At 55.0% G+C, this 57671-nt stretch carries 46 protein-coding genes and 1 pseudogene (2 of these 47 cut by a window edge); 11 read left to right on the top strand and 36 right to left on the bottom strand.

Annotated elements, in window-relative coordinates:
- Positions 1 to 214: the 3' portion of an acyltransferase family protein gene (locus GKKCFE_RS06750; protein ID WP_445577645.1), read on the top strand. 1721 nt of this gene lie to the left of the window's left edge; 214 of the gene's 1935 nt are visible here — the last part of the coding sequence; its start codon lies beyond the left edge, outside the window; it ends in the stop codon at positions 212 to 214.
- 357 nt (positions 215 to 571) lie between these two features.
- On the opposite strand, the gene GKKCFE_RS06745 is transcribed toward GKKCFE_RS06750, so the two are convergent.
- The 26 genes from GKKCFE_RS06745 to mtnA all read right to left on the bottom strand — a co-directional run bounded on the left by GKKCFE_RS06745 (position 572) and on the right by mtnA (position 32158).
- A complete protein-coding gene (locus tag GKKCFE_RS06745) occupies positions 572 to 1873 on the bottom strand; it encodes an acyltransferase family protein (protein WP_445577644.1) in 1302 nt (433 codons plus the stop codon).
- Complete coding sequence (locus tag GKKCFE_RS06740) at positions 1855 to 2496, bottom strand: acyltransferase family protein (protein ID WP_445577643.1); 642 nt, start codon at positions 2494 to 2496, stop codon at positions 1855 to 1857. Before GKKCFE_RS06740 ends, GKKCFE_RS06745 begins: the two co-directional genes overlap by 19 nt.
- Positions 2497 to 3060: 564 nt before the next feature.
- On the bottom strand, positions 3061 to 3396 hold the full coding sequence (locus GKKCFE_RS06735; RefSeq protein ID WP_139050778.1) for a ComEA family DNA-binding protein: 336 nt from the start codon (positions 3394 to 3396) through the stop codon (positions 3061 to 3063).
- Between the two features lie 114 nt (positions 3397 to 3510).
- Positions 3511 to 5505, bottom strand: coding sequence for a polysaccharide biosynthesis protein (locus tag GKKCFE_RS06730; RefSeq protein WP_445577642.1), 1995 nt, complete (start codon positions 5503 to 5505; stop codon positions 3511 to 3513).
- A 110-nt stretch (positions 5506 to 5615) separates the two neighbouring features.
- Positions 5616 to 6635, bottom strand: coding sequence for an MraY family glycosyltransferase (locus tag GKKCFE_RS06725; protein ID WP_445578030.1), 1020 nt, complete (start codon positions 6633 to 6635; stop codon positions 5616 to 5618).
- A 437-nt stretch (positions 6636 to 7072) separates the two neighbouring features.
- Positions 7073 to 8248, bottom strand: coding sequence for a DegT/DnrJ/EryC1/StrS family aminotransferase (locus GKKCFE_RS06720; protein WP_445578029.1), 1176 nt, complete (start codon positions 8246 to 8248; stop codon positions 7073 to 7075).
- A 63-nt stretch (positions 8249 to 8311) separates the two neighbouring features.
- Positions 8312 to 8935 (bottom strand): acetyltransferase, encoded by a 624-nt coding sequence (locus tag GKKCFE_RS06715; RefSeq protein WP_445577641.1) that lies wholly within the window; start codon positions 8933 to 8935, stop codon positions 8312 to 8314.
- On the bottom strand, positions 8935 to 9525 hold the full coding sequence (locus GKKCFE_RS06710) for a sugar transferase (RefSeq protein ID WP_445577640.1): 591 nt from the start codon (positions 9523 to 9525) through the stop codon (positions 8935 to 8937). Before GKKCFE_RS06710 ends, GKKCFE_RS06715 begins: the two co-directional genes overlap by 1 nt.
- An 11-nt stretch (positions 9526 to 9536) precedes the next feature.
- Complete coding sequence (locus tag GKKCFE_RS06705) at positions 9537 to 10739, bottom strand: glycosyltransferase family 4 protein (protein WP_445577639.1); 1203 nt, start codon at positions 10737 to 10739, stop codon at positions 9537 to 9539.
- Positions 10740 to 10745: 6 nt separating this feature from the next.
- Complete coding sequence (locus GKKCFE_RS06700; protein WP_445577638.1) at positions 10746 to 11705, bottom strand: glycosyltransferase family 4 protein; 960 nt, start codon at positions 11703 to 11705, stop codon at positions 10746 to 10748.
- Complete coding sequence (locus GKKCFE_RS06695; protein ID WP_445577637.1) at positions 11702 to 12964, bottom strand: hypothetical protein; 1263 nt, start codon at positions 12962 to 12964, stop codon at positions 11702 to 11704. Before GKKCFE_RS06695 ends, GKKCFE_RS06700 begins: the two co-directional genes overlap by 4 nt.
- Entirely contained in the window at positions 12952 to 14100 is a 1149-nt protein-coding gene (locus GKKCFE_RS06690) for a hypothetical protein (protein ID WP_445577636.1), read from the bottom strand. Before GKKCFE_RS06690 ends, GKKCFE_RS06695 begins: the two co-directional genes overlap by 13 nt.
- 10 nt (positions 14101 to 14110) lie before the next feature.
- A complete protein-coding gene (locus GKKCFE_RS06685) occupies positions 14111 to 15142 on the bottom strand; it encodes an NAD-dependent epimerase/dehydratase family protein (RefSeq protein ID WP_445577635.1) in 1032 nt (343 codons plus the stop codon).
- Positions 15143 to 15242: 100 nt separating this feature from the next.
- The gene (gene tviB / locus GKKCFE_RS06680) at positions 15243 to 16520 is read right to left on the bottom strand and encodes a Vi polysaccharide biosynthesis UDP-N-acetylglucosamine C-6 dehydrogenase TviB (protein ID WP_445577634.1); all 1278 of its coding nucleotides are present in this window, start codon (positions 16518 to 16520) and stop codon (positions 15243 to 15245) included.
- Between the two features lie 672 nt (positions 16521 to 17192).
- On the bottom strand, positions 17193 to 18263 hold the full coding sequence (locus tag GKKCFE_RS06675) for an LPS O-antigen chain length determinant protein WzzB (protein WP_445577633.1): 1071 nt from the start codon (positions 18261 to 18263) through the stop codon (positions 17193 to 17195).
- Positions 18264 to 18443: 180 nt separating this feature from the next.
- A complete protein-coding gene (locus GKKCFE_RS06670; RefSeq protein WP_316912793.1) occupies positions 18444 to 18668 on the bottom strand; it encodes a LapA family protein in 225 nt (74 codons plus the stop codon).
- A gap of 26 nt (positions 18669 to 18694) precedes the next feature.
- The gene (gene ihfB, locus GKKCFE_RS06665) at positions 18695 to 18991 is read right to left on the bottom strand and encodes an integration host factor subunit beta (RefSeq protein WP_047226313.1); all 297 of its coding nucleotides are present in this window, start codon (positions 18989 to 18991) and stop codon (positions 18695 to 18697) included.
- A 146-nt stretch (positions 18992 to 19137) separates the two neighbouring features.
- The gene (locus tag GKKCFE_RS06660) at positions 19138 to 19416 is read right to left on the bottom strand and encodes a hypothetical protein (RefSeq protein ID WP_445577632.1); all 279 of its coding nucleotides are present in this window, start codon (positions 19414 to 19416) and stop codon (positions 19138 to 19140) included.
- A 278-nt stretch (positions 19417 to 19694) separates the two neighbouring features.
- Entirely contained in the window at positions 19695 to 21389 is a 1695-nt protein-coding gene (gene rpsA / locus GKKCFE_RS06655) for a 30S ribosomal protein S1 (protein ID WP_014337228.1), read from the bottom strand.
- Positions 21390 to 21509: 120 nt separating this feature from the next.
- Positions 21510 to 22199 carry a (d)CMP kinase gene (gene cmk, locus GKKCFE_RS06650; protein WP_047226311.1) on the bottom strand — a complete coding sequence of 230 codons (690 nt, stop codon included), beginning with the start codon at positions 22197 to 22199 and terminating at the stop codon, positions 21510 to 21512.
- A complete protein-coding gene (locus GKKCFE_RS06645) occupies positions 22196 to 24403 on the bottom strand; it encodes a bifunctional prephenate dehydrogenase/3-phosphoshikimate 1-carboxyvinyltransferase (RefSeq protein WP_047226310.1) in 2208 nt (735 codons plus the stop codon). Before GKKCFE_RS06645 ends, cmk begins: the two co-directional genes overlap by 4 nt.
- A 28-nt stretch (positions 24404 to 24431) precedes the next feature.
- Positions 24432 to 25544 carry a histidinol-phosphate transaminase gene (gene hisC / locus GKKCFE_RS06640; protein WP_047226309.1) on the bottom strand — a complete coding sequence of 371 codons (1113 nt, stop codon included), beginning with the start codon at positions 25542 to 25544 and terminating at the stop codon, positions 24432 to 24434.
- Between the two features lie 13 nt (positions 25545 to 25557).
- A complete protein-coding gene (pheA, locus tag GKKCFE_RS06635; RefSeq protein ID WP_003199233.1) occupies positions 25558 to 26652 on the bottom strand; it encodes a prephenate dehydratase in 1095 nt (364 codons plus the stop codon).
- Positions 26652 to 27737, bottom strand: a complete 1086-nt coding sequence (gene serC, locus GKKCFE_RS06630) for a 3-phosphoserine/phosphohydroxythreonine transaminase (protein ID WP_047226308.1) — start codon at positions 27735 to 27737, stop codon at positions 26652 to 26654. Before serC ends, pheA begins: the two co-directional genes overlap by 1 nt.
- A 233-nt stretch (positions 27738 to 27970) precedes the next feature.
- Complete coding sequence (gene gyrA, locus GKKCFE_RS06625) at positions 27971 to 30634, bottom strand: DNA gyrase subunit A (protein ID WP_047226307.1); 2664 nt, start codon at positions 30632 to 30634, stop codon at positions 27971 to 27973.
- A gap of 447 nt (positions 30635 to 31081) precedes the next feature.
- The gene (mtnA, locus tag GKKCFE_RS06620; protein WP_445577631.1) at positions 31082 to 32158 is read right to left on the bottom strand and encodes an S-methyl-5-thioribose-1-phosphate isomerase; all 1077 of its coding nucleotides are present in this window, start codon (positions 32156 to 32158) and stop codon (positions 31082 to 31084) included.
- A 106-nt stretch (positions 32159 to 32264) separates the two neighbouring features.
- Between mtnA and GKKCFE_RS06615 the strand changes: the two genes are divergently transcribed.
- The 5 genes from GKKCFE_RS06615 to GKKCFE_RS06595 all read left to right on the top strand — a co-directional run bounded on the left by GKKCFE_RS06615 (position 32265) and on the right by GKKCFE_RS06595 (position 37238).
- The gene (locus GKKCFE_RS06615) at positions 32265 to 33596 is read left to right on the top strand and encodes a TRZ/ATZ family hydrolase (RefSeq protein ID WP_160891926.1); all 1332 of its coding nucleotides are present in this window, start codon (positions 32265 to 32267) and stop codon (positions 33594 to 33596) included.
- Positions 33597 to 33657: 61 nt separating this feature from the next.
- Complete coding sequence (gene ubiG / locus GKKCFE_RS06610; RefSeq protein ID WP_047226304.1) at positions 33658 to 34356, top strand: bifunctional 2-polyprenyl-6-hydroxyphenol methylase/3-demethylubiquinol 3-O-methyltransferase UbiG; 699 nt, start codon at positions 33658 to 33660, stop codon at positions 34354 to 34356.
- 4 nt (positions 34357 to 34360) lie between these two features.
- Positions 34361 to 35032 carry an N-acetylmuramic acid 6-phosphate phosphatase MupP gene (gene mupP / locus GKKCFE_RS06605; protein WP_047226303.1) on the top strand — a complete coding sequence of 224 codons (672 nt, stop codon included), beginning with the start codon at positions 34361 to 34363 and terminating at the stop codon, positions 35030 to 35032.
- A gap of 176 nt (positions 35033 to 35208) precedes the next feature.
- Positions 35209 to 35949: a YciK family oxidoreductase gene (locus tag GKKCFE_RS06600; RefSeq protein WP_047226302.1), complete on the top strand. Its 741-nt coding sequence runs from the start codon at positions 35209 to 35211 to the stop codon at positions 35947 to 35949.
- 362 nt (positions 35950 to 36311) lie between these two features.
- A complete protein-coding gene (locus GKKCFE_RS06595; RefSeq protein ID WP_047226301.1) occupies positions 36312 to 37238 on the top strand; it encodes a GGDEF domain-containing protein in 927 nt (308 codons plus the stop codon).
- 147 nt (positions 37239 to 37385) lie between these two features.
- On the opposite strand, the gene GKKCFE_RS06590 is transcribed toward GKKCFE_RS06595, so the two are convergent.
- Both GKKCFE_RS06590 and GKKCFE_RS06585 read right to left on the bottom strand, forming a co-directional pair.
- Positions 37386 to 38156, bottom strand: coding sequence for a TenA family transcriptional regulator (locus GKKCFE_RS06590; protein WP_445577630.1), 771 nt, complete (start codon positions 38154 to 38156; stop codon positions 37386 to 37388).
- Positions 38157 to 38235: 79 nt separating this feature from the next.
- Positions 38236 to 40694, bottom strand: a pseudogene (locus GKKCFE_RS06585) (EAL domain-containing protein).
- A gap of 301 nt (positions 40695 to 40995) precedes the next feature.
- On the opposite strand from GKKCFE_RS06585, the gene GKKCFE_RS06580 reads away from it, so the two are divergent.
- Together GKKCFE_RS06580 and GKKCFE_RS06575 are read left to right on the top strand one after the other, a co-directional pair.
- Positions 40996 to 42438, top strand: a complete 1443-nt coding sequence (locus GKKCFE_RS06580) for a hypothetical protein (protein WP_445577629.1) — start codon at positions 40996 to 40998, stop codon at positions 42436 to 42438.
- Between the two features lie 17 nt (positions 42439 to 42455).
- Positions 42456 to 45659 (top strand): deaminase domain-containing protein, encoded by a 3204-nt coding sequence (locus GKKCFE_RS06575; protein WP_445577628.1) that lies wholly within the window; start codon positions 42456 to 42458, stop codon positions 45657 to 45659.
- A gap of 10 nt (positions 45660 to 45669) precedes the next feature.
- Here GKKCFE_RS06575 and GKKCFE_RS06570 read toward each other — a convergent pair whose 3' ends face one another.
- From GKKCFE_RS06570 to GKKCFE_RS06550, 5 genes are all read right to left on the bottom strand, one after another.
- A complete protein-coding gene (locus tag GKKCFE_RS06570) occupies positions 45670 to 47487 on the bottom strand; it encodes an ABC transporter ATP-binding protein (RefSeq protein ID WP_445577627.1) in 1818 nt (605 codons plus the stop codon).
- Complete coding sequence (locus tag GKKCFE_RS06565; RefSeq protein WP_171061403.1) at positions 47480 to 48082, bottom strand: DsbA family protein; 603 nt, start codon at positions 48080 to 48082, stop codon at positions 47480 to 47482. The genes GKKCFE_RS06570 and GKKCFE_RS06565 overlap by 8 nt, the downstream gene beginning before the upstream one ends.
- A gap of 36 nt (positions 48083 to 48118) precedes the next feature.
- Positions 48119 to 49060: an oxygen-dependent tRNA uridine(34) hydroxylase TrhO gene (gene trhO / locus GKKCFE_RS06560; RefSeq protein ID WP_445577626.1), complete on the bottom strand. Its 942-nt coding sequence runs from the start codon at positions 49058 to 49060 to the stop codon at positions 48119 to 48121.
- Positions 49061 to 49201: 141 nt separating this feature from the next.
- A complete protein-coding gene (locus tag GKKCFE_RS06555) occupies positions 49202 to 49501 on the bottom strand; it encodes a BolA family protein (protein ID WP_047226295.1) in 300 nt (99 codons plus the stop codon).
- Between the two features lie 12 nt (positions 49502 to 49513).
- A complete protein-coding gene (locus tag GKKCFE_RS06550; RefSeq protein WP_047226294.1) occupies positions 49514 to 50032 on the bottom strand; it encodes a DUF2059 domain-containing protein in 519 nt (172 codons plus the stop codon).
- 190 nt (positions 50033 to 50222) lie between these two features.
- On the opposite strand from GKKCFE_RS06550, the gene GKKCFE_RS06545 reads away from it, so the two are divergent.
- Positions 50223 to 51617: a class II fumarate hydratase gene (locus GKKCFE_RS06545; protein WP_047226293.1), complete on the top strand. Its 1395-nt coding sequence runs from the start codon at positions 50223 to 50225 to the stop codon at positions 51615 to 51617.
- Between the two features lie 150 nt (positions 51618 to 51767).
- On the opposite strand, the gene GKKCFE_RS06540 is transcribed toward GKKCFE_RS06545, so the two are convergent.
- Complete coding sequence (locus GKKCFE_RS06540; protein WP_047226292.1) at positions 51768 to 52730, bottom strand: DMT family transporter; 963 nt, start codon at positions 52728 to 52730, stop codon at positions 51768 to 51770.
- A 188-nt stretch (positions 52731 to 52918) separates the two neighbouring features.
- On the opposite strand from GKKCFE_RS06540, the gene GKKCFE_RS06535 reads away from it, so the two are divergent.
- Complete coding sequence (locus GKKCFE_RS06535; protein WP_047226415.1) at positions 52919 to 53116, top strand: DUF6316 family protein; 198 nt, start codon at positions 52919 to 52921, stop codon at positions 53114 to 53116.
- A 184-nt stretch (positions 53117 to 53300) separates the two neighbouring features.
- On the opposite strand, the gene GKKCFE_RS06530 is transcribed toward GKKCFE_RS06535, so the two are convergent.
- On the bottom strand, positions 53301 to 54485 hold the full coding sequence (locus tag GKKCFE_RS06530) for a thiolase family protein (RefSeq protein ID WP_445577625.1): 1185 nt from the start codon (positions 54483 to 54485) through the stop codon (positions 53301 to 53303).
- 106 nt (positions 54486 to 54591) lie between these two features.
- Positions 54592 to 56112, bottom strand: a complete 1521-nt coding sequence (gene pap / locus GKKCFE_RS06525) for a polyphosphate:AMP phosphotransferase (protein ID WP_047226290.1) — start codon at positions 56110 to 56112, stop codon at positions 54592 to 54594.
- 151 nt (positions 56113 to 56263) lie between these two features.
- Here pap and mnmC point away from each other — a divergent pair, with 151 nt between their 5' ends.
- Positions 56264 to 57671, top strand: the 5' portion of a protein-coding gene (gene mnmC / locus GKKCFE_RS06520; protein WP_445577624.1) for a bifunctional tRNA (5-methylaminomethyl-2-thiouridine)(34)-methyltransferase MnmD/FAD-dependent 5-carboxymethylaminomethyl-2-thiouridine(34) oxidoreductase MnmC. 575 nt of this gene lie beyond the right edge of the window; 1408 of the gene's 1983 nt are visible here — the first part of the coding sequence; it begins with the start codon at positions 56264 to 56266; its stop codon lies off the right edge, out of view.

The following is a 57671-nucleotide window of genomic DNA, read 5'->3' as shown; positions in this document are numbered from 1 at the left end:
AGTGAAAATTAATTCGCTATTAAAGGAATTTGCTCAGTCGCATCCCAATACCTACTATGTAGATACAGAAAAATCTCTTTGCAATAAAGGCGTCTGCAGAACGAAAGAAAATGGGAAACTCCTACTGTCTGACTCAACGCACCTATCGTTAGATGGTTCTAGACAGGTAGCAAGCCGTTTACTACATGACATCCAGTCATTCTTGAATCCATAAATGGCGCAGCTTGTGATAGATAGCTATCCGGAACTATACATCCAACGATACGCGCTTAATAGCTCGCTCCCCTCTTCGCCGCGCACCATGGTGGTTCGACTTCAGACCGATGGCCGCGTAGCCCTCACCTCGCCAGTCTAGCTTGTAGTCGCCGTGCAGATCCATCTTAACAAGGTGCAGATTGCAAAAAAGATAATTTTGTCGGCTAAACCCCACCCAACTTCGTCGTATAACGCGCGCACGAGGATGAGGACTACTTCTCGGTTCCGGATATATTCTTTCACCGGACAAAAGAATCCCGGCTTGCGACCTTACAATGACAAGTACAAACTTAATTGTGCAGATGTTAAGTTCATCCTAGTTACTGTCGATTGAAGACCGGTCAAATCCTTTAAGCAGATCAGGATTATCTCTAACGATTGATGCGCCGATAAAATTCGATCCATTAACATTAAGATGGTTTCGATCGCGATAGAGTAGATGACCATTCCTAGCCATCCCGCACTTGTCATCCTTGCACACATATTGGCTAAGAGAAATGTATTTGACTCGCGGGTCGTGCCTCGAAACATTTAGAAGCTGCTCCCTGTAAACATTTAGCTCTCTATTTGCATCGCTTATGGAAATGGTGCAACCGTTTTTCAGATATTCGGCATCGGTTATACATTTTTTTGGATCAAATGGAAACCTTGGAATATCATCAACTATGTATACTTCTTTGCCACTTGCCAACAGCGATTCGGAGGAAGCAAAAACCTCGTGCTCCACGGTGGAATCGTGTGGAACCTGACTAAGGCGCTTGATCCAATGCATAGTAATTAGGACTTTTTTTGTTGAGTGGCTACCAACAATAAAATTATAGATTTCCGTAAACTCTGAATTACTAACAAAAGGAGGACTCCCCTTTATATAGTATGCAACATTTAAATTCGGCAGAGCTCTTGCCAACCCATTAAATAGGTGCTCAGCATGACTATCACCGATAATCGCTATATCAATATTAGAACTAGGTTTTGACTGCATACACCTTATATGCCCCTTATAAACAAGAGCATTATCCCTGACCGTCTTTTCTGTGCACGTATAGTAATTATTGCTCAGATAATCAAAATATTTTTCATGCCCTAAATCTCCAGCCACTTGCTTAAGCCCCCTGACATCCTTTGCTCCGCCTTTATATACATAAAAACCACCAATACCCACGAAAGACATTAGAAAGAGCAAAACCAGAACCGCGCCGGCGCGTGGAGATGTTCGTACGGGCGTTTCAACAAATTTATATGTAAGCCATGCCAGCACCAAGGAGGTGACAACGGCCAATGCTCGATATTTACTACCTGGGGTCTCACCCTGAGTCACGCTAGCTAGCGATAGCAGAGGCCAGTGCCAGAGGTAGAGCGGGAAGCTGATGAGACCAACCCAAACGGAAAACTTATTGGCCAGCACGATGCGACTTGCTTTCGAACCGCCACCCGGCCCGATCAGCAATAATGCTGCTAGCACAGGTATCAACGCCCAAGCTCCAGGAAAATTTTTACTTTTATCGATTAGTAAAAAACCCAATCCCAGCAGCACAAAAGCAACTAAAGCGCATATCTCTGGAATCCAGCCAGAGCGAATGTTTGAACCAATCCCTTTCTTTACACTAAAATAAGCCACCCCCCCCCAACGGCCAACTCCCAAAATCTCGTTAATGGCGAATAAAACGCTCCCACCGGATCAACATGAACCATCGTTACGCTAAAATAAAATGATATAATAAATAATAATACAGGAACGAGCGCTAAAGATGCTCTCCTGAACTGCCAAGCTAACCATAAAACAAAAGGCCACACCAAATAGAACTGTTCTTCAATCCCAAGACTCCAAAGGTGCAAAAGCGGCTTCATTTCGGCAGCGGAGTCAAAATAACCTGATTCACTCCACAGTACCAGATTTGCAACAAATCCAGCTCCAGACGCCGCATGCTTTCCTAACTGCTGAAACTCGGAGTCTATAAGAAAAAACCAGCCAAAAAGCAAACACGAAAAAAGGACAAGTAACAGGGCCGGAAATATCCTTCGGATACGTCTTGCATAGAAATCAAGAATGCTGAATGAATCTCTAGAGAGGCTTTTGATTAGAATACCGGTAATTAAATACCCTGATATGACAAAAAAAACATCTACACCAATAAACCCGCCCGGAAAATCTCTCGGAAATGCGTGATACAGCACAACTGCCAAAACAGCTACAGCACGTAGACCATCAATGTCTGGCCTATATTTTAGGTAAGTACTCATGTTTGCCTACGCCTGGCTATCAGAAAATCATTGCTGATCTCCGATGAGATTGCAAAGTCGTCAAGTTTAGCGTTATGTAAAGTAGTCAGCAATCGCTTACCGCGCTTTTGCACATCGCTACGCCATTGGAAATCGGCAGCGCCGCATCAAGCTATGGTCAGTATAGACTTACTTCGTCATGTCAAGAGGAAGTGGCAATACCCGAAAAGGCCAGATGACAATGAAATAGGTACGCTGACATATTATCTGAAGGAAACCATGCTGAGGGCATAGCGTACCATCTCGATCAACACTTTACGGAAGAGTTCACATCCCCGGTACCACCGAAGAGGCCCTACGAGCTGCCTTAGGAGCCTCAGACCTCAGCACTATTGATACTCGCTATGCAATAACCTGAATGCTGTGGTCAATCAATCTGGCACCACCCCCTGATCAGTGAGGTGCTAGAGTAGGAACCAAAGGACATCTCCCAATACGTTCTCTCGGCCTTTGACATCGCCTGGCTTTCCCCGCCCGACGCAAAAAGGCCAGTCATACCAGACCGGCCTCTTTCACTCTCACACCTTAGTTCACCTCCAGCTTGTCACGATTCCTATCGAGAATCGCCTTGCCAATCCCCTTGACCTCCAGCAACTCCTCTACCGAAGAGAAGACTCCATTACTCTCGCGATACGCAACAATCGACTCAGCCTTGGCCTTGCCTATCCCGGCCAGCTCGCGTTGTAGCGTAGCGGCGTCCGCCACGTTCAGATCCACCTTGGCGCCTTGCGGTTTAGCCGACAACTCCAGTGCCTGCGGCGCCGCCGTCATCTCTGGCTTGACCGCGGGCGCAGCGATAACAGCTATAGAGGCGCTGGTCAGAAGGGCAAAAACCAGAGAGTAGAAATAGCCTGTACGCATAAGTGACGCTCCATGACATCGTTAAGAGAGAAGCAGCTTTTCCGAAGCTGCTTCTCAAACTTAGGCGACGATAGGGGACTGTCAAAAGTGTGTACGTTACAGGGTGTGTAACAATCAGGGTTCGAGGCGGCGCTGCTGGTAGATCCAGTCGACGATCTCACCGTCCGGGGCGTAGCCACTGACGGTATCGCGCAGCAACTGACGGACTCTGGCGTAGTCATCGTGTTCGATGGCAGCCAGCAGCTCCGCCAGCCGGGCCTTGAGCACATCCCAGGGCAGGTGATCTTCGTTGGCACTCATGATCATCGGATGCCGGGTCGCGACAACGTTATCGCCAATCAACAACTCCTCGTAAAGCTTCTCGCCAGGACGCAGGCCTGTGAACTCGACTGAAATGTCGCCATGGGGGTTCTTTTCCGAACGAACACTCAAGCCAGACAGGTGAATCATCTTCTCCGCCAGCTCGACAATCTTCACCGGCTCCCCCATGTCCAGTACAAACACATCGCCCCCCAAGCCCATGGAGCCGGCCTGAATCACCAACTGAGCGGCCTCGGGAATGGTCATGAAATAACGCGTGATCTTGGGATGCGTAACGGTTAACGGGCCGCCGGATTTGATCTGTTTATGGAACAGCGGAATAACCGACCCTGACGAGCCCAGTACATTGCCAAACCGGACCATGGTGAAGCGGGTTTTATTAACGCGCGAGACATTGGACTTATCGCCAAACAGCACAGGCGCCAGTTCACGACTCAGAGCCTGCAAGGTCAGTTCTGCAAGGCGCTTGGTGCTGCCCATAACGTTGGTGGGGCGCACGGCTTTGTCGGTGGAAATCAATACAAAATTCGATACGCCCGCCTGCAGCGCGGCTTGTGCGGTATTCAACGTCCCGATCACGTTGTTCAAGACACCTTCAGCAATATTGTGCTCAACCATGGGTACATGCTTATAAGCGGCGGCGTGATAGACCGTGTCAACATTCCAGGTCTTCATCACGTCAAGCAACTTGTCCTGATCTCGTACCGACCCTAGGATGGGTAACATACGTACTGATAAGGATTCTCGGGCGATTCGCGGTTCGAGCTCTGACAGAATGCTGTAGAGATTGAACTCACTATGCTCAAGCAGTAGCAATATTTTTGGCTTGAGCGCCAGGATTTGCCGACAAAGCTCTGAGCCGATCGATCCCCCAGCCCCAGTCACTAGAACCGACTGTCCCAAAATGCAATGCTCAAGCAGCTCCGCCTGAGCAGGCACCGGGTCGCGCCCAAGGAGATCAGCGATATCCACTTCCTGGATATCATCAACTTTGACTCGGCCGCTAGCCAAATCCATAAAACCCGGAACACTACGTACATGCAGTGGAAAACCTTCAAGCAGCGTTAATATCTCCCGTCGACGGCCTCGAGACGAAGATGGAACAGCTAGCAGAATTTCCTGCGCCCCCGTGGTATCGATCATCTTTTGGATATGTTTGGGCTCATAGACCTGCAACCCGGCAATGACACGGTCTGCGATACTGCTATCATCGTCGATGAAAGCAACCGGGCGCATCACTCGCCCCATGCGCAACGCTGCCACAAGTTGATTACCAGCGGCTCCCGCCCCATAAATGGCAACTTTTGGCAGCCCGTCATCACGGCTGGTAAACGGCACATGCTGGGCAGCGGTGAACCAATCCCCCAGGAAATACTGACGCATCATCAACCGCAAGCCACCGATCATTATCAAACTCAACCACCAATAGTTAAAGATAATGGAGCGGGGGACCATCGTTTTATGGTTGCTGTACCAATAAACAAGCAAAGCGAGGAGCAAGGCAGAGAGGCTAACCGCCTTGCAAATAGTGATTAATGCGTCATTGCCAAAATAGCGCATAACGGCACGATACATGCCAAAGCGGATGAAAATCGGAATGGCGATGATAGGAGCGGATGCAAAAAGCCAAAGATGCGTTTTGATAGGGCTGACCAATTCCTCGATACCCAGCCGAACGATGAAAGCCAGCCATAAGGCTATCCAGACCAACACGATATCCGTAGCCGCCTGGATCGCGCGCTTATGGCGTCTCGGCAACCCAAGCATGGCGGCCCTTAATTTGTCCATAACCCTTTCTTGCACCTTGGCCAGCTCCTAAAAAGCATTTCTACGTAGGGCAGCCATGTGCCCACGCACTTGAAACCACTACATACAAAAAAATGAACATTACTCCAAAATCAGGTTTTTTCAAGGGCCCCTGCATGAAACTTGACTGCTAAAAGCAAAAGTGGCGTGTAGGCCAATAATAAAACCGAGGCCCCATCCCAATTCCACAGCGCAACAGATAGCGCCAAAGGTAATAACCAAAGTAAATTAATCGCAGCAACCGCAAAGGTCACAGGGGGATGTGTGCCATAATGGCGAGAAGCAAATTGATAAGCATGAGTGCGATGCCCTTCATATACCTTATCACCTCGTAATAGACGGCGTAAGAGAGTGAATGATGCGTCAACAATAAAGACACCAAGTAGAATCAGCCAGGCCCACAATAGCTGGGAGGAAGCCCACGCTGCCTGGACTGAAAACAGGCCCATCATAATGCCAAGGAATCCGCTACCTGCGTCCCCCATAAAAATTTTTGCGTAAGGGAAATTCCAGTAGATGAAGCCTGCCACTGCCATTGCGAGCAGCAACGGCGGCGCGATGAGCGTATCGAAGCCACACACCCAATACAAAAAACTGGCGCCAAGACAAGTACAGATGGCTTCAACACATGCAATACCATCTATACCGTCCATAAAATTATAAAGATTGAGCATCCAAACCAAGTAAAAAACCGCAAGAACGTTTCCTAGCCAGCTCAAATCGATCACAAGATAAAATATTGTAATTGCTGGTAACCCACCTAGCCAATAAAGCGCCCAAACTGATGCCCCAAAATGCCCAAACAGTCGCCAACGGATGGCGATGTCCCTGTGATCATCAAGAAAACCAAGTATGGCCACCGCCGCCCCCGCACCCAACATCGCCCACGCAGTTTTCCAAGGCAGTAAATCAGCGACTGCCAAGAGCGGTAATGCAAATATAAAGCTAAAGACGAATGCTATCCCGCCTCCACGAGGTGTTGGAGTCTCGTGCGAACTACGAGCATTTGGACTATCGATGAAGCTCCGCGTCAGTGCGTAACGCCCCCATAACCAAGTTAGCACCGCCGAAAAACCACAGACAATCAAGGGAAAAAAAATATACACGTCCAGTACCGAGCCTCGTCTAAAGCTGGATTCAAGCTATCAGGTCTCTTCCTTAAGCATTTACACACCCTGCACATACCTACCCAGGATCCAGTACGTTTCACTGATTTCCATCTAGCAAGCACAATCCTAATCGGACAACATTATCAATTGGAGCTTCAACGCGTCATACGGCCTATGTGAAGTAACCAGTTCGAAAAAATTCAAAGTACTACACTGGGCGGCATACGCTACTAACTTATGAAAAATACCGCGCGATCACTCATCACTTTAAAAATTATTCCTCCGCGATCGGTATATCCATTTAACGTTTCGTCTTTGATTACCCGAATCCGCTCCCCTATAGAAAAGAGCGGAAAGCAGAAGGCGACAACGAAATTTATAAAATATTAAGCATGTGTATTAAGCTGAAAAACACTTAATACAAGATAGCCGCCACCCAATTAATTCGTTGCTTCACTCATTACAGACTCTAAGACATCACAGGTTTTAGAGATTTCTGACTCAGTCAATGTAGGATGCACCATAAACATAAGACTAGTTTCACCTAACTCTTTAGCCACTTCCAATCGTTGGGCAGGACGCCAAACTGTGTTATCGAATGCTTTTTCTAGGTAAACCTCGGAGCATGATCCCGAAAAACAGGGCACTCCACGACTGGAAATTTCAGCCAGAATTCGATCACGATTCCAGTCAGCTTTAAGCTTCTCAGGTCGCACAAAAACATAACATTTGTATGCCGCATGGACAACATTGTTCGAAACGACTGGTACCCTTAAACCATCGCATCCCCGTGCACGTTCCCAGATTTTTTGAGCGTTATACAATCTCCTTGAATGCCAGTTCTCCATCCGACTTAGCTGAATTCGGCCAATCGCCGCTTGCACTTCAAGCATCCGCCAGTTGGTTCCAAAGCTGTCGTGGAGCCAACGAAAGCCGGGCTGATGTTCTCGCTCGTATACCGCCTCCCAGCTCTTCCCATGATCTTTAAACGACCACATCCGAGACCATAGCTCACGATCATTGGTGGTGACCATCCCTCCCTCACCACCAGTGGTCATGATTTTATCTTGGCAAAAAGACCAAGCGCCAATATCTCCAATAGAACCTACCGGCTTTCCTTTGTATGTAGCACCATGAGCCTGCGCGCAATCCTCGACTACCTTAATAGCAAACTCATTAGCCAGAGACATTATTGGATCCATATCGCAAGGCCAACCCGCTAGATGGACACAAATGATTGCTCGGGTCCGAGAGGTCACCACCGCTCGAATGGAGTCAGCTGTAAGATTCTGCGTATCTCGGTCAACATCAGCAAAAATAGGAGTTGCACCGCAGTTAACTATACTTGACACAGAAGCGAGAAAGGTACGAGATGTAACAATAACCTCGTCTCCATTGCCAATATCTAACGCTTTTAAGGCCAAATCCAAAGCCACAGTGCCGTTGGCAACAGCGACAGAATAATTGACACAAGCCCAAGCAGCAAATTCTCTTTCAAACTCACGACACTGCTGTCCGGTCCAATAATTTACTTTATTAGACAATATGACTGCTCGTACCGCATCTGCTTCTTCATCGGTGAAAGAAGGCCAAGGGGAAAATGGAGTATTAAGCACAACCTTACCTATATAGATAGTCAGCGACACAAAACAAGTGCCACCTAGCAAAAATTATATAACTCAACTAATCAAGCGTACAGCCGGAACACCTACTACAGTATGACCTGCCTCTATATGATGTACCACCGCTGCTCCAGCACCAACAATAGCTTTGCTGCCTATATTTATTTTCTGCTTCACATTAGCACCAATCCCTACCCAAGATAGATCCCCCACCGTCACGGATCCAGCAAGTCGCGCTCCAGGACTAACATGAACAAACTCACCTAAAATACAATCATGATCAACACTGCATGCGGTGTTTAGAATAGCACCAAGTCCAACGTGAGTCCCTGCATTGACTATCGCACCCGCAAAAACTACAGAGCCGGGGCCGATAGTTGCATATTGGCTCACAGTAGCAGAGGGATGCACAAGGGTAACGAGCTTGGCATTGAGCTCGATCAGTTCTTTCATTTTTTCCTGTCGAGTTTGATTATCTCCAATGGCGACGATGACGCCCGAAAACATATCAAGTGTTTCCATCAAGGTATTAGTATTTCCCTGAACAGGCCAAACACCATTATGCTGCAATATGGGCCAGGCATCATCAAAAAAAATCACCGCCCCCCAACCCAAAGACTCGGCTGTATCCGCTACCACTTTACCATGTCCGCTAGCACCCAATATTGCCAACTGGTTCACTATTGTTCTCCCTTGAATTTAGACATGGTTACTTCTCCCTCAGCCGCAATACCCTCTCTGAGCAACACCTTCCTTAGAGTAAGAACTATTATTTTTGCGTCCAGCCAAATGGTATGATTATCGACATACCAGATATCGAGAGCAAATTTATCTTCCCAGCTTAGTGAGTTACGACCATTGATCTGCGCCCATCCCGTGATACCAGGTCTAACTTCATGTCGACGCAATTGTTCAGGGCTATAAAGCGGTAAATATTCTAGAAGCAAAGGGCGGGGACCCACAAGACTCATGTCGCCCAACAGTACATTCCAGAGCTCCGGCAACTCATCTAAACTGGTAGAGCGCAGGAAGCTTCCAAAAGATGTAAGGCGCAATGCATCAGGAAGAGGTTGACCGGAAGCGTCGTTTAACTCTCGCATAGTCCGAAATTTAATCATTTTAAAGGGCTTTCCATTCAAACCTGGTCTAAGCTGATGAAAAAATACCGGACCGCCAAGTTTGAAGCGAATCAAAATAGCACAAACCAAAATTATCGGTAATAGACCCAAAAGCCCGAACATCGAAAAAAACACATCAAATATACGTTTCATTTTAAGCCCTGCTAGCCCACACTATTTAATAATAGATCATTCAGCTTTTTAGCTAATATATCCCTCGAGTATTTTTGTTCTGCTAAAACCCGTGCACGCTCACCTGTTATTTTTACCCGCTCTGGATCTGATAAAAATACAGACAACTGATTTACGGCAACCTGAATACTTCTAGATAAGCATAACCCTACAGCATGTTGCTGAATTTCACTGTATTGCCAACCTTTATAGTTAATAGCAATTGGTGTCCCTGAAGCTAGGGCGTCGAAAAACTTATTTGCTGAATTATTCTCCAGCTCCGGAACATCGGCCACCAATGATACGATCAACGCTGCATCCCTAAATGCATACACCAGATCATTTTTGGGCATTTCCGAAAATATAAAGAAATTTTGCCCAAGCACCCCAACACTCAACGCATAGTCAAGTAACTTATTTTTTTCGGCCCCCTCCCCTACAACAACAAATTTTACATCACTGTTGTTTTCTCTACTGCTTTTTGCGATATCTATAAGATACGAAACATCATTAACAACACCCAACGTTCCAGGATAAAGTACAATTGGCCCTGTACCAATTTCAGGAAACCGTCCACGGAATACCCCTAACTCCAAACGAGCCGGATCGAACAATGAAAGATCTGAACTATTCGGAATCGTGCAGATTTTTTCACTTTTTAGACCCCGACTTACAAGAACACGCGCCATTCCGCTTGAAAGCGCAACAATCTTTGTTGCTTTGCTATATGCGAATGATTCCAACCACTTGGCAGAAAACTTTAGCAACGGATTTTTTAAGTATCCTAAAGCGATGGGAATTTCGGGCCAAAGATCTCGCACTTCGAAAACCATTGGGCAACGTGAGAATTTTGAAGCGATATATCCAGGAATCACTATAGTCAGAGGGGTACTTGTAGCAAAAATAACATCTGCCTTAAACGCAATAGCTTTTTTAGAAGACTGAAGCGAGAAAGAAACAAAAGCTTTAATCCTCTGCCAGAACTTCATTTTATTATCGTAGGGCACGCATATTGAATGAACCTTGAACCCCTCTATCTCTCTCATCTGCCAACGAAATTTAGCCCCTTCATTTGACGAAGTTATTATATGAACTTCATGTCCGAACTGAGCTAAACGTTTGGCCATTTCATAGGAACGAGTTCCGCCAGCTTGATCAGGCGTCTTAAAGTATTGATGCAAATAGACAATAATCATCAGACATTATCCCGAATAGCACGCGGTTAACATTTTTTTATTAAGAAACTCCAGCGACATCCAAGACACCGCCAATCTTAAAGGTTCTTGATTGGACTCAAACGATATGATAGCCGCGTAAATACTCTGTGCATTCGGCTCGACAATTTTGCAACTCGGATAACGTTCACTGATACTTCTCAGATCGCTGACATCCGTAGCTATGAAAGGGACATTGCACAACAACGCCTCTTTGATGACGTTTGGCCACCCCTCATATTCGGAAGGAAGTAGTACCGCATCTACTGCATTATAAAGCTCACACATATGAGAATGATCTACACCTGTGGCAGTAATAATTTTAATGTGTGCAGGAAGATACTTTTTTACTTCTTCAACTAGCTGCGGCCTCTTCACTGAGTTAAGAGCATTCATTACGGGAAAGAGAAAAATTTTATCTTCTTGGCACATATTCAAACGAGTTCGACATGCAGCTTTATCAAGAGGCTTGAATTTTTCACAATCAATAGGGCTTGGAATTACTACAATTTCGGAATTAGGAAATCTAGATCTCACGGATTTCCCCATAGATTCAGAAACAACAATGATCTTATCATATCTTTTAAGACTATATAACGTAAGCGCATTCTGAAAAACATTATGCAGTATGACTTTAAGCGCTCCTCGCTTTTTTCTATACCAATCGGACCCCCTCAACGTGATAATTTTTTTCCCACGTGCAAAACTAGAGATAAAACCACACATAGATCCATACTGCGCATGTATCAAATCATAATCTTTACTTAAAAAATACACCTTAAATATCGCACGAATTATATTTATGGGATTCCTTAAGCTCCCCAAATACAACATCTCGATTCTAAAATCTTTATTATAGTTACTCTGAATATGATTGAAGGCCTGGTGCATAAATACACCGGAATTTTTTATTTTCGGATCAAAATTGTGCAACCATAGTACTTTCATTTTTTCACCCTAGTAAAAACCATCAAACATATAAATCCTAGAATAACATAAAGCGGCGCTACCTTCATAAAGTGAAGACTGTCAACTCTAAAACCAACCATCAACAAATAAAAACCATAAATCTTATAGAAGACCTGACACACGTCGAAAGACAACCATCGCTGTCCGAAAAATATAAACACCTTCCACATTATTCCCCAATACAAACCAAGAATAAAAAAGTGTATAAAGGCGAAATAACCAAAGTTATTTATTGCTTCGGCCAAAGGTGAGTAACCAAGCCCTTGTCCCTCCACCCACGCAGGAATCATTTCAATGGCAAATGCATCAGATATTCCGGGAGGCCTCTCTGAGGAAATAAACTTTGGTAAAAACTGCTGTAAATTGTCTAGATAAGTACCACCCAGTTTATACTCATCTGTATCAACGGAGATTGATATGGATACAAAAGGACCAGCTGGATCAATACGAGAAAACGAAAAGTTTTCATAACTCATATTTAAAGACTCGGCGATATCAAAGCCTGCACGCCAAAATGAAAAAGCGAAGATCAAGTTTAATATTAAATAAATTAGAGGAAGGCCTACAAGAGCATACAAACAAAAACTTCTAAGTTTAATCTTCCCATTCAGAAAAATTATCCCCATCGAAATTAAAAATATAAGTATTGGATTTTTGTCACTAGTAATAAGCCCAGCGAATATAGGAACCGCCAAACAAAACCAACCGGCCACCTGTTTGTTCGCGCTTACTAGCAACACCCCCATAACAGAAAAATTAAGAAGCAAAACATACTTTATTAATGAATAAAGCTGATTCGAGTAAGCAACTTGCGCAACCTGCTCGTATGCATTCAATGTCAATAATATTTGTGCGCGAAAAAAATATAAGAACAGTGCCGTTATAATTATCAACCTGAAGAAACTAAAACTCACACATTCCGGGCCAAGCCGACGCACACTGGAAACTGGCAACTTAGTCATAAAGATTGCAATCGCAAAAAAAACAATACTCAGTAAATATTCAAACACTACAAAATTCGCAATATTAGAAACCTCCACAAAAAAACCATGCTTCACGTACCCTTCTGCACCATTTATTGTAAACTCTAAGGGTATGAGATAGAAGTAGATCATTGCACCGGTTGAAAACACAAAAAAAGTAGAGAACAACCCTTCTTTTTTCGAAAAAAAACTGCTCCCCATCGCGAGAGTCAACAATATAAAACAGCTAACTACAAAGAAAATCAATCCGTCCATGACAAGTTCCTAGACAACAAAAGCCCACCTAATAAGAGCATATTAACGGAAAGGCTAAATATCAAGCTCATGACCACATCGACCCCCGAGACTAATAATAATGTCAAAATCATCAGGCCAACTGCATTTATATAAGACAATACAGGCTTATCAAATTTCGCATCAGCGTAACTTCTAAGCAAGACATACAATGAATTTAAGAGAACAGCAAAAGTTAGAGACTTCAGCACATCGCCAAATGAATCATTATTGTAATAAAAATAATTAAAGACATCACAACAAAAATAGAACCCTATTGAGACGACAACAGATAGTGCAATATAAATCATAAGCGAACTGACAAACTCTCGCTTACTTCCTCCCCCTGCACTTATTTTGACTAACAAGATGGTGCTGATTGGTCTTAATGGAATTGCAAACGCAATCATTACAGCAATAGCCAATGATAGCTCTCCCGACGAATACTTTGTTCCATCTACGAAAACCACAGGCAGCACAAATATAAACTGGTTAAAAAAATCTCCAGGAACGCGAGCCAAACTCATAATAAAAAATAATTTGTTTCCTATCGTCGCCTTGACACCTGAAAAAACAATTCGAGAAGGAGAAATTAAAAAATACCACCACGCAAAAGAAAAAGCTGAAAGCAAAAAATATATAACAATAAAAAACTTTAAACTTGAAGTGGCAAAAAAAGATATTAGCGGCAAAACAATTAGAAAATAAACATTCGAAACCGCCCCCAATTTAAAGTCTTGAAGCCCTCTATATATACAATATATAAAGCCCGTGATAACTATTGGCCCAGAAAATAACAAGGCATAAAAATACTTTTCATCAGTGAGATATGAAAAAACTGATAGTAGTGTAAAGCACGATACAGAGGTCAATAAGGCGAAATTAACAGTACCACTATCGATTTTCTTAGCGGCTATGGCCTTAGGTAACATAACCCCATAACCGAGCATAAGCAAAGGTACGAGTGCCGCTTGGTATCTTCGAATAACTGCAAAATAATCAAGCCCCACTTGGGAGTAGGCAATCAACATTAGTTTATACAGAACAAATGAAAATCCTGACACCGCAAGAGCAGTCCCTAATGTTAAGACGTATTCCTTTAAGAAAGATACTTTCATGATTTGCTCGTCAGTTTTTCGTTACTCTGGCAACATACCAATCCACTGTCCGCACCATCCCTTCTATAATATCAAAGGCAGGTTCATATTTTAGTTTATCTTTTATCTTACTGATATCAGCTTGCGAATGCTTAACATCGCCTACTCGAGTCTCTTGATAGCGCGGTTTTTTATCGTACACAATTCCCTTCGCACTTAATGCATTCGCAATCATTTCAACTAGTTGATTGAGAGATGTCCGTCCACCCACCGCGACGTTATAGACTTGATTCAGCGCACAATTTTCCGTAGCAGCTGCCGCTAATATATTGGCCCTAATCGTATTATCTATATAACAAAAATCGCGACTTGTTTCGCCATCGCCATTGATTACAACCTCCTGATTATTTATCATGGCTGCTACCCATTTTGGTATTACAGCTGCATAAGCGCCGTTGGGATCTTGTCTCGGTCCAAAAACGTTAAAGTAACGCAAGCCAATAGTGCGGAATCCAAAACTCCTAGCAAATGTTTCAGCATAAAGCTCATTCACATACTTTGTAACTGCATATGGGGAAAGCGGCTTTCCAATTTTATCCTCAACTTTTGGTAAACCTGGATGATCTCCATAGGTCGAACTGCTAGCCGCATAGGTAAAGCTCTTTACTTTAGCATCACGGGCAGCTACCAACATATTGAGAAAACCATCAATATTAGTAGCATTCGTAGCTATCGGGTCAACAAGGGAACGAGGGACAGAACCTAACGCAGCTTGGTGGAGTACATAATCGATTCCGTTACATGCTAACTGGCAGTCTCTAATATCGCGAATATCACCATGGACGAATGTAAATCGAGACCATTGCGCTCCAGTTACTACTCCTCGAACTTCATCAAGATTATGCTGGTGTCCAGTTGCAAAATTGTCCAAACCTACGACATTCTGGTTTGCCTTTAAAAGGACTTCCAACAAATTGGAGCCGATGAAGCCAGCAACACCAGTAATAAGCCATGTCTTGGGATTGGAAACTAAAGACTTTATCAAGAGCTCATACTGCCCCATATATCAACATCCTTTAAGTTTGCATATAACAAAGTTCGCCTTTTGACTTGTAACGCTATCTTTAAGTACAAAAACAACAAAAGGCGAATATTTTTAATTATTACAACCGTATATCCGACTCATTGGAATTAAGTATGTATTTAAGATCATATATGACATGGTTTTCATTACCTAATTCTCGAATTTTTCCGGCCCCCATGTTACGAAACTCCTCATGGGCTACGGCCAATATTATCCCATCATACGTATTAGGTAAAAGCTCTTGAACAGGGAAAATATTGTACTCCTCTTGGGCCTCCTCACTATTGACCCATGGATCATATACATCAACAGCGATATTATATTCCGCAAGCTCTCGAACGATATCTACAATACGCGTGTTACGTAGATCAGGGCAGTTTTCCTTAAATGCCAAGCCCATGATCAAAACTTTCGCACCATCCACGTGAATCCTTCGTTTAAGCATGCCCTTCACTAATTGCGATACAACATAAGCGCCCATTCCGTCGTTAAGACGACGCCCAGCAAGAATTATTTCTGGGTGGTATCCAATAGCTTGAGCTTTATGGGTAAGATAATAAGGATCGACGCCTATACAGTGACCACCCACTAATCCCGGCCGAAAAGGTAAAAAGTTCCACTTGGTCCCTGCTGCCTGGAGCACGGCCTCAGTATCAATTTCCATCTTATTGAAAATGATAGCCAATTCATTAATTAGAGCAATGTTTAGATCGCGCTGAGTATTTTCAATTACTTTCGCGGCTTCGGCGACTCGTATAGAGCTAGCTTTATGCGTTCCTGCAATAATGATTTCGTTGTAAAGCGCATCAACCAAATCGGCAACTTCAGGAGTAGAGCCGGATGTCACTTTTTTAATGTTAGTAACACGGTGCTCTTTGTCTCCTGGGTTGATTCTCTCTGGGCTATAGCCCGCATAGAAGTCGACGTTAAATTTTAGCCCCGAAGCCATTTCAAGAACTGGTACGCAGTCCTCTTCCGTCGCGCCTGGGTACACCGTTGACTCATAAATAACCAAATCGCCCTTCTTCAAAACTTTACCAATACACTCTGACGCTTTAATTAATGGGGTCAAATCCGGCTTATTATATTGGTCAATAGGTGTTGGCACAGTGACAATAAAAGCATTACATTCAGAGAGGTCGCAGGGATCGGTGGAGAAACTCAAATAGGTAGCAGATTCAAGTTCTTTATCATCTACCTCAAGGGTGGAGTCTCGACCAGCCTTCAATGCATCAATACGACTTTGGTTGATATCAAATCCAACCACAGAACGGCGCTTAGCAAACTCGACAGCGAGCGGTAAGCCAACATATCCGAGACCGATAATGGCAAGTTTTATATCTTTCAGCTGGCGCATAGTCAAACCCAATTAACGAATGAATTCAAAATTTATTGCTTCCATTAGGAGGCATTCCATCATGCAACCGTACAGAATATCTTGTTTCCGAAAACCTTGTTAAACTCCGAACAATCTAAATTTATGCTCTTCAATTTCAGCAGCCCCTTGCGACAGATTCCTCATCGCCGCTAGCCATCAGCTCACGTTCGATTTTGAGCATTTGTCATGCAAAACAACTATTCTGTCCCCGAGAGTGTAATTCCCACCCCGCCTCTAATTAAAGATTGGGCAACATCAATATTATTGTCGCCATCATCGCATTCAAATATTGGAGGATTCGGTTCCAAGGCTTACCGTTGCCTGGATAATCTTGGGGGCTAGCTTTCTTATCCCTAAATAATTGATTAGTTTTTAGTTCGGTTCGTATGCTAATGACAGCCCTACTCCTCTCGCCTCCAACAACCTCAGCACAACCTCAGCACAACCTAGAACTGATAAATCTGGTGGTAGCAGTGCCGTATGGTGATCACAGGGACCGAAACACTCGGCATTATCGAACAGCGATTATTTTTTGGTAAATTCACATCCGCTAGTGAATTTAACAAACACTAATAACAAAACAGCGGGGCATTAAGCCCCACCTAGTTACTTCAAAAATCAGCTATCAGTTCTTCACTTATGCCACATCATTTATTTAATTTTCACCCGATCACTTTTTGGATCGGGAAAAATATGATCGAAGCGCAATCGAATAAAAGCAATCAATCCACCAATAATTAACCCAAAAAACACCCCCACGACCACTATAAAAAATTTCTTAGGTTTAATGGGAGTTTCCGGGACCTCAAGGCTGCCATCCTGGCGATAAGTGGAAATTGTGTCAGGATCAATATTCAACTTACGATAAAAACCATAACGCATCTGTAACGACCGTAAATCTGATATAAAAGCGTCATCAGAGGATCTTGATTCCAACGCCGCGACCTCTGCCGCCAAAGCTTTACTTCCCCGTTGGTAGTCCAGTTTATTACCTGTATCTACAGTAATATCCACTGCTGCGCCGGAATTTATTGTCGACGAAGTCAAGCCTATTGTCTCAGCAATTTTCAACGCTTCACGGAGTTGTTGAATTCTGTCCTCGCGAATCCGCTGCGCGGTCTCACGTAAACTGACGATCCGTTGCTCCAAATTGCGAGATCTAACTGACGCTTCGGATGTAACGTTTTTTATCAGCTCAGTCTTAGCGGCTTTACTGGCGCGTTGGACATATGTTGTTGCCCAGTCTGTTGCTTGGACCGGATCGTTACCTTTAACAACAACAGAGAAGCGGTCCGGAGTATTCTTGCTAGGCCCTTTGACAACTAACTCGCGGGAGAAACGCTCGTACAAACGGTCAACCGAGCCTCTGCGTTGGGACTCATCAAGCGAGGGAAGATAGATTTCATTGAAAAAGACTTGTCGAAGTGATGCACTCTGCAAATTACGGGCAAACACCTCATAAACATATTCGATCGAGTAAGTGGACAGCTCTGTACTTTTCCCACGACCATAATTCAACTCAGCAATATCATTCTGAGTAGGTGGCATGATAAAAAGCTTGGCTTCATAGACAGGCTTGCTAAGGAACGCGTAAAGGCCGGCCCCAACAGTAACCAGAAGAGTGATACCCAGAATCAACCACTTCTGAGCCCAGAGCCCCCGAACAAGTTCGATCAGATCAATTTCATCATCACGACGCGCATCAATACGATCATTTTGCATGGAAAGCCTCGCTTGGCATCACGTTCGTGTACACACCAAACGCATCAAAAGGCAAGACGGGCAAGGCCGCGTCGGACTGAGCGGCAAACTGAGTTAGATTAAATACGAACAAAACGCACCCAAAGTCAGAAAAAATTGTAGACAGTGATCCTTACCAAGACTGCTGGGCCACACATCCATTTATTTCAATCGCCTACGCACCCCCATGAACCACGCGAGCAACGGGCCAACCATCATACCAGCGAGAAGTGACACTAGCACGCAAACTGAAACAGGAAGTTGCGGAGCCGACCAGCCCAGGAACAACAGCGCGACAGGTTGGGTATTTTCAAGCACGAACAGAACGATGGCTGCGGCCACTAGCAACGCGAGCACGACAAGAGAAAAACGTTTAAAGCTGCGCATGAATTCCCCCTTGCATAGACGCCTCCTTACAGGTCATCCCCCTCCTCCTCATTGACGCGATCCCTGAGTTCCTTGCCCGGCTTGAAATGCGGAACAAATTTACCGTCCAGGCTCACGGACTGACCGGTTTTAGGATTGCGGCCCACCCGCGGGGCGCGGTAATGGAGAGAGAAGCTGCCGAAGCCACGGATCTCGATTCGATCTCCGGTCGCCAGGCACTGGGACATTTGCTCAAGCATGGTCTTGATGGCCAGCTCCACATCTTTGGATGAGAGTAGCCCTTGATGGGTGACAATTCGTTCGATCAACTCCGACTTCGTCATATTTTTCCCTTCTTTTTCAAGCAGCTAGGAAAATCGCTTGAAAAGGTTTTAGCATGACCGGAAGATTTTGAACAGCCCAAGTCTTGACATATCTTCACCCTGTCGTATTTGCCCCATTTCTGCACAAGCCTTGCACTTGAGCGCATTCAGCGACAAATGACCAACATTGTGCGGGTCAGGTAGCCTGCTGGATTGAAGCCGAATGGGTATTGATCTTCATCCTTGGCATCATCGGAGCGAGTGATGACTTTGTACCCTGCGCCCTTGCACTCCTTCGCAGCGCGCTTGTGGCATTTTTCCCAGCCCGATCCCAGGCCGGAACAATCGACCTCAATGCCACTGACGCCACGCACTGCATGGGTCTTGGCACTTGTGGTGCAACCTGCCAAGACCAATACCGCGAATACCAGGATGAACCTGTTCATTCGTCTCCTTAAATAGCCAGCACCCGACTGGGTGGTGTCTGACCTGACGCTATCGCGAGCAGGCCCGCTCCCACATGAGCCCGGGGAGACTAGGGCATCCGCAGTCTAGCCCTGAGTAGGTGATTGATCTGCTTAAAGAAAGAGACAGTTTGATTGCAGGATTGGTTTCACTGCCGAGTCAGACAGAGGAGCCAACTTACAAACAGGCCAGTTTTTGCCGAATCGCGCCCACAAAAAAGGGCGACCGAAGTCGCCCTTTTTCTATGGTCTGACAGAACTCAGTTCTGCTTTTCCATTTGTGCACGCAGCAGGTCGCCCAGAGTGGTAGGACCAGCAGCAATGTCAGAGGTAGCTGGCTTGTCGCGCAGGCTCTGGATTGCTTCTTTCTCTTCAGCATCGTCTTTCGACTTGATGGAGAGCTGGATTACGCGGCTCTTGCGGTCAACGCTGATGATCTTGGCTTCTACTTCTTCGCCTTCTTTCAGAACGTTGCGCGCGTCTTCAACGCGGTCACGGCTGATTTCGGAGGCTTTCAGAGTCGCTTCGATATCGTCGGCCAGGGTGATGATGGCGCCTTTAGCGTCAACTTCTTTCACGATGCCCTTAACGATTGCGCCTTTATCGTTCTCTTGAACGTACTCGGAGAACGGATCGCTTTCCAGTTGCTTGATGCCCAGGGAGATGCGCTCGCGCTCTGGGTCAACCGACAGGATAACGGTGTCCAGCTCGTCGCCCTTCTTGAAGCGGCGTACGGCTTCTTCGCCCACTTCGTTCCAGGAGATGTCGGACAGGTGAACCAGACCGTCGATGCCGCCGTCCAGACCAATGAAGATACCGAAATCGGTGATCGACTTGATGGTGCCGGAGATTTTATCGCCCTTGTTGAACTGGCCAGAGAAATCTTCCCATGGGTTAGATTTGCACTGCTTGATGCCCAGGGAGATACGACGACGCTCTTCGTCGATGTCCAGAACCATGACTTCCACTTCGTCGCCGACTTGTACGACTTTCGAAGGGTGGATGTTCTTGTTGGTCCAGTCCATTTCGGAAACGTGTACCAGACCTTCAACGCCTTCTTCCAGCTCAGCGAAGCAGCCGTAGTCGGTGAGGTTGGTAACACGAGCGGTGACGCGGGTGCTTTCTGGGTAACGGGCTTTGATAGCAACCCATGGATCTTCACCCAGTTGCTTGAGGCCCAGGGAAACACGATTGCGCTCGCGATCGTACTTCAGAACCTTGACATCGATCTCGTCGCCAACGTTGACGATTTCCGAAGGATGCTTGATACGCTTCCAGGCCATGTCGGTGATGTGCAGCAGGCCATCGACGCCACCCAGATCGACGAATGCGCCGTAATCGGTGAGGTTCTTGACGATACCCTTGACCTGCTGGCCTTCCTGCAGCGATTCCAGCAGAGCTTCACGCTCGGCGGAGTTCTCGGCTTCCAGGACACTGCGACGGGAAACGACAACGTTGTTGCGCTTCTGGTCCAGCTTGATGACCTTGAATTCCAGCTCTTTGCCTTCCAGGTGCGTGGTGTCGCGCACTGGACGGACGTCAACCAGGGAACCTGGCAGGAACGCACGGATGCCGTTAACGTCGACAGTGAAGCCGCCTTTAACCTTACCGTTGATAACGCCCTTGACCACTTCCTCAGCTGCGAAAGCCGCTTCCAGAACGATCCAGCATTCAGCGCGCTTGGCTTTTTCACGGGACAGCTTGGTTTCACCGAAGCCATCTTCAACCGAGTCCAGCGCAACGTGAACTTCGTCACCGACGTTGATGTTCAGTTCGCCAGCGTCGTTGTAGAACTGCTCAAGCGGGATGAGTGCTTCAGACTTCAGACCAGCGTGAACGGTTACCCAGCGAGCTTGGTAATCGATATCAACGATAACACCGGTGATGATGGAGCCTGCCTGAAGGTTCAGGGTTTTCAGGCTTTCTTCAAAGAGTTCCGCAAAGCTTTCGCTCATTTTAATTCCTGTTGATTAGGGCGAAGAATACGCCCGCCTCCACACCCCAGACGGTGTGGGTTAGTTTCATATAAAAGAAGCACCGCAGGACTATGACTGGTCCCCTGCGGAGCTTCCTGGTCACCCGGCGATATCGCGGATGGCGATTTCGCTCATGATGCGTTGCAACACCTGATCGATGGACAACTCCGTGGAATCCAGCTGTATCGCGTCAGCCGCCGGCTTGAGCGGGGCTACTGCGCGCTGGGTGTCACGCTCGTCGCGTGCACGGATCTCATCTAGCAGACTCGACAGACTAACATCCTCGCCTTTGCCCTTCAACTGCAAATATCGGCGACGAGCCCTCTCCTCCGCACTGGCGGTGAGGAAAATCTTCAGCGGGGCATCGGGAAACACCACGGTCCCCATGTCGCGCCCATCGGCCACCAATCCTGGCGGCTCCTGGAAGGCGCGCTGGCGCTGCAGCAACGCCTCGCGCACCGCCGGCAGCGCGGCGACCTGGGAGGCCCCGGCCCCGACGCTTTCGGTACGAATGACATTGCTGACTTCGTCACCCTCCAGAATGATGCGCTGCAGCTGACCGTCGGTCGCCGCGATGAACTGCACGTCCAGATGCGCAGCCAGGGCCTTGAGCAGCTCTTCGTTGGTCAGATCGACGCCATGATTGGCGGCGGCGAACGCCAGCAGGCGATACAAGGCACCCGAATCGAGCAGGTTCCAGCCCAATTGTTTGGCCAGTATTCCAGCGATGGTGCCCTTGCCTGAGCCGCTTGGGCCATCGATGGTGATGACCGGTGCCTTGATGTTCACGACTGTGCCTCTTGTGCTACTCGAATACCGACCTGGGCACACAGTGCCAGGAAGTTCGGGAACGACGTCGCGACGTTGGCGCAATCATGGATGCGGATCGGCGCACTGGCGCGCAAAGACGCAACACTGAAGGCCATGGCGATACGGTGATCACCGTGACCATGGACTTCGCCGCCGCCGATCTGGCCGCCGTCGATGATGATGCCGTCCGGCGTCGGCTGGCATTTCACGCCCAACGCGATCAGGCCATCAGCCATCACCTGGATACGATCCGATTCCTTGACCCGAAGCTCTTCGGCGCCGGTCAGCACGGTGCGCCCTTCGGCACAGGCCGCCGCCACGAACAGTACCGGGAATTCGTCAATGGCCAGTGGCACCAGCGCTTCGGGAATCTCGATACCCTTGAGTTTAGCTGCTCGTACGCGCAGGTCTGCAACCGGCTCGCCGCCCACTTCACGCTGGTTTTCCAGGGTGATGTCAGCGCCCATCAGGCGCAGGATGTCGATCACACCGGTACGGGTCGGGTTGATGCCCACATGCTCGAGCACCAGCTCGGAGCCTTCGGCAATCGAGGCGGCCACCAGGAAGAACGCCGAGGACGAGATATCGCCCGGCACCTCAATGTGGGTCGCGGTCAGTTTGCTGCCGGACTCGACGGAGGCCGTGGCGCCGTTGACCGTGACCGGGTAGCCGAAGCCGCGCAGCATGCGCTCGGTGTGGTCGCGGGTCGGGGCCGGCTCGGTAACAGTGGTCTTGCCTTCGGCATAGAGACCGGCCAGCAGCAGGCAGGATTTCACCTGGGCGCTGGCCATCGGCATGGTGTAGGTCAGGCCCTTGAGCTTGTTGCCACCGCGAATGGTCATTGGCGGACGACCTTCGGCCGCCGTCTCGATCACCGCCCCCATTTCCCGCAGGGGGTTGGCCACGCGATTCATCGGCCGCTTGGACAGCGAAGCGTCACCGGTCAAGGTGCTGTCGAAGTCCTGGGCAGCCAGCAGGCCGGACAGCAGGCGCATCGACGTGCCGGAGTTGCCCAGGTAGATCGGGCCCGGGGCCGGCTTGAGGCCGTGCAGGCCGACACCATGGATGGTCACGCGACCGTGATGCGGGCCTTCGATGACCACGCCCATGTCGCGGAACGCTTGCAGCGTCGCCAGGGCGTCTTCACCTTCGAGAAAGCCTTCCACTTCGGTCACGCCTTCAGCCAGGGAGCCGAGCATGATCGAACGGTGGGAAATCGATTTATCGCCCGGTACACGAATACGCCCACTCAGGGAGCCACCAGGTTGTGCCAGGAAAATCAGATCGTTGGAGTTCATAGCGTCCACATAGGCCCGACGGGCCAGGATTTTACTGAAATGCTCGCGGGCCACCCTGGCGCGTGTGAAAACGCCCAGCAATTGGTGCCCGTCCCCTGCATCGACCGCGTCGCGCAAGGCGTCGAGATCGCTGCGAAATGTATCGAGTGTGCGCAGGACAGCTTCGCGGTTGGCGAGGAAGATGTCGTGCCACATGACCGGGTCGCTACCGGCGATTCTCGTGAAATCGCGGAAACCGCCGGCAGCGTAACGGAAGATCTCAAGATTTTCATTGCGTTTGGCCAATGAATCCACCAGACCGAACGCCAACAGGTGCGGCAAATGGCTAGTGGCGGCCAATACTTCATCGTGGCGCTCGACCTGCATGTGCTCGACGTCCGCACCCAGCTCGCGCCACAGGCGATCCACCACTGCCAGCGCAGCCGGATCGGTCTGGTCCAGTGGCGTCAATATCACTTTGTGACGACGAAACAGTTCGGCGTTGGAGGCTTCCACCCCGCTCTGCTCGGAACCGGCAATCGGATGACCGGGCACAAAGCGCGCCGGCATCCCGCCGAAGGCTTCGGTGGCCGCCCGCACGACATTGCCCTTGGCACTGCCGACGTCCGTGAGAATCGCCTGCCCCAGGTCCATGGTCGCCAGGCGTGCCAGCAGCTTCTCCATGGCCAGGATCGGCACGGCCAACTGGATCACGTCCGCACCCTGGCAAGCAATCGCCAGGTCGTCCTCGCAGCGATCCACCACTCCCAGTTCCACCGCCAGCCGACGCGACTGCGGGTCCAGATCGACACCCACCACTTCACGACACAGACCGCTTTCGCGCAGGCCTTTGGCGAAAGAGCCGCCGATCAACCCCAGACCGACCACCACTAGGCGACCGATCATAGGTGCAGCAGATTGCAGTGAAGTGACATCAACCACGAGCCAGAACCTTGCTCAACGCCTCGAGAAAGCGGCTGTTTTCCGCTGGCAGGCCAATGGTGACGCGCAGGTGGTTCGGCATGCCGTAGTTGGCCACCGGACGCACGATCACACCCTCGCGCAGCAAGCCCTGGAACACCGGGGCTGCGACACGGCCCAGGTCGACGCAGATGAAGTTGCCTTTGGATGGAATCCAGCTCAGGCCCAGCTCGCGGAACCCGGCTTCCAACTGCCGCATGCCAGCCTCGTTCAGACGGCGACTTTCGGCCAGGTAGGCGTCGTCCCCGAGCGCAGCGCAGGCAGCGGCCAAGGCAAAGCTGTTGACGTTGAATGGCTGCCGCACGCGGTTGAGCACATCGGCCACCACGGCGGTGGACAAGCCATAGCCAACCCGCAAAGACGCCAGGCCATAGGCCTTGGAGAACGTGCGCGAGACCAGCAGGTTCGGGTAGGCGGCGAGAAAATCCAGGCCATCGGGCAAATCGCTGCCTTCGGCGTATTCGATGTAGGCCTCATCCAGCACCACCAGCACGTGCTCGGGCACGTCCTGCAGGAAGTCGTCCAACGCCTGGGCATCGAACCAGGTGCCGGTCGGGTTGTTTGGGTTGGCGATGAAGACGACCCGCGTGTTGGCGTCGATGGCCGCCAGCATGGCGGGCAGGTCGTGCCCCCAATCCTTGGCCGGCACCACATGGGCGTCGGCGCCGACAGCCTGGGTGGCGATCGGGTAGACCGCAAACGCATGCTCGCTGAACACGGCGTTGAGGCCCGGCGCCAGATAGGCACGCGCCACCAGCTCGAGAATGTCATTGGAACCGTTGCCCAGGGTGACCTGGCTCAACTCCACGCCACAGCGCTCGGCCAGCAGGCTTTTGAGGGCGAAACCGTTGCCGTCGGGATAACGGGTCAGCTCGGCCAGCTCGTCACGGATCGCTTCCAGCGCCTTGGGGCTCGCCCCCAAAGGGTTTTCGTTGCTTGCCAGCTTGACGATGCTGGCCGGGTCCAGATCCAGCTCACGGGCCAATTCGTCCACCGGCTTGCCTGGAACGTAAGGCGAGAGTTGTTGCACGCCTGGCTGAGCCAGAGCGAGGAAGTTGCCACTCATTAGCTATCCGCCCTTAAAGAACTGCTTTGGGGTAGGAACCCAGCACCTTGAGTGCCACTGCTTCCTGACTGATTTTTTCCAGCACACCTTTTACCAGTGGATCGCGGTGGTGGCCGACAAAATCGATGAAAAACACGTAGGTCCATTTACCGCTGCGCGACGGACGGGTCTCGATCCGTGTCAGATCGATGCCATTGTCATGGAACGGCACCAGCAGCTCATGGAGCGCGCCGGGTTTGTTGCTCATGGAGACGATGATCGACGTCTTGTCGTCGCCGGTCGGCGGCACTTCCTGGCTGCCAATCATCAGGAATCGCGTGGAGTTGTCCGGGCGATCCTCGATTTTTTCCGCCAGGCGGGTCAGGCCGTAGAGGCCGGCTGCCATGTCGCCGGCAATCGCCGCCGAGTTCCATTCACCCTTGACCCGCTTGGCCGCCTCGGCGTTGCTGGAGACCGCCACGCGCTCGACATTCGGGTAATGGGCATCCAGCCACTTGCGGCACTGGGCCAGGGACTGGGCGTGGGAGTAGATTCGGCTGATGCTGTCGGTCTTGGTGTTCTCCCCCACCAGCAGGTGATGGTGGATGCGCAGCTCGACTTCGCCGCAGATCACCATGTCGTGCTCAAGGAAACTGTCCAGCGTGTGGTTGACCGCGCCTTCGGTGGAGTTTTCCACCGGCACCACGCCGAAGTTCACCGCGCCCGCCGCCACTTCACGGAAGACTTCGTCGATGGCCGCCATCGGTTTGCTGATCACGGCGTGGCCGAAATGCTTCATGGCGGCAGCCTGGGTGAAGGTGCCTTCAGGGCCCAGGTAAGCGACTTTCAAAGGCTGCTCGAGGGCCAGGCACGAAGACATGATCTCGCGGAACAACCGCGCCATTTCTTCGTTGCCCAGAGGCCCCTTGTTGCGCTCCATGACACGCTTGAGTACCTGCGCTTCACGCTCCGGGCGATAGAACACCGGCACTTCGCCTTCGGCCAGGGAGGCCATTTTCACCCGCGCCACTTCCTGGGCGCAGCGCGCTCGCTCGCTGATCAGCTCCAGGACCTTTTCGTCCAGGGCATCGATGCGCAGGCGCAGCGCCTTGAGTTCTTGCTCAGACATCAACCATGTTCCTTCTCGAACTCTGCCATGTAGGAAATCAACGCATTGACCGCGTTGATATCGACGGCGTTGTAGATGGAAGCGCGCATGCCGCCGACCGAACGGTGACCCTTCAGGTTCAGCAGCCCGCGCTCGTCGGCACCGGCCAGGAACGGCTTATCGAGACGATCGTCGGCCAGGCGGAACGGTACGTTCATCCACGAACGATCAGTCTTGTTGATCGGGTTGCTGTAGAGGCCGCTGGCGTCAATGAAGTCATAGAGCGTGCGCTGCTTCACTTCGTTGAGCTTGCCGATGGCCTCGACACCGCCCTGTTCTTTGAGCCACTCGAATACCAGGCCGGACAGGTACCAGGCCAGGGTCGGCGGGGTGTTGTACATCGAGCCGTTGTCGGCGGCGACCTTGTAGTTGAGCATGGTCGGGCACAAGGAACGGGCGCGTCCCAGCAGGTCTTCGCGAATGATGCTGACCAGGATGCCGCTGGGACCGATGTTCTTCTGGGCGCCGGCGTAGATCATGCCGAAACGGGAGATGTCCACAGGGCGCGACAGGATGTCCGAAGACATGTCAGCCACCAATGGCACGTCGCCGGTTTCCGGAATCCAGTTGAATTCCAGGCCGCCGATGGTTTCGTTCGGCGCGTAATGAACGTAGGCCGCGTCCTTGGACAGGTTCCACTCGTTCTGGCCGGGAATGGCGAAATAGTCGTAGGGCTTGGCCGTGGCCGCGACATTGACGTGGCCGTAGCGCGAGGCTTCTTCGATGGCTTTCTGCGACCAGATCCCGGTGTCGATGTAGTCGGCCTTGCCGCTTTCGGGCAGCAAGTTCAGCGGGATCTGCGCAAACTGCTGGCTGGCGCCGCCCTGCAGGAACAGCACCTTGTAGTTGGAGGGGATGCTCAGCAGATCACGCAAGTCCTGCTCGGCCTTGGTGGCAATGGACACGAACTCATCGCTGCGATGGCTCATTTCCATGACGGACAGGCCCTTGCCATGCCAGTCGAGAAGTTCACCTTGGGCACGCTTCAGGACCGCTTCAGGAAGCGCCGCCGGGCCGGCACAGAAGTTATAGGCTCTCTTGCTCACATCCAATCTCGCTCTGATCTGGTGGTCACATCAATCTTGTGTTCTGCACATAGGGCCCAATGTGGGAGCGAGCTTGCTCGCGATTGCAGTGTGTCAGTCAATATCAATGCTGCTGATCCACCGAAATCGCGAGCAAGCTCGCTCCTACAAAGAGCGGAATGCGCAGTGTCGCAAATTTTCAAACGGGACAAACAACAAGGGGGCGAATCTTCATCCGCCCCCTGCATGTCCGCTTAGTCCTGCGGTTCTTCTTCGTCTGCGGCAGCGTCGAGCGGTTGGTCGCCGGTCATGTCGTCAACGTCGGTAGCAAGAGTGCCGTCGAACGCCACGCCCTCCTCGCCTTCCAGCTCCTCGCCTTCGACTTCCGATGGCTCCTGCACCCGCTCAAGCCCGACCAGCGTTTCGTCGCTGGCCAGCTTGATCAGCGTCACACCCTGGGTGTTACGACCCAGGCTCGACACTTCGGCCACCCGCGTGCGCACCAAGGTGCCCTGGTCGGAGATCAACATGATCTCCTCGCCATCGAGCACCTGGACAGCGCCGACCAGACGACCGTTACGGTCGTTGCTGACCATGGCGATCACGCCCTGGCCGCCACGCTTGTACTCAGGGAATTCGCTGATGGCCGTGCGCTTGCCATAACCACGCGCCGAAGCGGTGAGGATCTGGCTGCCTTCTTCGGGGATCAGCATGGAAATTAGCTTCTGGCCTTCCGGCAGGCGCATGCCGCGCACACCGCGGGCGGTACGGCCCATGGCGCGAACGTCGGATTCCTTGAAACGAGTAACCTTGCCGCCGTCGGAGAACAGCATGACCTCACGCTCACCGTCGGTGATGGCAGCGGAAATCAGCACGTCACCTTCGTCCAGCTCCAGGGCGATCAGGCCGACACTGCGCTGACGACTGAAGGATTCCAGCGGAGTCTTCTTCACGGTGCCCTTGGCGGTGGCCATGAAGATGTAGTGACCTTCGGTGTATTCCTCCACTGGCAGCATGGTAGTGATGTACTCATCACTATCGAGCGGCAGCAGGTTGACCAGCGGACGACCACGGGCGGCACGAGACGCTTCGGGGATTTCGTAGGTCTTGAGCCAGTACACCTTGCCCTTGCTGGAGAACAGCAACAGCGTGGTGTGGCTGTTGGCAACCAGCAGGTGAGCGATGTAATCCTCGTCCTTGACGCCTGTGGCCGACTTGCCTTTGCCGCCGCGACGCTGGGCCTGGTAGGCGGCCAACGGCTGGGTCTTGGCGTAGCCGCCGTGGGAAATGGTCACCACGCGCTCTTCTTCCGGGATCATGTCACCCAGGGTCAGGTCCAGGCGCGCATCGAGAATCTCGGTGCGGCGCACGTCGCCGTATTCGGCGCGGATCACTTCCAGTTCTTCGCGGATCACTTCCATCAGGCGCGTGGCGCTGTTGAGGATGCGGATCAGCTCGCCGATCTGGTTGAGGATTTCCTGGTATTCAGCCAGCAGCTTCTCGTGTTCCAGGCCAGTCAGGCGGTGCAGACGCAGTTCCAGGATGGCTTGCGCCTGTTCCGGGGACAGGAAGTACTTGCCGTCGCGCAGGCCGTATTGCGGGTCGAGGTTTTCCGGACGGCACGAGTCGGCGCCGGCACGCTCGACCATCGCAACTACCGCGGTGGATTCCCAAGGCGTGCTGATCAGCGCTTCCTTGGCTTCCGACGGCGTTGGCGAGGCCTTGATCAGGGCGATGACCGGGTCGATGTTCGACAGGGCAACGGCCTGGCCTTCGAGGATATGACCGCGCTCGCGGGCCTTGCGCAGTTCGAACACGGTGCGGCGGGTGACCACTTCGCGACGGTGACGCACGAAGGCTTCCAGCAGGTCCTTGAGATTCAGGATCCGCGGACGGCCGTCGATCAGCGCCACGATGTTGATGCCGAACACCGCTTGCAGCTGGGTCTGGGCGTAGAGGTTGTTGAGGATCACCTCGGGCACTTCGCCGCGACGCAGTTCGATCACGACGCGCATGCCGTCCTTGTCGGACTCGTCCCGCAGCTCGGTGATGCCTTCAAGCTTCTTCTCTTTCACCAACTCGGCGATCTTCTCGATCAGACGGGCCTTGTTCAGCTGGTACGGGAGTTCGGTGATGACGATCTGCTGGCGACCACCGACCTTGTCGATGTCTTCGATGGTCGAGCGGGCGCGCATGTAAATGCGGCCGCGACCGGTGCGGTAGGCTTCGATGATGCCGGCGCGACCGTTGATGATCGCAGCGGTCGGGAAGTCAGGACCAGGGATGTACTGCATCAGCTCATCGACCGTCAACTCGGGATTGTCGATGAGGGCCAGGCAACCGTCGATGACTTCACCGAGGTTGTGCGGCGGGATGTTGGTCGCCATGCCCACGGCGATACCGCTGGAGCCGTTGACCAGCAGGTTCGGGATACGGGTCGGCATGACCGCCGGGATCATTTCGGTGCCGTCGTAGTTCGGCACCCAGTCCACGGTTTCCTTATGCAGGTCGGCCAGCAGTTCGTGGGCCAGCTTGGTCATGCGCACTTCGGTGTATCGCATGGCCGCGGCGTTGTCGCCGTCCACGGAACCGAAGTTGCCCTGGCCGTCTACCAGCAAGTAGCGCAGGGAGAATGGCTGGGCCATCCGGACGATGGTGTCGTACACAGCGGTGTCACCGTGGGGGTGATACTTACCGATCACGTCACCGACGACACGGGCTGATTTCTTGTACGGCTTGTTGAAGTCGTTGCCCAGCTCGCTCATCGCGAACAGCACGCGCCGGTGCACGGGCTTCAAGCCATCGCGCGCATCCGGCAGCGCCCGCCCGACAATTACGCTCATTGCGTAGTCGAGGTAGGACTGTTTCAGCTCGTCTTCGATATTGACCGGGAGGATTTCTTTGGCCAGTTCGCCCATGAGAAGCCTGATTCCTTTTTCTGGTGAAACCTCGTCACATCCAGATGGGACGAACGAAGCTCGCCGCTGCAGAACAAGTGCCATGCAGCGACTTACGACAAATCAACGAGTTATGCCATGGATCTGCGCAGTAAAGGCCACCTCGTGAGGCAGCCCTGGAAACCGCCGGATGTTATCACAAGAGCCGCCACGCACCTATCCCCCTGATGCGCATGGAGCATAGTTAGTTGACCGGTGACAGGCTGATATGGGACGAGAGGGGCTTAGAGGCTTGCCGAAAGCAGATTTGAGGTTCAATTCAGGCTCATTTGCTGACTTTCAGGGCCTCATCGCGAGCGGGCTCGCTCCCACAGGGGATCTGTGTATGCCGAAGATTCCGGCCACAACACCGATCCAATGTGGGAGCGAGCCCGCTCGCGATAGCGGCAGACCCGCCACTCAAAGCCTTCAGTGCAACCGCTTGCGACACATCAACTGCGCCATCTTCGCCGTATCCGGGCGCTCGACGATGCCTTTCTCGGTGACAATGGCGTCGATCAGGTCCGCCGGGGTAACGTCGAACACCGGGTTGAAGGCATCCACCTCCGCCCCGACCCGCTTGCCGCCAACCTCCAGCAGTTCGCGCCCGTCGCGCTCTTCAATTGGAATGTCTTCGCCGCTGGCCAGGTTCATGTCGATGGTCGAACTCGGCGCCACCACCATGAAGCGCACGCCATGGTGCATGGCGCAGACCGCCAGTTGATAGGTGCCGATCTTGTTCGCGACGTCGCCATTGGCCGTGATGCGGTCGGCGCCGACGATGACCCAGGTCACGCCCTTGGTCTTCATGATGTGGGCGGCGGCGGAATCGGCATTGAGGGTCACCGGGATGCCTTCATTGGCCAACTCCCACGCGGTGAGACGCGAGCCTTGCAGCCACGGACGGGTTTCGTCGGCGTAGACGCGCTCGACCATGCCCTCGATAAACGCCCCCCGGATCACGCCAAGGGCCGTGCCAAAGCCGCCGGTGGCCAGGGCGCCGGTATTGCAATGGGTCAGGATGGCCTGGGCGTTGCCCTGATGCTTGCGGATCAGGTCGACACCCAACTGAGCCATGGTCAGGTTGGCTTCGCGGTCGCTTTCATGGATTGCGATGGCTTCGGCCTCAAGGGCCGCCAGCGGTTCGGCGTGCTCTTTCAAGCGCCCCAGCCGGTCGCGCATCCGGTCAAGCGCCCAAAACAGGTTCACCGCCGTCGGCCGCGAGTCGGCCAGCAGGGCAAAATCAGCTTCCAGCGCCGCCTGCCAGTCCCCGCCCTCGGCCACCCGCGCCCGCGCTGCCAACACCACGCCATAGGCCGCACTGATGCCGATGGCTGGCGCGCCCCGCACCACCATCGAGCGAATGGCCTCGGCCACGCCGGCCGCCGAGGTATAGGCGATCCAGGTTTCCTCGAACGGCAAAATACGCTGATCCAACAGATAGAGGGCGCCATCACGCCAATCGATGGCCTTCACCTTCTCCGCAGCCAACAGTCGATCGCGCATCCCACACCCCGCACTCATGAACAAAAGCCGCCGATTATAGCGATCCCTCCGCGAAGACGCTCGGGTATACTTCGCCATCCTTTATACGCCATGGAACCGTTCCACGATGCCCAAGCCTGCCGTTGCGCTCGACTTATTACTGCTGCCGACCTGGTTGGTGCCTGTCGAACCCGCCGGTGTCGTGCTCAAGGATCATGGCCTGGGCATCCGCGACGGCTGCATCGTGTTCATCGGTCCACGGGCAGAAGCCCTCAAGTGTGACGCAGCCCAGGTCCGCGAACTGCCGGGCATGCTCCTGAGCCCCGGATTGATCAACGCCCACGGCCATGCGGCGATGACCCTGTTCCGCGGCCTGGCCGACGACCTGCCCTTGATGACCTGGCTTGAACAACACATCTGGCCGGCCGAGGGCAAATGGGTCGACGAAGATTTTGTTCGCGACGGCACTGACCTGGCGATCGCCGAGCAGCTCAAGGGCGGCATCACGTGTTTCTCGGACATGTATTTCTACCCCAAGGTTGCCAGCGAGCGTGTGCATAACAGCGGTATCCGCGCACAAATCGCCATTCCGATCCTCGATTTTCCGATCCCCGGTGCCGCCAGCGCCGACGATGCCATTCGTCAGGGCATCGAATTGTTTGGCGACCTCAAGCATCATCCACGAATCAAAGTGGCATTCGGCCCCCATGCGCCCTACACCGTCGGCGACGAGAACCTGGAAAAAATCCGGGTGATCGCCGAAGAACTGGACGCGGCCATTCATATGCATGTTCACGAAACCGCCTTCGAAGTACAGCAGGCTGTGGATAACACCGGTGAGCGACCCATGGCCCGGCTGGGGCGCCTGGGCCTGCTGGGGCCACGCTTTCAGGCGGTGCACATGACTCAGGTCAGCGATGAAGACCAGGCGTTGCTGGTAGAAAGCAACTGTAGCGTGATCCACTGCCCGGAATCGAACATGAAGCTGGCCAGCGGGTTCTGCCCGGTGGAGCGCTTGTGGCAGGCCGGGGTCAATGTCGCGGTCGGCACTGACGGGGCGGCGAGCAACAACGATCTGGACCTGTTGGGCGAGACGCGTACCGCCGCATTGCTGGCCAAGGCCGTCGCCGGTTCGGCCACGGCCCTGGACGCCCACCGGGCGTTGCGCATGGCCACGCTCAATGGCGCCCGGGCACTGGGCATCGAAGCGACGGTCGGCTCGCTGGAAGTCGGCAAGGCCGCCGACCTGGTGGCCTTTGACTTGTCGGGACTGGCCCAGCAGCCGGTCTATGACCCGGTGTCGCAACTGATCTACGCCACCGGTCGCGACTGCGTGAAACATCTGTGGGTGGCCGGCAAGCCCTTGCTTGAGGACGGCCGCCTGACCCGCCTGGACGAATCGCAGCTCAGTGCCACGGCACAGGCATGGGGTCGTCGCATCAGCGGCCACAACGAATAACCAGGTCCCTTGAGCCACGGCTCGGGCCCTACGATTTTTCAAGTTTTTCGAGGATCTGCACATGAGCAACGTCGACCACGCTGAAATCGCCAAATTCGAAGCCCTGGCCCATCGCTGGTGGGACCGTGAAAGCGAATTCAAACCGCTGCACGATATCAACCCGCTGCGGGTCAACTGGATTGACGAGCGAGTCAGCCTGGCTGGCAAGAAGGTGCTCGATGTCGGCTGCGGCGGCGGCATCCTCAGCGAAGCCATGGCCCAGCGCGGAGCGACGGTGATGGGCATCGACATGGGCGAAGCACCGCTGGCGGTTGCGCAACTGCATCAACTGGAATCCGGCGTCAGCGTGGAATACCGGCAGACCACCGCCGAAGCCCTGGCCGAGGAAATGCCCGAGCAGTTCGATGTGGTCACTTGCCTGGAAATGCTTGAACACGTACCGGATCCATCATCGGTCATCCGCGCGTGCTTTCGCATGGTCAAGCCCGGTGGACAGGTGTTCTTCTCCACCATCAACCGCAATCCGAAGGCCTACCTGTTCGCCATCATCGGCGCCGAATACATTATGAAGCTGTTGCCACGTGGCACTCACGACTTCAAGAAATTCATCCGGCCTTCGGAGCTGGGGGCCTGGAGCCGCATGGCCGGGCTGACCGTCAAGGACATCATCGGCCTGACGTACAACCCGCTGACCAAGCACTACAAGCTGGCCGCCGACGTTGATGTCAACTACATGATCCAGACCTTGCGCGAGGAGTAAGTCGATGCGTCTCAAAGCGGTTCTCTTCGACATGGACGGCACGCTGCTCGACACCGCGCCGGACTTCATCGCCATCTGCCAGGCCATGCGTGCCGACCGTGGCCTGCCACCGATGAACACGCAGCATATTCGCGACGAGATTTCCGGGGGCGCCCGGGCGATGGTCGCGGTGACCTTCTCCATGGACCCGGAGTCGCCGGGTTTCGAGGAACTGCGCCAGGAATTCCTCGACCGCTACCTCAAGGGCTGCGCGGTGCACAGCCACCTGTTTGACGGCATGGCCCAGGTGCTGGCCGACATTGAGGCCGCCAACCTGATCTGGGGGGTGGTCACCAACAAACCGGTGCGCTTTGCCGAGCCGATCATGCAGCAGCTAGGCCTGGCCGAACGCTCGAAAGTGCTGATCTGCCCCGACCATGTAAAGAACAGCAAGCCGGACCCCGAACCGCTGACCCTGGCGTGCAAGATGCTCGACCTGGATCCGGCCAGCGTATTGTTCGTAGGCGACGACCTGCGGGACATCGAGTCTGGCCGCAGCGCCGGCACCAGGACCTGCGCGGTGACCTACGGCTACATTCACCCGGACGACAACCCGAACCATTGGGGCGCAGATGTGGTGATCGATCACCCCTCGGCGCTGCGTGAAGTGCTGGATAACGCGCTGTGCAGTTGCTGAGCTGACCGCTCTTGTGGCGAGGGAGCTTGCTCCCGCTGGACCGCGAAGCGGTCCCTGAGTCAGCTGGCGACGGCTTCGCCGCCGAGCGGGAGCAAGCTCCCTCGCCACAAAAGCTCACTCGCCATGACAGTTCTGTGCCACAGGAACCGTGCTGCTTTAATTGTTGAGGTTTTTTTATGTTTGAGTATTCCGCCCGCCCCGACCTGCTCAATGGCCGGGTCATCCTGGTCACCGGCGCTGGTCGCGGCATCGGCGCCGCAGCCGCCAAGGCCTATGCCGCCCACGGCGCTACTGTATTGCTGCTGGGCAAGACCGAAGCCAACCTGACCCAGGTCTACGATGAAATCGAAGCGGCCGGGCATCCACAGCCGGTGGTAATCCCGTTCAACCTCGAAACCGCCCTGCCCCATCAGTACGATGAACTGGCGGCGATGATTGAAACCGAATTCGGCCATCTGGACGGCCTGCTGCACAACGCCTCGATCATCGGCCCGCGTACGCCGCTGGAGCAGTTGTCCGGCGAGAACTTCATGCGGGTGATGCAGGTGAACGTCAACGCCATGTTCATGCTCACCAGCACCTTGCTGCCGCTGCTCAAGCTGTCCAAGGACGCGTCCGTGGTGTTCACCTCCAGCAGCGTCGGGCGTAAGGGACGGGCTTACTGGGGGGCTTATGGCGTCTCCAAGTTTGCCACCGAGGGGCTGATGCAAACCCTGGCCGACGAAGTCGAGACCGTCGCACCCATGCGCGCCAACAGCATCAACCCCGGCGCCACCCGCACCAGCATGCGCGCCCAGGCCTACCCAGGGGAAAACCCGCTCAACAATCCTACGCCTGAAGAAATCATGCCGGTCTACCTGTACCTCATGGGGCCGGATAGCACAGGCGTCAACGGTCAGGCGTTCAACGCCCAATAATTGTTCACCTTCGCGTCGCGTCGGTTTACCGTCGCGACCTCCCTGCGCCCGATACGTAGCCAGGCGAACCGCCAAGTCCATGTCACCCCATGCCGACGAGGCGCTCGCCGCTTGAAGTCAATTTATTGATTTAAAAGCGGTTTTTATTCTACTGAACCGAATGGCACGACTTTCGCTCTAAAGATCCTCAAACACGCCATGTTCGGCGGGTAATGGATGTTGAGATGAGACTTATGCCTGCCAGGTAAAGCGGACTAAACTCAAATCAGATGTCCTACGGGACTGAAGGACCAGTACGACGCGCCGCCCAAAGCCGCCTCACCCAACCTGTCAGGACAGATTTGCTTAGGGGCTCACGCCATATGAAAACGCCAACCCAGATCAACGCGATTGATTTCGACAGCGCCAAACTGCAGCGCCTGGGCTTTGGCCAGCCGTCACCGCTGGTGGCACGCTCTGTCAATCTTTCGCAGTTGCGTCAGCAGCTGAGCCAGCAATTGCAGACCAGCCTGGAGCCGCAACGGATCCTGGGGCTGTTTTTTCGTGAGGTTCAGCGGCTGGTGCCGCTGGACGCGCTGATCTACCGCCACAGCCCCAGCGATCTGCGCCTGGAGCTGGGGCAACGCGGGCATCACACCCTCACCTACAACCTCAGCCATGAAAGCGAGTACTTGGGCGAGCTGGTGTTTCGCCGCAACCAACGCTTCACCGAGACCGAACAAGCCGATCTTGAGTCTGTGTTGTCGACGCTGCTGTTTCCGTTGCGCAATGCTCTGCTCTACCGCGCCGCGACCCAAAGTGCCCTGCGTGACCCACTGACCGGCACCGGCAACCGCATCGCCATGGACCAGACGCTGATCCGTGAAATTGATATGGCCAAGCGTCATTTGCAACCGCTGTCACTGTTGATGCTGGACATCGATCATTTCAAGCGCGTCAACGACAGTCATGGGCACGGTATCGGCGATGAGGTGTTGAAGGGCGTAGCCGAGGCCATCAAGAATCAGCTGCGCAATGTGGACATGGTGTTCAGGTTCGGCGGCGAAGAATTCCTGATTCTGCTCTCGAACACCAGCCGGGACGCCGCGGCCTTGGTCGGAGAACGACTGCGTCATGCCGCCCAGGCGCAGGATTATTTTGCCGCCGGTACGCGGATCGAACTGACGGTGAGCCTGGGTTGCGCGACGCTGCTGCCGGGTGAGTCAGTCGAAAGCCTGCTGCGCAGGGCCGACAACGCGTTGTACGTGGCCAAGCGCGAGGGCCGCAACCGGCTGGCGATGGCGGGTTGAAAACCAGCAATGACAGATTCTGTGAACACCGTCGAAAAATGTGGGAGCGAGCCTGCTCGCGATGGCGATCAGGCAATCAACCTCCCCGTTGACTGTCCTGACCCCTTCGCGAGCACGCTCGCTCCCACCTGGGTTGGCTATCGGGTATCAGCTCCCGGCCAACGCCAGGCGCTCACGGGGCGATGAGGTTTTCCCCACCGATTCCGCTTGCTCCAGTTGCATGCAGCGCTCCAGGAAGAGGTACATGTAGTCGTAGCTCTTGCAGACAGCCTGGCGCAGTTCGATCTGCAAGGCCTTGCTCGGGTTCATGCCCGCCAGGGTGCAGATGATTTCCAGGGCTTCCCAGGGATGAGCATCATCGTACTGGGCGTGCATCTTCAGCCACTTCATGGCTCGTTTGCGGTCTTCCTCGGCGAAAGCCGCCGCGTAGATACCACTGGAACACACCAGTGCCGACCACTCCCCGGTTGCCCCCTCGATGGCATAGTTGGTCGCGGCGATGGCCACGATCAGCGAGTCCGAAGAACTCGTATGCCAGCACCAGTGGCTCAGCGCATGGAGTTCGGGTGGCACTTGCTGCGCCTGCAGATCTTCCAGGGTCACGCCATGGGCGGCGCTCCAGTTGACCCAGTAATCGGCATGGTTGAGTTCGACACGAATGTTGCGCATCAGCCAGCGACGCGCCATGTCCTCGCCGGGATGGCGGGCAAAGCGCGTCTTGGTGAGGTTCTGTGCCATGTATAAGGCGAACTGTTCAACGACCGGCCAACCACCAATAAGGTAGTGGCGCATGGTCTTGGCACTGAGCTTGTTATCGCGCATGCGTTGATACAGCTCGTGTTCGACAACCCGGCGCTTGCTCTCGCTGCAATCGGTAATGAGCTGTTGTGCCCATTTCGGATAGCTTGTGGCGTCCATGAGCGGGCCTGTTCGGTTGAATGTGTCGATCACTGTCGGGCTCCTTTTGATTGTGATTTTTTCCGGATCAACAAGAGGTTCAGCGGAACGTGCCGGGGGCCTTGAATAACAGCGGCTGCGGCCGGGCCGGCCTGCATTGCAACGTATCACAGGTAAACAACTGCGGGCGTTCAATCACATACCCTTGAGCGTAGTCCACCCCAATCTCCAGCAACGCCTGCTCGATCTGGGTAGTTTCAACAAACTCGGCAATCGTGCGCTTACCCATGACGTGGCCGATGTGATTGATCACCTCGACCATTGCACGGTTAATCGGGTCGTCCAGCATATCCTTTACGAAACTCCCGTCGATCTTCAGGAAGTCTACAGGTAAATGTTTCAGGTAAGCGAATGAAGACATTCCGGCACAAAAGTCATCGAGCGAAAAGTAACAACCCAAGCTCTTGAGTTCATTGATAAAGCGGATGGCGCTGCCCAAATTCGAAATAGCACTGGTCTCGGTTATTTCAAAACAAATCATTTCTGGTGGAATCGAGTAGGCCGCGAACTGTTTACGCAGGAAATCAAGGAATGCCTGATCTCCGATAGTTGTGCCTGACAGATTAATCGCACACATGGCCATCGGTCCCTGTCGCGAATCGTTCAGGCACTGGCGGATGATCTTGAAGACGTTTTCCACCACCCAGCGATCCAGGGAAGTCATCAAGCCATAGCGTTCTGCCGCGGGAATGAAACTGTCCGGCAGAATCATCCTTCCGGCCTCATCATGCAGGCGCAACAGGATCTCGATATGCCCACCGCCATGGTCGCCCGGACCCAGCGCGGCGATTTCCTGGGCATAAAGACAGAAGCGATTCTCCTCCAGGGCCATGTGCAAGCGCTGGACCCAAGCCATCTCGCCAAAGCGCAGGGACAGCTCCGAGTCGTCGGCGTGATAGACCTGGACGCGGTTGCGGCCCTTTTCCTTGGCCATGTAACAGGCCATATCGGCGGCACGCAGGGACGCCTCCAGCGTCGTCGGGCTTTGAGCGATATGCACCAGACCGATGCTCACGGTGGTCACGAATGGCCGGCCCTTCCAGACAAAATGCAGGTTCTGTACGGTCTGGCGCAGCCCTTCGGCGATCTTTTCCGCGGCCTCCGGCGAGCAGTTCTCCAGCAAGATACCGAACTCATCGCCCCCCAGTCGGGCCAGGGTGTCGTTTTCCCGCAGCCCCGATTGCAGCAGTGCGCATATATGCCGCAACAGTTCGTCACCCGCCGCATGGCCACAGGTGTCATTGACCAGCTTGAATTGGTCCAGGTCGAGGAACATCAATGCATGGCGCCCCACCTGGCGCGTCAGATTGTGCAGGGCTTGCTCAAGGCGATATTCAAATTCCCGGCGATTGGCCAGGCCGGTCAGCGCATCATGGGTGGCTTGCCACGACAGGTTGGCGATGTATTGGCGTTCCTGGGTCATGTCGTGCAACACCAGCACCGCTCCGCTGACCTTGCCGGCATGGCGGATCGGCGCGCCTACGAGCGTGACGGACACAGTGCTGCCATCCAGGCGCTGGATCAGTTTGGAATGCTCGCTGCCGCCACCGAGCCGGCCGCTGAGAATATGCTCGATCAGGGTCAGGCCTTCACTCTGGGCGTTGTCATCGAGCAAATTGAACAGGGCGGCCAGAGGCAGTCCCGTGGCGTGCTCGGCCTTCCAGTGAGTCATCGCTTCGGCGGCGGGATTCATGTAGGCAATTGCCCCTTCCACATCGGTGGTGATCACGCCATCGCCAATGGACTGCAAGGTGATCTGCGCCCGCTCCTTTTCCAGTTGCAGGGCATTGGCGAAGACCTGCCGCTGGGCCAGCAGTTTATGCGTGCGCAACAGCGCCAGCACGATCAACCCCAGTGCGGTGGCGAAGTTGGTCACCAGCAACAGGCGCAGGATGAAGCGCGACCCCTCCCCCAGCGCATCGCTGAAAGCTTTGGCTGCCGGGGTGACGGAATCGTTGATGGCAAAGATTTTCGCCTTCCAGCCGCGAATATCTGCCTCAGAAGCCTGACCTGCGGTAATCCGGCTGTGCATCTGGCGGGCGACGTCATCCAGTTCAATCAGGTAGCCGTCGCCCACCGTCCAGAGATCGATAGCCTCTTCCAGGTAACTGAAATGTCGAAAATTCAGGTAGAGCCAGATCAGACTGGACACGTCGTCCGGGTGGTTGCCGCCCTTGAGGATTCCGGCCCGTGCCGCCTCCAGATCCGGCGGCTGACGGTCCAGGGCCACCCGCAGCTCATGCCCGCCCTCAGGTACGGCGATGGCCCGCTGGTACTTTTGAAAGATTGTTTCGTCACGACTGTCGGCATAAAGATTGAGGTAGTAAATGGCGTCTTTCTGACCCTTGGACCAAAGGCTTTCTCCCGCCACGTAGCCGCGCACCGCAGACAACACGTAAAGACTGACCCCCCCAACAATGCCTGAAACAGGACGACGGCGATAAAAGGCCAGACGATGCCCAACAACCGGGGGGTTCCGAGAGTCCGCGCTTGAGTCATGAGATCCCTTGCATAGGCGTAGGCGATCAGCATTCAGACCGCTCATTCCCGCAAGACTAGGAGGCGTAGCAGCTCCCCGCAAGAGGCCGGACACTATTTGACACCCCATGCCCCTGGATGCCTGAGACAACAGCGGTGATAAAGCCCTGGTAATTGCCAAACGCCGTTACAACTTTCCTGCACCCCATACATATCTACCACCCCGGGTTTGCCTGGACTGTTTTGATACGGAACTTCTCTAGACCTTGCACTTTATCGAGGCGCATAGAGAAACGTTCGTTAATCACCAGGAAACCTCCATATGCAATCTACCGCCGCCCCCGGCCTTTCAACGAGTCTGAGCCCGACACCCTCTTATGCCGAGAAACATCAGGGTTTGCTGGGCGATTACGAGGCCATGCTATCGCTCGTTCGAAACCATCAGATACCGCTGCAGACGTTGGCCGACAGCCTGATCAAGCCCAGGCTTTGTTCACCCATGGCGTTGGAAAATGAAACCGGACAACGAGCACTGCACACGCTCATCCAGGATAAAAACTATCAGGCGTTGTGCAAAACGCTGAGCGCCCCTCATTACCACTTGATCGTCACTTTAAAAAACGGCAAAGCCCTCTACGAGACACTGTCAAGGAACAGAGAAACCAGCATTCAGATTCCACTGAACAACGACCCCTCTTGGAACGGGCTGCCTGCAAAGATTGAAAAAACTGCTCGACTATTGGGCGGGCAAATTCGTTTCGACGGCCAAGTAACATTTGCACGAATGACCTGGTTTTACGGTATTACCCCATGCAATCGGCAAAACACCGAGCAACGCAACGCCGCGATGAATGCGCTGGAAGAGAAACGCGCTCACCACACGCTGGGACTTGGACATGGAATAAACATCGACGCCCTGAGCCCCCACACTGAGAACCTGATCACTGACACAGTGCGTCAATTCCTGCCTACGCCGCACACCCCATTGCTGGCCTACCTCGGCGCTTCGGATATCGACACATTGACGACGACGCAAATCCGGGCGAAGCCTTCGGCGTATCTGGAGGCTATTCTGCAATCGACGAACGCCCGGCAGCTGGCAACCAGGTTATTGCAAGTGCTGGGCTGGTTTGGCGGCAGACCCGGTGAGGACACGGCTGCAGGGATATGCACCAAGCTGCTCGCCCACGCCATTCGTCTTTGGCTTGAAAACGGGCAAAACGAGAGCCCGGACAGTATCGCCGGTTACCCGTGGCAACGTTCGTCCAACTGGGGGAAAAGCTATGGGCAGATTCGGGCCGAGTTCGAGGCGCATCTGCTGTCTTCAAAACGCGCCGCGTCAGTGAACGAATCCATTCTGCTCGCGCGTCTTTATCAACCCTTGTTCCCGCCGCACTTCCAGATTCACGATATACCGTCGCAACTGCCTTACCGAAGCTCTACCGTTTGGGTAAATTTTGCTCATGGTGTGTATCTGGCTGACGCGATCGACCCGACATTGCTGCAAAGACTGAGTTTCCAGCAACTGGTCGACTTCCCTGGCCAATACGCCAGTGAAGCCACGGCTGATGACCTGAAACTGGTCACCCTGACCAGATTGAAACCCATGCTGGAATGGGCCGTGACAAACGGCCTGGTTGCCCATAAGGCCGACGGGCACTACACCCTGCAGGACATACAGACTGCTGCAGAAAAGCTCGACTTCACCATCGATAGCTTGACCCGGGCGGTCAACTGGCTGGATAGCCGCCCCCCGAGAGGCTGAACATCGCCCGGCTTAAAATGGCGAAGCTCTTCGCAGACGGCCGGTTCGTGACGGATGGCAGGAAGCTGGTGAAGGAGGCCAGCACTTATGCCGCCCCCGTGACTCGGCTCAGCGGCCCCATCGCAAGACTCGCCCCCCAAACCTACACATTCACGGATGTGTATGCAGCCGGCCAACTCACTGAGCATAAATGGTTCGTCACCCGGCCCGATGGAAAAGTCATCACCGATGTCTGGTTCAAGATCGACCACGATACGACCCTACAGACTAACTTTGCCGCGCCCGGCTTTAGCGCTATTGCCCAGCAGGACAGGAAGCTCCCCGATATCGAGCAAACGTTCAAAACCCATTTCGACATCTACCTCAGCTTCATCAGAAGTTCCTATCGCACGTTGATCACCCACCTGCTCGCATCCCTACCCCTGGCTGATCGCCAAGCCCTGGAGTACGGCGTGACAAAGGTCTACACCCTCAGAAAAGAAACCACGGGCATTGAAGCAAACAATGAATCCGAAGATAAGACGCTGCCCCTGCGCGCGCGTAATGGCTTCATCCTGGAAACGACGAGCCAGCGCAAAACCTCGTACTACGAACTGCTCCCGCGGGCTGGGGTGATCCGCCCACGACCGGATATTCAGCCACACCATATTGGCGCAGAGCGCAAAATCGAAAAGTGGAGAATCAGCCGCGGCTCGGCAGTGAGTGTGGATGTTCTTCGCCATAAAACCCTTCCGTTCGATTGGGATGCCCACGTAAAAGGCACCCTCCCCGGCGCTCACAAAGAATGCCAAGCCATCCTGGACCCACTTGGCGGCACGTTCGGCGAATCGAACAATAGCGACGCCAACCACACTCTACCGCGGACATTGGAGTCGAAAGTCACCCTGGACCTGGCCGGGTACATTTGCGAGAAGCTGCTTTTCGTTGACGAAAAACAGCTCTACGACAGTTGTTATGGCGAAACCGAATTCGACCGTCAAAAGGCCAGGCGTGAAAAAAACCTGGAAATCCTCAAAATGTTTGTGCCCTTCTGGGGCAGTATCGAAGACTTGGCTTCGGGGGACCGTGATCGCCTGGTGAGTGGAGCCTTTGGCCTGTTCACAGATTTTGTTGCATTCGCCCGACCCATGGGCAAGTTTGCGTCAGGCTCGCTGAAGTTGGTCAGCGCCGCGGGCAAGTTGAGCATTGGCAAAGCACTGCCTGCCTTTGCAACGCTGACAGGTAGTTTGCTCAACGCCACCCTGAACCCGCTCGACGGCATTGCGTCCTTGCTACGGGCAGGCAGCCAGAGCGTGTACAGGTTCAGTAAAAAGGGCTATCTGAGTCTCAAGACGTTGTCCGGGCGCGCCGGCCAATACGATTTCGTCCAAGGCATGGCCCAAGCCACGGACCCGGGCCGCTGGCGTCCACTGACAATGAATGACCAGTTGAGCACTGTGCGCGGAGTTGACGATGTTCCTGTGCGCAACACCACAGCCACAGGCAGCGCCGATTACCGTTTGATTGACCCTTTATCGTCCAGGCCTTACGGCCCTGGGCTGGGTGCTGACGTGTCACCGGGCCGCTCCCACTTCAACACACGGGCGCAAACCGACACCGAGACCCTCGTTGAGTTACCGGAAAATGCCCGGGTACTAGAAGAACTTGAAGCCGATGGCAGCCGCCTCTTCTATGTCGATGGCGTGCCCTATCGTTTGAAGGCCGGAACCCTGCGTCGCATCAGCCACCCGGATGACAATCCACCCTTCAGGAAACTGGCGTGCCGTGTTCGTCGTGCGCCGGATGAGGTGTGCAAAACCAGGTATGTAGTGCAAGACAAACCTGCCGAGCGCCCACCCGCCGGAGAATTCAGCACTGAGTTAAGCTGGGCGCCCTGGTTTGGTGACGCAACGTTCTATCCCTCCACGCCCAAGCATCCCAACGATCGCGCCCTGCTCGCCTTCGAAGGGAAAATCTATGAGCTCAAGGACGGCAAGCTCAACACCTACAAAGGCAAACCGCAATGGATCGGTCTCTCCAGCAGAGTCCCCATCCCCAGAGAAACCATTACGGCGACCCTGGAATTTCAAACCGGTCTGTACGGTGGCATCAAAGTAACCGGTTCGGCAGAAAAAATTGACGATATCCATCAAACCGGCGCGCTCATCATTCCCTCGATCGATGAGCAGTTCACGTACATATTCACCCGCTTGAACATGGATGATTATTACATGACCAGATTGCTCTCCACTGAGAGTGTCGAGTCTGCTCTGAGCCTGAAAAGGCTTGGCCCAAGCGACCTGACGCCCGGCTCTTTGGGAGAAGAGCTGCAACGGGTTTATATCGGTTCGTTGAACGCCAACAACGCCGCGCGAATCTACGGCAGAGACCAGGTCGAACGGGCACTGGACAAGATCGATGAAATTTCGATACCCATTGGCGCACCGAGCCATCCACCCTCCAATATGAAGTGGCTGAAAGTCAGTACCTACCCCGCCGAGGCGGTGTTATTCGATCGTCGCACCAGGATGATTGTCTCTGATTTGCCTAACGGAGCAGCCGTGTGGCAACCCACCACACAAGCGCCCGAAGCCATACAAAAATCAACCGCAAGCATCTTCAACGCGCTTTTTACATCGCCGTCCATTGCCGGCCCGTCTCAATCCACCACCCGAGCGGTGACCATCAATGACGCCATGCGAGAACTGCAAAAAACCCTTCCGACCAAAAATCAAAAGAACATAGCTTTTGCCCACGTCATCACGGCATCCGGAAACAACGAAATATATGTCAGTGTTTCCGGAATCGAGGACTACACCCAGCACCTGCCGCTGTTCAAATCCCACAGTGGCTATACGCAAGTCAACGTCAAAGAGGCCACTTACTTCAATGTTGATGGCATCAGGAACGCGATTGACCCTGCCTCCCTCACTCTGAGCGCCGATGGAAAATTGCTCGCTATCCCTCATCTGATGGATGCTCCGGGCACCTCGGACAGGCTCAGTCGAGTGACTTCTGCGGACAGCGAAAGCAAACTGATTGCCTACATCAGCGAAAAGTATCCAAACCCTGAAGACATCAAGTCGATCACGCTTGCCACCACCCTGCCTCCTTGCGAATCCTGCGCGATTGTCATGAAGGAGTTCGGTCATGAGCGCGGAGCCGCTGCGTTGAACGTTATCTGGGGACAGCGCCGTAAGCGTCCGGCAACTGAAATGAGCTCTTCAACCGAATCCGATTGATCCCTGGCGATCAATGCTGCTGCAGATGCCCGTAGAGCTTGGCGTATAAACCACCGTCCGCAATCAGTTGCTGATGGTCGCCATCCTCGGCGATTTGTCCGCCGTCGAACACCAGCACGCGGTCGGCCTGCTTCACGGCCGACAACCGGTGCGCGATGATCAAGGTGGTCCGGTTGCTCAAGAACCGCGCCAGCGCCTGGTGCAGGTTGTACTCGGTGGCGGCGTCCAGCGCCGACGTCGCCTCGTCGAGGATCACCACCTTGGGCTCGGCCAGTACCATCCGGGCAATGGCCAGGCGCTGGCGCTGCCCGCCGGACAGACGCACGCCGGAACGGCCGACGATGCTGTCCAGACCGTTGGGCAAACTTATGATCGTCTGGTGCAGTTGGGCGATTTCCAGTGCCTGCCAGCAGGCCTCGTCCGTGCGCTCGCGGCCCATGGTCAGGTTGGCCCGTACCGTGTCGTTGAACAGCGCGGGATGCTGCAGGACCACGGCAACATTGTCGCGCACGGTTTCCAGGCCGATTTCCTGCTGAGTCGAACCGCCGAAACGGATAGTCCCGGCGAGCGGCGTGTACAGCCCCAACAGCAACTGGACCAAGGTACTTTTGCCACCCCCGCTGGCCCCGACAATCGCGACTTTCTCACCGGGGGCAATCGACAGGTTCATCTGGTTCAGCACCAGTTCGTCGCCGTAGCCGAAACTCAGCCCCTGAACTTCGATACCCACGGTGGCACGCCCCTGGAACGGGTTAACACTGCCGGTGTATTGCGGTTCGTCGGCACGGGCCAACAACTCGTTGATCCGCGACAATGCGCCCCCGGCGGCATAAAACGCGTACTGCAGATTAAGCAGTTGCTCCACCGGTCCGATCATGAACCACAGGTAGCTGAACACCGCCAGCATCTGGCCGATGGAGAGGTCGGAGAACAGTACGGTGAGCATCGCCGCTGCGCGGAAAATATCGATACCAAACTGAAACAGCAAACCGCTGGCGCGGTTCGAAGCATCGGTTTTCCACTGTGAACTCACTGCGTAATCACGGACCTCCCTGGCCCGTGTCCCCAATCGACCCAGGAAATAACCCTGGCGGTTACCGGCACGCACCTCCTGGATGGCATCCAGGGTTTCGGTCAGGGCCTGGGTGAAGCGCGAGGTGCTGTCATTCTCCAGCTTCTTGAGGTGCTTGACCCGTTTGCCCAACTGGACCGTGGCGTAGATCACCAACGGGTTGAACAACAGGATCAGCAGCGCCAGTTGCCAGTGCATCCACACCAGAATGCCGGCAGTGCCCACCAGTGTCAGCATCGCCACCAGGAAACGACTGAGGGTTTCGCCGACGAATTTGTCCAGGGTGTCCAGGTCGGTGACCAGGTGTGTGGTCACGGTACCGCTGCCCAGGCTTTCGTACTCGCCCAGGGAAATACGTTTGAGCCGTTCGATCAATCGGACGCGAATGCGATAGACGATGTCCTTCGCCAGCCTGGCGAACAATCGCGCCTGCAGCACGTTGAACAGCAAAGCGCCGCATCGCAGGACCAGTGTCACCACCAGCATCAGGCCAATATAACCGGCCGCGCTTTGCGAGCCGCTGGGCAACGCATGGTTCATGACCTTCAACGCCGCGTCGCCCTGGCCCAGCAGCACTTCGTCCACTAAAAGTGGCAGCAGCAGCGGGATCGGTACGCTGCACAGCGTCGCCAGCACGGCCACGCCGTTGGCGATCCACAGGGCTTTCTTGTGTTTAAGGGCCAGACGGCGGATTTCTGCCCAGCTCAAACGGTCGACGCGCTGCCCAGGGGATGCGTCATCCGCCCGGTCAGGCACAGGCCGCGCGCTCCAGCCAGCGGCCCAACAGTGGAGACAACTGGCTCAGGGGCTGGTAGCCGTTGGTAAGCAAAGCCAATTGACCGTCACGCTCGGCCAGCAGCGTAGGAAAACCCGCGATGCCAAGATCCTGCACCCAGGTGAAATCCGCGGCAGTGGCCGCATGTTGCTCGGCGCGGTCAAAGGCTGCGGCGAACTCGATGCGTGGCAGTCCAGCCTGTTCGGCCAGTTCCACCAGGACGCTGGCGTGGGTCACATCACGACCCTCGACATAAAACGCCTGCTGGATCAGCTTCAACAGCTTCCAGGCCAGATCCGGCGCCAGGCCACGGGCCGTCACCAGTGCCCGGCAGGCCGGCTCGGTGTCATAGACAAAACCGTCCGGCAGCGCCCCTTCAAGCTTGAACGTCTGGCCGGTGGCCTGGGTGACGGCCTGCCAATGCTCGAGGATGTAGCGTCGGGTGGTCGGCTCCAGGGCCGAACCGCTGCCAGTGCGCAAACCGCCCACCACCAGGTGCAGTTCTACCCCGGCGGCCTGCGCCTGCTCGACCAGTGCCTCGGCAACCGGCGCAAAACCCCAGCACCAGGAACACATCGGGTCCATCACATAGAGCAGGCGTGGCGCCATGGTTCAAGCCTCGGAAGGTGATTGCTTATAGTTGTAGCCGATCGGATGCGGCATGTTGCGGGCCTTGGCCAGTTCGATCTGCTTTTGCCGGTCGATGGCGCTGCGCCGGGTCTTCTCGCTCAGCTTGTCCCAGCAATGCGGGCAACTGATGCCTGGCACGTAGTGCTCCGAAGCACGGTCTTCTACGCTCACCGGTGTACGACAGGCATGACACTGATCGTAGTCGCCTTCGCTAAGGTCATGGCGAACGGTCACGCGGTTATCGAACACGAAGCAGTCGCCGCGCCATTTGGTTTCTTCCTGAGGCACCTCTTCAAGGTACTTCAGGATGCCACCCTTGAGGTGATAGACCTCGTCGAAACCCTGGCCGAGCATGTAGCTGGAAGCTTTTTCGCAGCGAATGCCACCGGTGCAGAACATCGCGACTTTCTTGTGCCTGGCCGGGTCGAAGTTGGCTTTGATGTACTCGGGGAACTCGCGAAAGCTGGTGGTCTTGGGGTCGATCGCGCCTTCAAAGGTGCCGATGGACACTTCGTAGTCGTTACGCGTGTCGATCAGCAAGACTTCCGGATCGCTGATCAGTGCGTTCCAGTCCTGCGGTTCGACATAAGTGCCAACCTGTTTGTTGGGGTCCACGCCTTCGACGCCGAGGGTGACGATTTCCTTCTTGAGCTTGACCTTGGTGCGATAGAACGGCTGCTCATCGCAGTACGACTCTTTGTGGTCGATGTCGATCATGCGCGGGTCGTTCTTGAGCCAGGCCAGCAATCCGTCGATGCCTTCGCGAGTGCCGGAAACGGTGCCGTTGATGCCTTCTTCGGCGATCAGCAGCGTGCCTTTGATGCCGTTGTCGAGCATGGCCTTGAGCAATGGCTCACGCAGCTCGACGTAATCTTCAAGGGTGACGAACTTATACAGTGCCGCCACGACAATGGATTGTGTCATGGGTATTTCTCCAGGTGGCTACCCTCGCAAAGGGTGAACCGGATACGAAAAAAAACGCGCCCTGTGAGGCGCGTTGCGGATTCTAACAAAAAACAGGGGGGTTGCAGGAGTGCAGTCACAACAGCAGTCATTCTCTGCAGATCAGTGCTTACTGCCACCGGCACAAGTCGGCGAAGCCGGGGCTGTATCGATCTGCGCCCATTCCTCGGGGGTATAGGTGTGCAGCGCCAACGCATGGAACTCACCCATCAGCTCGCCCAGCGTGCCGTAGACCTTCTGATGACGCTTGACGCGATTGAGCCCCTCGAACTGATGGCTGACCACCACGGCCTTGAAGTGGGTCTGTAACCCACGGCTGTGCATGTGGCTTTCATCCAGCACTTGCAGGTGCTCGGGCTGCAACAGCCCGAGCGTCGATTCGATGCGTTGTTGCATGCTCATACCGGGCTCCGCTTACGGCTTTTTCTTGGCAGGGGCGGCTTTGGGCTCAAGCTCGGCGGTCATGTCCGCCAGCAGCTTGTTGACCACCGGCACCGCGCTTTCCAGCTTGGCCTGGGTCAACTGGGCCGATTGCTGGGTCAGCTGGGGCATTTTTTCCAGGACTTTCTTACCCAGGGGCGAACGGTAGAAGGACACCAGTTCCTTGAGTTCCGGCTCGCTGAAGTTGGAGGTGTAAAGCTTGACCATGTCCGGCTTGAGCTTCTTCCAGCCGATGGCCTGATCCAGCGCGGCGTTGGCCTTGGCCTGGTAGGTTTCGAGGGTGGCTTTTTTCGACTCGGGAGCCTTGGTCTGTTCAAAGCGCTGGGCAAACATCTGCTGCACTTGCATGTACACCGGGGTACCCAGTTTGTCGGCGTGCGCCAGGGTCAGGAACTCTTCGGCACTTGCGTTGTGGCTGGCGGTATCGGCAAAAACAGGACTGCTGGCACACACCAGAGCAACTGCGGTACAGATGGCACGAAGACGGGTCATCGAGTTTCCTTTTCTACAGGCGAGGTAAAACCCCAAGGGCGATCATTCTGCGCCTAATAAACGTCGAGCCTCAACCCCATCGCTCTACGCGTCCGATTGACGGGCCGAAACGATCGAAAAATGATTGAGGGAACCCGTGTCGCCCTTCAGGGCCTAAACTGCGCATTCAGACCTACAGGAGTTTGACCCGATGAGCCGTATCGAAACCGACAGCCTTGGCCAGGTTGAAGTCCCGGATGAAGCCTACTGGGGCGCCCAGACGCAGCGCTCCATGATCAACTTTGCCATTGGCAACGAACGCATGCCGCTGTCGGTGCTGCACGCCCTGGCGCTGATCAAGAAAGCCGCCGCGCGAGTCAATGACCGCAATGGCGACTTGCCCGCCGACATCGCGCGCCTGATCGAACAGGCCGCCGACGAAGTCCTGGCCGGCCAGCATGACGACCAATTCCCGCTGGTGGTCTGGCAGACCGGCAGCGGAACCCAGAGCAACATGAACGTCAACGAAGTGATCGCCGGGCGCGCCAACGAGCTGGCGGGCAATCCCCGCGGCGGCAAGAGCCCGGTGCACCCGAACGATCACGTCAACCGCTCCCAGAGCTCCAACGACTGCTTCCCCACCGCCATGCACATCGCCGCCATCCAGGCGGTCCATCAGCAATTGCTGCCGGCGATCGCCGAGTTGTCCGGCGCACTGGCGGAACTGGCGGCGCGCCACATGAAACTGGTCAAGACCGGCCGCACCCACATGATGGATGCCACGCCGATCACCTTCGGCCAAGAGTTGTCAGCCTTCATCGCTCAACTCGATTACGCCGAACGGGCGATCCGTGCGGCGCTACCGGCGGTTTGCGAACTTGCCCAGGGCGGTACGGCAGTGGGCACCGGGCTCAATTCGCCCCACGGCTTCGGCGAGGCGATCGCCGCTGAACTGGCGGCGCTGTCCGGCCTGCCCTTCGTCACCGCGCCAAACAAGTTCGCGGCGTTGGCCGGCCATGAGCCCCTGACCACGTTGTCCGGCGCGCTGAAAACCCTGGCCGTGACCCTGATGAAGATTGCCAATGACCTGCGCCTACTGGGCTCCGGGCCACGGGCCGGGTTCGCCGAAGTGAAGTTGCCGGCCAATGAGCCGGGCAGCTCCATCATGCCCGGCAAGGTCAACCCGACCCAGTGCGAGGCCTTGTCGATGCTGGCCTGCCAGGTCATGGGCAACGACGTGACCATCGGTTTCGCCGCCAGCCAGGGTCATTTGCAATTGAACGTGTTCAAGCCGGTGATCATTCACAACCTGTTGCAGTCGATCCGTCTGCTGGCCGATGGCTGCAGCAATTTCCAGCAGCACTGCATCGCCGGGCTCGAACCGGATGCCGAGCAGATGGCGGCGCATCTGGAACGTGGCTTGATGCTGGTCACCGCCCTGAACACACACATCGGCTATGACAAATCCGCCGAAATCGCCAAGAAAGCCTACGGCGAAGGGCTGACCCTGCGCGAAGCGGCCTTGCAGTTGGGGTATCTGACCGACGAAGAGTTCGATGCCTGGGTGCGGCCGGAGAATATGCTGGAGGCCGGAAGCCAGGGCTGAGATGTGTGCTTCGTGCGTTCAACGCCCGCCCCTGTGGGAGCGAGCCTGCTCGCGATGAAGCCGGTCGGCTCGACATCATCATCGACGACCAGACCGTTATCGCGAGCAGGCTCGCTCCCACAAAAAAGCGGTTCTTCTTGCAGTCGCGGTCTATCGCCCGACAGCCAGTCGCTCACGCCGGGCCCTGAGCCCGGCAATCAGCGACGGCCCCAGGGCAACCAATGCCGATCCCAACACCACCAGCACCGCCCCGCCATACCCCAACAGATTGATCTGCTCGGCATGCACGTAGTCAGGCCACCACCAGGCTGCCAACGCCACCGCGGCGAAGGTCACCAGCGGCGTGATCGCCAGGGTCGCGCTGACCCGCGACGCCTCCCAGTGAGCCAGGGCCTCGGCAAAGGCGCCGTAGGCAATCAGGGTATTGAGGCAGCAAGCAAGCAGTAGCCAGCCTTGCAACGGGCTCAGTTGCAGCGCCTCCAGCGGATGTACCCAGGGCGTGAGCAGCAGCGCGCAGAACAGGTAGATCACCATCATCACCTGCAACGAATTCCACACCGTCAGCAGTTGCTTCTGGCCCAGGGCATAGAAGGTCCAGACCGTCGACGCCAGCAACACCATCAAGACCCCGGCGGTGTAGTCGCTCAGGGACGTCAGCAGCTCGCCGAGGCGCTGGTTGAAAAACAGCGTGAAGCCGATCAACAACACCAGCAGGCCGATGCCCTGTCCCACGCTGAAACGCTCCTTGAACACAAACAGGCTGGCCACCAGCAACATGATCGGCCCCATCTGCACCACCAGTTGCGCGGTGCCGGGGCTCAAGCGATTGAGGCCCATCAGGTACAGCACGTAGTTGCCGACCAGCCCCAACACCGCCATCGCCACCAGCCAGCCGCCCCGGGGGCCCAACACCTTGCGACTGGGCAAACGGCCAGTGGCCGTCAGGTAGATGAACAGCAAGCCACCGGACACCAGCAAGCGAAACCAGGTCACGGTGACCGGATCCATCACCTGCAGCACTTGCTTGAGCTTGATCGGCAGGATGCCCCACAGCAGGGCGGTCAGCAGGGCAAGGAACAGGCCGTAGACCCAGCGACCGGACGATATGTGCATGCAACCCTCGCAGCTCAAGACAAAGAGCTCCCATTCTAGGCGCGGATCGCTTCAGGACACAGGGACAGTTAGGCCGTGGACGTCCATGGGACTGTACGGGTCGTTGCCGTCGATCGCCTGGCCAGGCGCAAACCAAGGACTGCGCATAAGCTCAAATGACATTGCCCCCGCTGCCTTTGGAGACCGCCATGTTTGGCAAACGCGCCCAGGATCCCGCCCCTACGACGATTTTTCGCAGCGACCGGATCTGCCGGGTAAACGGCGAGTTTTATTTCAATACCCGAGAAGGCACGCAGGAAGGCCCGTTCGCCAGCCGCGAGGCGGCAGAACGGGAGATAAAAGCGTATATCGCGCGGATGCAGCAACTGACCCAGGTTGCCAGCTAGCGCAGCTGACGCAGCCCCCCTTGTGGCGAGGGGATTTATCCCCGCTGGGCTGCAAAGCAGCCCCAAAGCAAACCACTCTGTCAGCCTGATATACCTCGGTTGTAGATTATAGGGTTGCTGCGCAACCCAGCGGGGATAAATCCCCTCGCCACAAGTAATCATCTCGCTAACTGTCAGCGCCCGGTTATCTCACCGCCTCAAACAACCCCGTCGCCCCCATCCCGCCGCCCACGCACATGGTCACGATGCCGTAGCGCAGGCTGCGCCGTTGCAGTTCGCGCACCAGATGGCCGACCTGGCGCGAACCGGTCATGCCGAACGGATGGCCAATGGAAATCGAACCGCCGTTGACGTTGTACTTCTCGTTATCGATTTCCAGCCGGTTACGACTGTAGAGACACTGGGATGCGAAGGCTTCGTTGAGTTCCCACAAGTCGATGTCATCGATATGCAAGCCCTTGGCCTTGAGCAGTTTGGGCACCGAAAACACCGGACCGATGCCCATTTCGTCCGGCGCGCAACCGGCCACGGTAAAGCCACGGAAAAACGCCTTGGGCTTGAGCCCCAGGGCCAGGGCTTTTTCCAGGCTCATCACCAGGGTCATCGAAGCCCCGTCGGACAACTGTGATGAGTTGCCCGCTGTCACCGAGCCGTCTTCGGCGAACACCGGCTTCAAGCCCGCCAGACTTTCATAGGTGGTGTCGGGGCGGTTGCAATCGTCGCGATCAACCACGCCGTCGAGAATCTGCACCGCACCGGTGTTCTTGTCCTCGACCTTGTACTTGACCACCATCGGCACGATCTCGTCGTCGAACAGCCCGGCCGCCTGGGCCTGGGCAGTGCGCTGCTGGCTCTGTAAGGCGTAGCGGTCCTGTTCTTCACGGCTGACCTGATAACGGCGGGCGACGATCTCGGCGGTCTGGCCCATGGGGAAATAAATCCCCGGCACTTGCTCCTTGAGCAGCGGGTTGATCAGGTGATCGGTATTGACGCTTTTCATTGTCAGGCTGATGGATTCCACGCCACCGGCAACAATGATCTCGCTGCAACCGGAGGCGATCTGGTTGGCGGCGATGGCGATGGCTTGCAGGCCCGAGGAGCAGAAGCGGTTGAGGGTCATGCCGGCAGTGCCGATACCCAGTTGCGAAAGCACCGCCACGTTACGGCCGATGTTATAGCCCTGGGCGCCCTCGTTCGAACCGGCGCCGACGATGCAGTCCTCGACGCTGGCCGGATCGATCCCGTTGCGCGCCAACAATGCATCGACACAATGGGCCGCCATGTCGTCCGGACGGGTCATGTTGAACTTGCCGCGAAAAGACTTGGCCAGGCCGGTCCGCACGCTGTCGACGATCACCACTTCACGCATGGCTGTACCTCAATTGTTATTGTCGGTTAGGAGTCAATTGAGCATAAATCCACTGCATAACCGACCGCGACGATCATTCACCCCGCGTATGCGTTCCCATCGCCCACTATTTGCCCTTGCTCGCCTTGCGAGCCTGCTTTGCTGAGCGCTCGAAGGCCTCCTCCAGCGCTTCATTAAGCGTGCGCAACACCTTGACCCGCGCCCAGCGCTTGTCGTTGGCCTCCACCAGGGTCCAGGGAGAAATCTCGGTGCTGGTGCGGTCAACCATGTCGCACACCGCCGCCCGGTAGGCATCCCATTTGTCACGGTTGCGCCAGTCGTCCTCGGTGATCTTGAAACGTTTGAAAGGAATTTCCTCGCGTTCCTGGAAGCGCTCCAGTTGAGTCTCCTTGTCGATGGCCAGCCAGAACTTGACGACCACGACTCCGGCGTCGGCAATCTGCTCCTCGAAATCGTTGATCTCGCCGTAGGCCCGCAGCCAGTCGGCCTTGCTGCAAAAACCTTCGACCCGCTCCACCAGCACCCGGCCGTACCAGGAGCGATCGAACACGGTGAACTTGCCCCGCGCCGGGATATGCCGCCAGAACCGCCACATGTAGGGATGGGCGCGCTCTTCCTCGGTGGGTGCGGCAATCGGTACGATGCTGTACTGGCGCGGGTCGAGCGCTGCCGCGACCCGCCGGATCGCCCCACCCTTGCCCGCCGCATCGTTGCCTTCAAACACGGCCACCAGGGCATGGCGGCGCATGCGTTTATCGCGCAACAGGCCGGAAAAACGCGCCTGCTCGGCGATCAGTTGTTCTTCGTAATCGGCCTTGTCCAGACGCAGGGTCATGTCCAGGCTGTCCAGCAGCGTGACCTGGTCGTCCAGCGGCGGCAGTGGCGCCACATTGACCTTTTCCGCTTTGATCCTCGAGCGGTGCAAGGCCTGGCGCATCCCGTCAAGCAGGATCCGTCCGACCGTAAGGCTTCGATAATAACTGTCCATGCCTTCGATCACATGCCACGGGGCGTAGTCTCGACTGGTGCGACGCAGGACCCGCTCACCGTATTTGACGAACTTGTCGTAGGTCTGGGACTGCTGCCAGTCCAGCGGGCTGATGCGCCAGCTGTGCAGCGGGTCGTCCTTGAGCCCCTTGAGCCGGGCTTTCATCTGTTTCTTGGACAGGTGAAACCAGAACTTGAAGATCAGTGCGCCTTCATCGCAGAGCATTTTCTCCAACCGTTCAGCGCCATTGATGGCCTGGTCGAGCCGTGGATCCTTGATCTGGCCATGAACGCGCCCCTGCAGCATCTGGCTGTACCAGTTGCCAAAGAAAATCCCCATGCGTCCCTTGGCCGGCAGCATCCGCCAATATCGCCAGGCCGGTGGCCGCGCCAGCTCCTCGTCGGTCTGCTGATCGAAGGTACGCACTTCGATCAGCCGCGGGTCCATCCACTCATTGAGCAATTTCACCGTTTCGCCCTTGCCGGCGCCTTCGATGCCGTTGATCAGCACGATGACCGGAAAACGGCTCTGCTGGTGTAGCTCGTACTGGGCTTCGAGCAACGCTTCACGCAGTGCCGGCACTTCGGCGTCATAGGTGTCTTTATCGACGGCGTGACCGATTTCAGCAGATTCGAACATGGACAGCTCCTTCCAGGGAATGGGGCAAGACTAGCGGATTGGACGCGGGCCGGTGCAGCAGATTCCATCCAGACGAACGCTGTATTGCGATGGGTCAAGCAAGCCCATACCGATCGGCTAGAATGGCCTCCCAGTTTTGACCGAGCCTGCCATGACACCCGTACAGCACCACGCCCAACTCGACTGGGACGATCAGGGTCGCCCGCGCTCGCGGGTGTTCGACGATGTGTATTTTTCCGACCAGTCGGGCCTGGAAGAAACCCGCTATGTGTTCCTTGAACAGAACAACCTGACCGAGCGTTTTGCCGCGCTGCCGGACGACGGGCGGCTGGTGATCGGCGAGACCGGGTTTGGCACCGGGCTGAATTTTCTCTGCGCCTGGCAGTTGTTCGAGCAGTGCGCACCGGCCGGGGCGCGGCTGCATTTTGTCAGTGTCGAGAAATTCCCCTTGAGCCCCCCCGACCTGCGCCGGGCACTGGATTTGTGGCCGCAACTCAAGCTTCAGGCGGATCAATTGCTTGCGCAGTACGTCGCCATCCATCAGGGCTTCCAGCGCCTGACGCTGGGAGACGGCCGGGTGACCCTGACCTTGTTGATCGGCGACGCCCTGGAGCAATTACCGCAGCTGGATGCGCAAATCGATGCCTGGTTCCTGGACGGTTTCGCGCCGGCGAAAAATCCCGAGATGTGGACCGCCGAGCTGTTTGCCGAACTGGCGCGCTTGGCTGCGCCCGGCGCGACCCTCAGCACCTTTACCAGCACCGGCTGGGTGCGACGGTTGTTGAACGCGGCCGGCTTCAAGATGAAGCGTACGCCGGGCATTGGCCATAAATGGGAAATCCTTCGCGGAGTGTTTCTCGGCTGGCCGCAGCTGACACCCGCACCGCCCCCGGTAAGACCCTGGTACACCCGCCCCACGGCGCACAGCGGCGAGCGTCGAGCCCTGGTGATCGGTGGCGGCCTGGCCGGTTGCGCCAGCGCGTCCAGCCTCGCGGCCCGTGGCTGGCAGGTGACGCTGCTGGAACGGCATGCCGGGTTGGCCGAAGAAGCGTCCGGCAACCCGCAGGGCGTGTTGTATCTCAAGCTTTCGGCCCATGGTACGGCGCTGTCGCAGATGATCCTCAGCGGTTTCGGTTACACCCGGCGCCTGCTCGAACATCTGCAGCGAGGTGTGGACTGGGACGGCTGCGGTGTCTTGCAACTGGCCTTCAGCGCCAAGGAAGCCGAGCGCCAGACGCAATTGTCCGAGGCCTTTGCCGAGGATTTGCTGCACGTCCTGGATCAGTCCCAGGCCGAGGCGCAGTCCGGTATCGGCCTGGCCTGTGGCGGTCTGTTTTACCCGCAAGGCGGTTGGGTCCATCCGCCCGCGCTGTGCCGTTGGCAGGCATCCGCCCCCAAGATTGAGGTGCAAGCCCACCATGAAGTCCTCGAGCTGCGCTGTGTCGACGGTCAGTGGCAGGCCTGGGACGGCGAGCGTTGCCTGGCCAGCGCACCGATAGTGATCCTCGCCAGCGCCGCCGAGATCAAACGCTTCGATGCGGCCGCCGACTTGCCCCTCA

It is taken from the genome of Pseudomonas sp. E141 (assembly GCF_052659885.1).
The sequence above is the reverse complement of the archived record's forward strand: the minus strand, read 5'-3'. Positions and strand labels throughout refer to the sequence as shown.

Bases quoted from the DNA above. Each gene is read 5' to 3' on its own strand.
- GKKCFE_RS06590 (WP_445577630.1), bottom strand. From the start codon at position 38,156: ATGGACGCCACAAGCTATCCGAAATGGGCACAACAGCTCATTACCGAT.
- GKKCFE_RS06700 (WP_445577638.1), bottom strand. From the start codon at position 11,705: ATGAAAGTACTATGGTTGCACAATTTTGATCCGAAAATAAAAAATTCC.
- GKKCFE_RS06675 (WP_445577633.1), bottom strand. From the start codon at position 18,263: ATGCAAAATGATCGTATTGATGCGCGTCGTGATGATGAAATTGATCTG.
- GKKCFE_RS06705 (WP_445577639.1), bottom strand. From the start codon at position 10,739: ATGATTATTGTCTATTTGCATCAATACTTTAAGACGCCTGATCAAGCT.
- GKKCFE_RS06735 (WP_139050778.1), bottom strand. From the start codon at position 3,396: ATGCGTACAGGCTATTTCTACTCTCTGGTTTTTGCCCTTCTGACCAGC.
- GKKCFE_RS06575 (WP_445577628.1), top strand. From the start codon at position 42,456: ATGGCGAAGCTCTTCGCAGACGGCCGGTTCGTGACGGATGGCAGGAAG.
- GKKCFE_RS06695 (WP_445577637.1), bottom strand. From the start codon at position 12,964: ATGGACGGATTGATTTTCTTTGTAGTTAGCTGTTTTATATTGTTGACT.
- GKKCFE_RS06595 (WP_047226301.1), top strand. From the start codon at position 36,312: ATGAAAACGCCAACCCAGATCAACGCGATTGATTTCGACAGCGCCAAA.
- GKKCFE_RS06660 (WP_445577632.1), bottom strand. From the start codon at position 19,416: ATGAACAGGTTCATCCTGGTATTCGCGGTATTGGTCTTGGCAGGTTGC.
- GKKCFE_RS06615 (WP_160891926.1), top strand. From the start codon at position 32,265: ATGCCCAAGCCTGCCGTTGCGCTCGACTTATTACTGCTGCCGACCTGG.
- trhO (WP_445577626.1), bottom strand. From the start codon at position 49,060: ATGACACAATCCATTGTCGTGGCGGCACTGTATAAGTTCGTCACCCTT.
- pheA (WP_003199233.1), bottom strand. From the start codon at position 26,652: ATGTCTGAGCAAGAACTCAAGGCGCTGCGCCTGCGCATCGATGCCCTG.
- GKKCFE_RS06555 (WP_047226295.1), bottom strand. From the start codon at position 49,501: ATGAGCATGCAACAACGCATCGAATCGACGCTCGGGCTGTTGCAGCCC.
- GKKCFE_RS06730 (WP_445577642.1), bottom strand. From the start codon at position 5,505: ATGGACAAATTAAGGGCCGCCATGCTTGGGTTGCCGAGACGCCATAAG.
- mupP (WP_047226303.1), top strand. From the start codon at position 34,361: ATGCGTCTCAAAGCGGTTCTCTTCGACATGGACGGCACGCTGCTCGAC.
- GKKCFE_RS06530 (WP_445577625.1), bottom strand. From the start codon at position 54,485: ATGCGTGAAGTGGTGATCGTCGACAGCGTGCGGACCGGCCTGGCCAAG.
- GKKCFE_RS06565 (WP_171061403.1), bottom strand. From the start codon at position 48,082: ATGTGTTCCTGGTGCTGGGGTTTTGCGCCGGTTGCCGAGGCACTGGTC.
- mtnA (WP_445577631.1), bottom strand. From the start codon at position 32,158: ATGCGCGATCGACTGTTGGCTGCGGAGAAGGTGAAGGCCATCGATTGG.
- tviB (WP_445577634.1), bottom strand. From the start codon at position 16,520: ATGCGCCAGCTGAAAGATATAAAACTTGCCATTATCGGTCTCGGATAT.
- GKKCFE_RS06690 (WP_445577636.1), bottom strand. From the start codon at position 14,100: ATGAAAGTATCTTTCTTAAAGGAATACGTCTTAACATTAGGGACTGCT.
- GKKCFE_RS06740 (WP_445577643.1), bottom strand. From the start codon at position 2,496: ATGAGTACTTACCTAAAATATAGGCCAGACATTGATGGTCTACGTGCT.
- GKKCFE_RS06580 (WP_445577629.1), top strand. From the start codon at position 40,996: ATGCAATCTACCGCCGCCCCCGGCCTTTCAACGAGTCTGAGCCCGACA.
- GKKCFE_RS06685 (WP_445577635.1), bottom strand. From the start codon at position 15,142: ATGGGGCAGTATGAGCTCTTGATAAAGTCTTTAGTTTCCAATCCCAAG.
- GKKCFE_RS06600 (WP_047226302.1), top strand. From the start codon at position 35,209: ATGTTTGAGTATTCCGCCCGCCCCGACCTGCTCAATGGCCGGGTCATC.
- pap (WP_047226290.1), bottom strand. From the start codon at position 56,112: ATGTTCGAATCTGCTGAAATCGGTCACGCCGTCGATAAAGACACCTAT.
- GKKCFE_RS06545 (WP_047226293.1), top strand. From the start codon at position 50,223: ATGAGCCGTATCGAAACCGACAGCCTTGGCCAGGTTGAAGTCCCGGAT.
- gyrA (WP_047226307.1), bottom strand. From the start codon at position 30,634: ATGGGCGAACTGGCCAAAGAAATCCTCCCGGTCAATATCGAAGACGAG.
- ihfB (WP_047226313.1), bottom strand. From the start codon at position 18,991: ATGACGAAGTCGGAGTTGATCGAACGAATTGTCACCCATCAAGGGCTA.
- GKKCFE_RS06550 (WP_047226294.1), bottom strand. From the start codon at position 50,032: ATGACCCGTCTTCGTGCCATCTGTACCGCAGTTGCTCTGGTGTGTGCC.
- GKKCFE_RS06535 (WP_047226415.1), top strand. From the start codon at position 52,919: ATGTTTGGCAAACGCGCCCAGGATCCCGCCCCTACGACGATTTTTCGC.
- GKKCFE_RS06540 (WP_047226292.1), bottom strand. From the start codon at position 52,730: ATGCACATATCGTCCGGTCGCTGGGTCTACGGCCTGTTCCTTGCCCTG.
- GKKCFE_RS06670 (WP_316912793.1), bottom strand. From the start codon at position 18,668: ATGCGCAGCTTTAAACGTTTTTCTCTTGTCGTGCTCGCGTTGCTAGTG.
- GKKCFE_RS06645 (WP_047226310.1), bottom strand. From the start codon at position 24,403: ATGATCGGTCGCCTAGTGGTGGTCGGTCTGGGGTTGATCGGCGGCTCT.
- rpsA (WP_014337228.1), bottom strand. From the start codon at position 21,389: ATGAGCGAAAGCTTTGCGGAACTCTTTGAAGAAAGCCTGAAAACCCTG.
- ubiG (WP_047226304.1), top strand. From the start codon at position 33,658: ATGAGCAACGTCGACCACGCTGAAATCGCCAAATTCGAAGCCCTGGCC.
- hisC (WP_047226309.1), bottom strand. From the start codon at position 25,544: ATGAGTGGCAACTTCCTCGCTCTGGCTCAGCCAGGCGTGCAACAACTC.
- GKKCFE_RS06710 (WP_445577640.1), bottom strand. From the start codon at position 9,525: ATGAAACGTATATTTGATGTGTTTTTTTCGATGTTCGGGCTTTTGGGT.